The sequence below is a fragment of the Citrifermentans bemidjiense Bem genome, assembly GCF_000020725.1.
Classification (GTDB): domain Bacteria; phylum Desulfobacterota; class Desulfuromonadia; order Geobacterales; family Geobacteraceae; genus Geomonas; species Geomonas bemidjiensis.
In genome coordinates this window covers 574,511-632,181 of record NC_011146.1, presented here as the reverse complement: position 1 = coordinate 632,181, position 57,671 = coordinate 574,511, and the positions used below count along the sequence as shown (strand labels likewise).

Genomic DNA, 57,671 nt, shown 5'->3' with positions numbered 1-57,671 from the left:
TGTTCCGCGAAGATGAGCTCCTTGTAGAGCGCGTAATACTGCTTGTGCTTCTGATCGCCCATGTCCTTTCGGCTTTCCGGCATCATGGAGTCCCTTGTAAGGGGGGGGGAGGTAAGGTTTAGCTGACGCCTTTTGAGTAGTCGTTTTTTAAAAGAGAGAACAGTTCGTCGAGGTCGATTGGCTTAGAGAGGTAATCGTCCATGCCGGAGTCGAGGCATTGTTGCCTGTCCTGCTCCATTGCGTGAGCGGTCAGGGCGATTATCGGAGTGTGACCTCCTTTGAGGGCTTCCTTTTCGCGGATCATCCTGGTAGCGGCGAAACCGTCCATGACCGGCATTTGTACGTCCATGAAGATGAAATCAAAGGTTTCATCTTCCCACGCCTCCACGGCTTTGCGGCCATTATCGACGCTGCGGCAGTCAAAACCGCACCGTGACAGCAGCGTCGCCATCATCTGCCTGATGGTTGGGTCGTCTTCTGCTACTAAAATCCGCATTGGCTTACTCCTGTGCTCACAGGTGCAACGACTGCAATAACAAGCCGGTATCAAGATAGCATCCGGTTATCCAAAGTAAAGACTGGTGAGCAAGATATGACAGACACGCCCCTTAACGGCCAAGGCGAGACGGATCGAATCGAATTAAAATTGACTCACACTTAAAATACTATACGCTCTTTGAGTTTCAAACCCTACCGACAGGAAATCAAAGGAGGCTAACCATGGCAAATTCAGCAGGAAATGGCGGAGCAAGCCCCCGCTTGTTGACACCCGGCAACTCGATGCTGCTCCTTATCGACCACCAGCCTCAGATGGCATTTGCATCTCACTCCATCGACATCCAGCTCCTCATCAACAACGTAACCGGCCTGGCTAAATCCGCCAGGATCTTCAACGTCCCGGTTGTTCTCACCACCGTCGCCGCCAAGAGTTTCAGCGGCCCCATATTCGCCAACCTGCAGGAGGTGTATCCGGAAACCGACCCCATCGACCGCACCACCATGAACTCCTGGGAGGACCCCAAGGTGGTGGAAGCGGTCCGGCGGACCGATCGTAAAAAGCTGGTGATGGCGGCGCTTTGGACCGAGGTATGCCTTGCCACCGCCACCTTGTCCGCCTTGGATGACGGCTACGAGGTGTACATCGTCACCGACGCGTCGGCCGGGGTAACCAGCGAGGCGCACGAAATGGCCATCCGGAGGATGATCCAGGCAGGCGCGGTGCCGACGACATGGTTGCAGGTGCTCTTGGAATGGCAGAGGGACTGGGCGCGCCAAGAGACCTACAACGCGGTCATGGCCGTGGCCAAAGAACATGCGGGAGGGTACGGCCTGGGCATCAACTACGCCAAAAGCATGCTGGGAGAACATGCCAGCGAAGGCTAGAAGGGAAAGGCCGGAGGAGAAAAGGTATGAAGGGACCAGAACTCGTTCTTTACAACGGCACCATAACCACACTCGACGAAAATAACCCCGAGGTGACGGCTTTAGCCGTCTCCGGAGGCCGCGTCATCGCTATAGGCGGAGCGGAGCTGCTGCAAGAAGCCGACGAGGGCACCAAGAGGATAGACCTCAAAAAGCACCGGGCGATTCCGGGGCTGAACGACTCCCACATCCACGTGATCCGTGGCGGGCTCAATTACAACATGGAGCTGCGCTGGGATGGCGTTCCCTCGCTGCACGACGCGCTGGGGATGCTGCGCGAGCAGGCGCGGCGCACCCCGCCTCCGCAGTGGGTGCGCGTGATCGGGGGGTGGACGGAGTTCCAATTCGCCGAGCGGCGCATGCCGACCCTGGAGGAAGTCAACCAGGCGGCGCCGGACACCCCCGTGTTCATCCTCCACCTTTACGACCGGGCCCTGGTCAACAAAGCTGCGCTGCGTGCTCTTGGGTACAACCGCGACACGCCGGACCCGCCGGGGTCCGAGATCCAGCGCGACAAGGCGGGGAATCCGACCGGGCTCCTGATAGCGCGGCCGAACGCGATGTTGCTGTACGCAAGCCTCGCCAAGGGGCCGAAGCTTCCCTACCAGGACCAGCTCAACTCGACCCGGCACTTCATGCGCGAATTGAACCGGCTGGGACTTACCAGCGCCATCGACGCGGGAGGCGGCTTCCAGAACTACCCTGACGACTACCGGGTCATCGAGGAGCTTTCCGCAAGCGGCCGGCTTACCCTGCGCATCGCCTACAACCTCTTCACGCAACACCCCAAAAGCGAGTTGGAGGATTTCACCGAGTGGGTGCGGAGCTCGTCGCCCGGATCCGGGGACGATTTCTACCGCCACAACGGGGCAGGAGAGATGCTGGTGTTCTCCGCCGCGGATTTCGAGGATTTTCTGGAACCGCGCCCCGATCTCCCGCCGATGATGGAGCAGGAGTTGTCACAAGTCGTTCGCCTGCTGGCGGAGAACCGTTGGCCCTTCCGCCTCCATGCCACCTACAACGAGTCGATCACCCGCTTCCTCGACGTCTTCGAGGCGGTGAACCGGGACGTCCCCTTCGACGGCCTGCGCTGGTTCTTCGACCATGCAGAGACCATCACGCCGGAAAACCTGGAACGGGTGCGGAATCTGGGCGGGGGCATCGCCATTCAGGACCGGATGGCGTTCCAGGGGGAGTATTTCAGGGAACGCTACGGCAGGGACGCCGCCGCGAATTCTCCCCCCTTCGCCAGGATGCTCGACATGGGCATACCGGTTGGCGCCGGCACCGATGCCACCCGGGTCGCCAGCTATAACCCTTGGGTTGCCCTGTACTGGCTTGTCAGCGGTCGCACGGTGGGAAAGATGCAGCTCTACCCCGAGCAAAACCGCATCGACAGGCTGGGCGCGCTGCGGTTGTACACGGTCGGGAGCAGTTGGTTTTCGGGGGAGGAGGAAAAGAAGGGAAGGCTCGTGCCTGGACAGCTGGCAGACCTGGCGGTTCTTTCAGCGGATTACTTCAAAGTCGCCGAGGAGGAAATTCCAGGCATCGAATCGGTGCTGACTATCGTGGGAGGAAAGGTGGTTCATGGCGCGGGAGATTTCGGCAGCCTGGCGCCGCCGCCTCTCCCGGTTAGCCCCGACTGGTCCCCGGTCGGCAGCTATGGCGGATACCACAGCCGCGTTCACGAAGCGAACGCCTTCAGGTCATGCTGCCGCCACGCCATCGAAAAACCGTTGCGCACCGCGCCAGGCTCGTTCCCCTGGGGGGGAGGTTGCGACTGCTTCGCCTTCTGAGGCGATATGCAGCAGACGACACTGTGAGAAAGGGGCGCCCGCGAACGGACGCTCCTTTTTTTCTGGCTCGCAAGCTCCAGCTTGAAAACGAGAAAACGAGAATACGGGAAAAATGAGGGAGAGAAGCAGCGTTGTCCCCCCCTCTCGTCTAGGGAGGGGGAAAGTTGGAAACTGCTTGATTCATGTGGTGCAAAGACCTAACCGGACACTGCTGGGAGAGAAGGTTTCCGGCTAGGTGAGAGTCAGCAGCAGCGGATGGTCGAACCCCGCCCCGGCGATGCAGCCGGCAGCAGAACTTTTCCCCTCCAGGCAGGCCTCTGCAAAGCCGTGGCTGCGGCAGAGATGGACCAGGACGCCGAGGTTGCCATAGAGGGAGAATCCGAGAAGCTCACGCATGTTTTTGGCGCCAGCTTCCTCCAGTTCTTTCCCGCTCTCCTGGAGCACTGCGACGTAGTGGCTCGGGAAGGCAACCACCTTCCGGTCCAGCGCGGCCACGAACGCTTCCCGTTCCGCCTGAGAAAGCTGTGAGAAATCGGCGCCGCACCAAACGCTCTCCCGGGTGGAGATGAGCGAGCGGCAGGACAGAGGGCGCACCGGATAGACGCCGCATGCGCCGGCATCGGTCAAAAGCGGGCAAAATCCCATGGTCTGCCGGTGCAGGCGCAGGTATTCAGGAAGCTCGGTCACTCCCTTAAGCAGCTCCCTGAGTTTCATTGCGTAACTCTCGACCGCCCTCCCCTGCGTCTCGTCCAGCTGCCGGGCGACGGCAAGTGCCTCGGCAAAGCCGGTATGGACGGCAAGACTGCAGCAGTTGCGACACCCCTTGCCGCAGAAGATTGCGCCGCCGCTGGAGCGATAGTCGTCGACCCAGGACCGCACGAACATCTCGAGAAAAACCTGCTGCTGTTTAACCATATCCAGAAGGTCGCCCATCGCCTTTTCTGCCGTCATCTCTTTCCTTTCTTCCGGGGTATCTCCCGTGACAGGACCCCGGTCAGCGCTTCTTTTTCTTCCTGTGGCTCTTTTTCGCCTGGCCGCCATGATCGTGCCGCGGCTCGTCTACCGGTGCCTGGCCCGACTTCACCATCATCAAAGGTATTAACACCACGGCGAATACCGCGAGAATCACTGCCAGAGCAATCAGTGGTGTGGACATAATCCCTCCTAACGGTTCTTGAGATCCTGGTGATGGGCGCGCACCAACACGCCGGAAAAACGGCACTTAAAATAAGCTAATTGCGACAGGATGGCAAGAAAAAGAGGGGCAGTTGCGGCTTGTGCCGGGGGGCGAAGCGAATCTGGTGCAGGCTGAACAGCGTATGAGAAGTGGCAGGTTTACCCCAGTTCCTGAAGCTTCCTGCTTAAGCTGGCAAGCTTGTACGGTTTCTGTATGAACCCCGCCAAGCCTCGTCCGATGAACCTCTCGGCGATGTCCTGTTCAGTGAAACCACTGGACATTATCACCTTGATGGACGGATCCATGCTGCGCAGGATGCGGAAGGTCTGTTCCCCGTCCAGGTTCGGCATGGTCTGGTCCAGAATGACGCAGGTGATGTCGCCGTGGTGCTCCTTGAAAAGCTCCACAGCGACCAACCCGTCTTCCGCAGTAAGCACGCGGTATCCCAAAATTTGGAGCATCTCGTTGCCGAGGTTGCGGATGGTCTCCTCGTCGTCGACCAACAGTATGGTGCCGTACCCCGGCGACAGCGGACCCGCTTCCGCCTCCTGCACCGGACGTGCAGAGCCTGGAGGAAGAGCCGGCAAAAATACGGTGAACCTGGAGCCTTTGCCTGGTTCGCTGTGAACCTCGATAGTCCCTTTGTGCCCCCGTATGATGCCGAGGACTGCAGCCATGCCGAGGCCCCGCCCCGTGAACTTGGTGGTAAAGAAAGGGTCGAAGATCTTGGCCAAGGTAGCCTGATCCATGCCGCACCCATCGTCGGCAACCTCAAAGTAGAGGTAGGTTCCCTCCTTAAGTGTGTCGTTCAGCCACAACTTGGAAAGAAACGCGGCATCGCACTCCATGGCGCCGGTGGAGATCGATATCACTCCGCAGCGATCGCCTATCGCTTCGGAAGCGTTGATGACGAGGTTCATGATGACCTGCCGGATCTGGGTCGCATCGACCGACACCAGCGGCAGACCACTGTCGAGATTGAAGCGGACATCCACTTTTTTAGAGATGGAGACCTCCAGCATGTGGTTCATCTCGTTTATCAGCCTGTTGACGTCGATCTTCTCGATGATGAAATTCCCTTTGCCGGAATAAGCCAGCATCTGCCTGGCCAAATCAGCCGCACGCTGTGAAGAGATCTCGATGTTCTGCAGGTTGGTTCGGGCAGGAGATTCAGGGGGAAGAGTCAAAAGCGCCAACTCCGCGTTCCCCATGACCGACATCAGAATGTTGTTGAAGTCGTGGGCGATGCCGCCGGCAAGTACCCCCAGGCTCTCCAGCTTCTGGACGTGCAGCATCTGGGCTTCCATTTTCTTCTTTTCTTCAGTCAGCCGTTTTTCGTCAGTCACGTCCCGGCCGACGACGAGGAGATGCTGCTTTTCCTTGATGAGGAGCCTGGACAGGATGTAGGACATCACCACGGATTTTCCGAAGCTCGTGCAGATATCCGCCTCAACTAACCGAACCACGCCGTCCGCGAGCACCTTTTCCGCAGCGGCGAGTAGGCCGCTTTCCCGCCATGACTTTAATTCCCGGAAGTTCTGCTCCTGCATCGTTTTCATGTCGCCGCCCGAAATATCGGCGGTGGCCTGGTTAAGCAGGATGCATTTGCCCGAGCCCCCTTCAAAGATGCGGATTCCCATCGGCGAGTGCCGCATAAGAGACTCGAACAGCAGCAGATTCTTCCGACGCTCCTCCTCCGATTTCCTAAGCTCAGTGACATCCCGGGTGATGGCCAGAAGAGATACGATCTCCCCCTTGTCATTGCGAAAAGGGACAGCATGGCTATCGACCCAGAGATGCCCCCCCTTGAGGCCGTGCACCTCGAAGACCAGGTTGCCGGCAACGCCATCAAAGACGCGCTGGGTCAATTGAATGAACGCGTCCCGATGTTCGGGAGCTATCAGCGGGTAAACACACTGCCCCTGGATCTGTGCCAGCGAGTCTGCCTCAATCATCTTCAGGCCGGTCCTGTTCATCATCTGCACCCTCCCCTCCGCGTCGAGGAGTTTGACGCATTCCGGCTCGGTCTCGATGATGGTGTTCATAAAGATCTTGCTCTGAGCCAGGGCTTCCGTTCTGGTACGAAGCTGGTCCGCCATGTCGTCCAGGGTCTGGGCGAGGCTGCCGAGTTCGCCTCCTGTCACCGCCTCGGAGACGCGGATGTGCAGGTCCCCCGAGGCGACCCGCCTGGAAGCGTCTTCCAGAAGCTGCAAACGGTCGGCGATGCAGCGCTTGCCGATGAGCACCGCACAAAAGCAGGCAATGGCCAGAAATGACGATAAAAGCACCGCGCTCAGGATAAGCGCCCGGTTGGCCTTCTGGGTTGCCGCGTCCACGGGGATGCCTGCGGTAACGTACAGGTACGGGGTCTTTTCCCCGGGGAGGTACAGCTTGCGGTAGGCGATGATCCTCGTGTCGCCTGCCAGCCCCTTCCTGGTGCTCACCCCTTCGTCCGGCCCCTCCACCATTTTGCGGAAGGAATCTGCTATGTAAGCCTTCCCGGTAAAATTCCCCTCGGTAAGTCCCCTGGCAAGGATGGTGCCGCGATGATCTATGATGGTGAAGCTGGAACCGGCCGGCAACCGCATCTGCTGCAACAAATGCCGGTAGTTCTCGAGATTGAAGGCGACGCCGATGACCCCGGCGATTGCGCCGCTGTCGTCTCTTACCGGGTAGCCCAAGTTGAAGACGGGTTTGGTGGTGATGCGGCTGACGACGTACTCGCCGGAGGAGAGTTTTCCGGTTTCCAGGGTGCTCTTGAAAAAATAGCGGTCGGAGAGGTTGTACGGCACGGCTGTCGGGACTGCGGTGGCCCAAACTTTGCCTTCGCAGTCGGCGATGGTGATATTTGCGTACATCGGGTTCAACTTGAGCAGCTCTTTCAGGACCGACTCGACCTTCGCCGTGTCGCCCGCCTTCACCTCTGGAAGTTGCGCCAATGCCGTCATCAACTGTTCGGCGGCCACAACGAGGTTCCGCTGTTCGTTTACTATCATCTCTGCAAATTTGACTGTCTCTTTTCGTGCTTCTCCAAGCATGGCGTTACGAAACTCGATCCCTGAGTACAGGATTATCACCGCCGCAGGCAATGCCACAATGCATGTTATCAGCAGCAAAAGTGACCGGATTGAGAGAGACGAAAGACGTAACATTCACATGCCTCGGATGGGACGCTGGATATTATAAAAACAGCAGACCAAAGCTCTACTTACCTTCATTGCAATATCGGCAAATCTTATCAGAGATAAATCCCGAAAGGATAAGACATTACGCAATACTGACTGCTAAATCACTTAATGCATAATGAGGCAACCACTCAAGCTCAGGTCTGTTCGCTGCACCTGTCCGTACCTACCGTTATAACCACAAATGCTGTGTCATCTTTGCCGCATGCACGGGCTCAAACGACTGTAACTGTATTTCGCGCACATGTCTCATGTTTTTCCAAAGGAGATCATGCCCCTTGAGCTTCCGGAATGGCCGCACCCGATTTTGGAAATACTCTATCTCATCTTTAGTACCCAATCTGAGTTCGCTGACGGTCCCATAAAGCCTCACTCCAGGAGGAGAAGGAAAACGTCCGGAAAAAAGCGACTTCAACCAGTATCCAATCCCACTGTTGATGCCCATGATGCAGACACGATTATTGCGTTTGAGATTGTCCGCCATCTTTTGACAATAACTCTCGATATAAAAACCTGTGCAATCATCCCTGAGAAAGAGCGAGCCTATCGGGGTGACATGGGGAGTACCGTCCTCACTAACTGTTGCAATGGCACAGTGACGATTAGTCGAGTGCGCTTTATCCAATACCGCTTTTATCATAGGCCAGTGCTTTCCTATTTCCATGATCGTATTCCTCCTTGGTGCAACTTTTAATGGTCGCACTCGCCTGGCTTGTTGCCGGAGAAACTGCCTTTGTGCCGTCAACTCACTGGAGGTTCTTCTGAGAAGGTGAACTCCAACTCCTTCGGCATTGCCTCATACTGGGATCCTCCAAAGGCAAGCATAGGGAAGAAGAACACCGGGAGAAAAATCATTCCCACGGCAAAAGCTGCGCTTCTTCCAAATTTCTCCGCCAGCGACAGCATTGTGAGCAGATGTATTGCCAATCCCACGATAGGGACGAACAGCAGGATGAACCACCAACCCGGCTTTCCCGAGATTACCATCAGGACATAGAGGTTATAAAACGGGATGATGCTCTTGATCCCCGACTCGCCGGCCTTGCGGAAAATGACCCACATGGCGACGATGATCAAGACTCCGCTGAAAGCCATCATGAGCAGATATTTGAACCAGGCCGGTTCCTTGAGGGGCTGCCCGTTTTTCCGGACAATGGTTTGCGCACTTTTTTGCTGTTGGACCAGGCTCTTCTGCGCCTCGACCGCCTTCTTCATCAGTTCGGGGTCTTGCTTCTTTATCGCCTGCGCCATCAGTTCGGCATTCTCGCGGGTGCGTTGCTCCAGTTCCGTTTGCGAAATGGGGCCGCTTTCGGCGGAAGCACCCTGGGCCGGTTCGGGCAGGACCGCCTCGGTTGCCACCGGTGCCGAAGCGGCAACCGGAGCGGCTTTCGGCGCCGCAGGAACCTGCTCTGCCGGCAGCACCGCCGCCTGCGCCTCGCCTGCCCTTGCAGCTGACTGCACGCCCTGGTGGCCAGGCGTTCCGGCAACGGATGTCGTCTCAGACCGCTTTCTATGGCCCTGGCTCCGCTTTACCGCGGCCGCACGGCGTTTTGCCTCCTTGAACGTTTTACCGATATTTACTTCGCTGCGCGTGAAGTTGAGGACCACGTCCCGGTTCACCTTAACCACGACCTCGCCATTGCGCCTCCAAAAGGCTTCACACTCAAGGACGCTGCCGTCCTGCAGGAAAACCTGCTTGGCAAAACACATTCCTGACAGCTCCAGCCAGATAGCCAGAACAAGCACCCAAGTTCGAAATAAAGTTTTCACGCTCCCTCCATCGTACAGAGCTTGTAGTTGATTGGTTAGTTTTCGCGGAACGACAAGCAACTCCGCTGGCGCAGCCGCACCTACTCGGCGGCCAACACGTTTTGCACCCTTTCCAGCATCAAAGGATGACTGCCAAGCATCTCCCCGAGGCGGGGAACTGCGTCCCGCTCTTTGTAATGATCCGCATCGAGCCGCGCCAAGATCTCGGCGTAGCGGCGCACCGGGATACCCCTTCCCTTCAGGTACTCAACTGCAGCGGCATCCGCTTCCCGCTCGAAATCGCGCGAGTATTTTGCATTGATGATGACTGCAGGCATGGTTGCAGCAAAAGAGCTGACCGAGACGATGTCTCCGGTCAAGCCGGCGACCACGAGAGCTGTGGCCGAATTCTGCAGCAGATGGCGCAGGGCGTGCCTGTGGGTTACATGCCCCGTCTCATGGGCCAGCACCCCGGCCAGTTGGTGATCGTTTTCGGCAATTTCCACCATGCGATCGGTCAGGATGACGATGCCGGAGGGGAGTGCGAAGGCATTGGCGCCTATCTCCCTGGAAGCCCTAAACTCCAGGCGCCACCCGCGGCGTTCGGGATGCTGCGAGACCATGGCGCGGAAAAGGCGCTCCAACTCCAGCCGGCGTTCTTTGGGGAGCGCGCTCGGCTGCAAGGCCACCTTGTCGAGGATCTGCAGGGTTTCCCGGCCGATAGCCTCCTCGGTCGCAGCAGGTAGGGCGAAGGCTACCCTCTGCGCTAACAAGGGAACGCCGTATCGAACCAGGCAAAAGACGACAGCCAGCGTGAGGAGCAAAGCAGCGCCTGCCTTGCCAAGACTCATTTCCCAGCGGTGCAAACGCCCGACGAAACCGCCCCTCCCCTGTGTTTTCAGCAGCTCGTCCAGAAAGTCATCTGCACCGGTCTCCGCGGACGCGCCGTCGGGGAATCGCAGCGTGCGCCGCACCCTCCCCAGGCGCTGGTCGATCCGGACCTCCGCCAGAGGATACGCGCGTTCCAGATCCGGCCCGGACACTATCAAAGAACACTCGACGAGACTCACCGTCACCTCCCGCCTTTGCGAGGTACGGCCGTCGTACCAGAATGCAGCGCAGGAATCGATCATAGTCCCAGGTCGAACCCCACCATGTCCACCAGTTCCTCAGGCCCGGCGCCTACCTGCTGGTCCTCTGAAGCCCGGATGGCATCGAAACCGCCCACACCCGATACGGTGGTCCGCTCCAAGCGATACCTGACCATGCGCACAACAGCCCAAGGCGCAAGCAACCCCAGCGTGCAGATGACGGCAACGGCGCTGGAGAGATAGATCCAAAGCAGATCGCGTACCCGGAGCGCAGAGGCGAACCGGTGCTGGCCCAGAGAGGTTGAATTCCAGGCAAGGTTGGTGAGAGCGGTTCTGACATAAATGCCGGCTATCAGATATACCAGGGCGAAAAGCAGGAAGACGATACCCACTGCGGCGCCTTTCTCGTTGTGGAATCCCACCCCCGCTCCGACTCCGATCCCTACGGCGGCACCGAACCCCACAGGTATCAGGACGAGCAGGGGGAGGAAGATCTTGAAGTAATCCGTGGCGGTGGCGTGGAAGCTGAATGGAGTGGTGCCGTAGCGGCTGTTTTCCACCAGGAAACGGGACTGGCGGTAAAAAACGTAGGGACCCAGGATGCCTATGGTCAACGGGAGCAGCAACTGCCAGCCGAGGAAAACCCGATACGCCTCGCGGTACTCCGGGTTGAAGCCGAAATGGATATTGCGGTGGGTGGAGTTCCTGAGGTTGAAGATACGCGACCGCACCACAACCCAGGGGAAGATCCCCAGAAAAAGAAGTGAGATAGCCGCGAATATGAGCGGGCTGATCCTCGAGGTAAGGGAATAGAGGCCGAAAAACAGGCCAGCGACCAGCCACCCCTTGAGGATGGCCCAAGGGTCCGCAAGGTAATCGAAGGGCGCTCCGTCGAGCAGCGTGTTGCCGCAAAAGTAGCGCCGCTTCCGGACCTTGGCCCACGGAGAATAAAAGCCCAAGGTGACGATGCGCAGCAGCGTGTTCACGATCCAGATGCCGAAGTATTCCCTGGCATCACCGGTGAATGCGAAAGTGAGGGTGCGCGGCCTTTGCCGGACGGGTTTCGAGGATGGCGGGGTCTGGTTCTCTTCAGGAAGTGCAGGCGTATTCCCTGCTTCCGAGGCAACTCCCTGCGCATCGGTTTGCAGCGGGAAAAGGGACTTGCATACGGGACAGGTGACCGTTGTCCCCGGCCGCGGGATGGCGCTGACGTCCATCTGCTTTGTGAAGTTGCAAACGGGGCAGGTCAAAGTTATTGAAGGCATCCTTTTTCCTTTAATGCACGGGACTCACAGGATCTGAAGTGCCCGTTCTTGCATTCACGCAAGTATCCGGTCAGTTGGCAGAGGGTAGCAGAGCTACTTCTGCTGAGTTCAAAGTCACAGTCACTTTATCTAATCGGCTAGGTTGCAATGAACATTAAGCAAACTGATAAAATATTTTCAATAAGCCGGCACTATATTACCTATAGACATCCAAGTCAAATCCCCAGATCCTGGATTAAGGAAGCACCGCCCCGGCAAGAACAAAAGAGGCAGCTACCTGTGACAGATAACTGCCTTTTTTGCACGCCTCGCACCAGCGACGGAGCCTGATGTTTAGGCGGATACGCCTTTATTGTGGAAGCGGGCCGGCGAGGAATCGAATCATTAAAGGATCCCTCGGAGGGCCTATGATGGGCCCAAACAACTGGCAAGGTTGCGGGTTCCCTTCACTGTCGCTGCAGCCGCCGCTACAGGATGGGTGGTCCGGGTTGTCCGAAGTCGTCACGCAGGAACTCGTTGTCGCGCCGATGCATCCGCAGGCCATGTATCCGCCGGTAGCCCCGTTTGGCCTCATCAGGATTATGCCGTTGTTCTTCCCTCCGGGCCCTGGTACTTCCTTGAAGCCGACACCCGGAGCCAGTCTCAGGGCATTGGGCGCCACCACTTCATAAAGCGACGTCTTCTCCCCCACTGTAACCGGGTACATAGGGACTTCATTGGTTGTGGGTGAAACACACGGTGTGCAGCACGCGCCAAGGACGCCGGCGCTCACTGCTAGCGCTATGACCATAACTTTTTTCATCGGTACCCTCCTCAACCTTCATTGGTGTTGTGCTGGCGCTAGATCGACTTCAGGTATTCAACGAGGTCGCCCTTTTCTTGAGCGGTTACGGCTTCTCCTAGCAAATCATGCTTCGTCCCACATGGCACGAAGCCTCTTGGCGCTGTACTTCAGGTAGCTCGTATCCGGCGTGAATACTTCGAGGGTGATGGTGCCGTCGTAGCCTGACTTCTTCAAAACAGCGAGATGCCTGGGAATATCGATGACCCCGGCACCGAGCGGGAGGTGGAGATCGGCATCGCCCCCCTTGTTGTCGTGGAGATGGGCATGCATGAGGCGCGAGCCGAAACGCTCCAAGATCTCGTCGGCGGTGCTCGTCTTCACCATCAACTCAGTGTGGCCGATGTCGAGGTGCAGCCCCAGTTGCGGAAGGGGATCGAGCAGCTCCGCCAGTTGCGCGGCCGAGTTGAAGTTGCGGGGAAGGTTTTCAACCATGACACTCACGCCTGTCCCCTCCGCCGCCTTCATGATTTCGGTCAGGCTCTTCAGGTTCTGGCTGATTACGAAGGACCGGTCATGCATCGGCGCGTGGGCGTCGGGATGTATGTTCATCGCCTTCGCCCCTAGCTCGGCAAAAATCTCAATACAGTGGCGAAATCCGTCGATCGCCCCACGCCGCACCTCCTCGAAGGGATGGGCGATGGGGAGATAGTAGGCGGTGTGGCCTACCACCCCCATCCCGGTCTCGGCCAGCGCCGCCTTTATCTGCTGCAAGTTGCATTGCCACCATCCGGCTTGCGGCGGCTCCAACGTCAAGTCGATGAAGTCGAGCCCCATGTCGGCGAAGCGGCGTATCTCGTCGGCGGGATTGCGGCAGGGATGGTTCATGGCTCCTATTTTCATGACAAGCCTCCACCAAAAAGATGCTCGCAGTTGAAAAGCGCCACCCTATCGTGGTCGGTCTCCGCAGTAGAGCACGACGGAGGAAGAAGCCCCATCGGTGCCCAGATGGACTCAGGGAGCCGGCAGGCAAGGCCAGGGCAGAACCAGCGCAGCAGATTCACCACGCTCCCCAATACCATCCGGTCCGCCCCCAGATTTGTAAGCAAGCGGTCCCAGTCGAGTTCCACTCCGCGTGCATAGAGCAGACTGAGGATGTCGGGCCAGTCGGCACGATCGTGCCTGAGAATATAGAGCTTCGACCAAATCAGCTCTTCCACAGGGAGGAGTTTGACCGGCACCTCGCGAACCAGAAGCTCCCACCCCAAGGTGAGCCAAGTCTCGTCTATGGAACTCCTTCCATTCAGCATGTACCAGAGCAGGTCTATGATGTAGCCCCCGCGAGTGCAGCGGTAACTCCAGGTCCGATCGTACGGCACCTCGGTGTACTCCTCGAATCCAAGTTGCCTGCTCATCTCGATGACCTGCCGGCTGTCTTTCTCCAGGAGGTAAATGTCCATGTCCTTGGTATTGCGGACGCAGGCGGAGTAGGCCGAGACCGCCAACCCGCCGCCGACCGCGAACGGGATGCCGCTGGTTGCCATTTCGTTGATGAAAAGGGCGTAGACCATCCATTGCTCCGGGGGGATGAGCCCTGCCATTATTTCAGAAGCGTTTTCCGGGCCGTGTGATGCTTTCAAAGCTTCGCCCTCCCGTTTTTAGGATGAACAAGTCATAATGCCTGCGGTGCGCCTCACGACATTGTGGCGCATGAACAGTCAGCCCCCTTTAGTCCAACAAACTACAGGTGCCATGTGCCACGGTTTTACTAACTGAGAGAAGCTTTGGGGGAATATGAGTAGCCTTAGCGGGGGTACAGAAAGAAAAAAAATTAACAAGATCCAATAGTACTGGAAAAGGGAACTTGGGCAAGCAGCCTAATTGGGGAAGGAAGAGATGCGGAGGGTCGTTGAAAAGGGCACGAGAGTATGCCCCTGAAGTGTTTGCACTCTTTTAAAAGCGGATGCCGGAGCAGAAGTGGGCGGTGGGCGAGCAGGCTGCTAGCTTAAATCGCCTGAGAGTAATTCTTCCACGGCAGATTCACCTTCAGAGCAATCGCCGCAGGTCCACTGCCATTTCTCGTTCAGTTTGATGCGTCCATCCTTCAACAATTCCGGCGTCGAGCGGCACTCCCCTGTCATCATCTCGCCGTTGAGGTTCACATGGCTGTATCTCATTTCCAGAGACGCATCTGGAAGAACCTTGGCGACGAGCGTACCGAACCGGACTTGTCCTCCTTGGTAGGTGCCCCACACGAGGTCATCCGTCTGCCGGTAATGGAAGATGGTGCTCTCATCCACCTCGCCATTTTCAGAATTGCTTACCGCCTTAAAGAATCGGTCATTGTAGGTTATGGCTATCATTTCGCCTCTTTAATAGTGCAACCAGGGAATAACACCGCTCGGGCTGGACGTCGGATTAAATCTCGGAGCCCGTCTTAACTTGAGCTCCGGCTTGACGCCAACTCTTGGCCAACTCCTCTATGTTTTTGCTGCTTTCGGTCGCTACGCCGTCCTGAAACAGCGTCACTTTGTAGCCGCGATTGAGAGCGCCACGAGCAGTGGCGCTCACACAGTAGGCGCCGTCCAGGCCGGTGATAAATATTTGGTCTACCTGCTTTTCTCTAAGATAGGCATCAAGCTCTGGAGTGGAAAACGCATCCGGCCGGCTCTTCTGGAAAGTAACCGCCGCGGGAATTTCGATGAGGCGGCGGTCCATTTCCGCACCGGGTGAATCTGGGGCGTTGATTCCGCCCATGAGAGCAGACATGATCGGGTTATCGATCACGTTCTTTACAAACACGACAACGGCTCCGTTTGCTTGGGCCTGTGCCAGTAATGCATTAGAGACAGTGACGATGCGATCACCGTCCCTGTAGCGTTTCTTTGCTTGCGGGCCAGTGTAGTCTTCTTGGATGTCAACGATAAGAAGCGCAGCGCGTGGAGTGGCATATTTGTTGATTGGAGTTCCCGTTGTGGGGCGCATACTCCAGTAGATCGCAGCGAATAGCACAAGCACCAGAAGAAGAACAGAACCAGCAGAGCAGAACATTATTTTTTTAGATCGCTTCACAACACCTCCCCACCCCTATTCAGTCGCAGTTGAGGCGGAATGAGCTTGAGGCGCGCTTGCATTCCTTCAGAACCTCCTGGAATATTGCCTCTTACCTAACCCAGGTAACGAAATCTTCCAGCTGACGTTCCTCGCGGGGTTCGGCAGGCGCCTTCTGCACCCCGATGACACATCCGTCCAACTCATAATCGCCCGCCTTCAACCCCAGCAACTGCATGAACTCCTTGTTCTTCGACATGATGCTGGTCTGAGAAATGGGCTGCAATCCGAGGCCTTGCGCAGTAGCCGACAGCCACATGTTTTGCATCGCATGTGCTATGGTTTGCTTTTCCATGGCTGGAAACCCCTTTCGGGTCGCAATGACGACATAGTACGGGGCTTCCAAAAGACCGGGTATCCCCTTTCGTTCAAGCACTGAAATGCGTTCTGCAAATAGCCCCATTGTCTTTTTGAGAAAGGGGAAGAGAGTGATTGCGATCTTCACCTTGCGAGCAACACGACTTATCTCCATGAGCAGCAGTTCTCTTGCCTGTTCCATAGGTTCCGTACCCTGCGAAAAGACGAAAATCTTGCGGATCTCCTTTGGAGGAAGCCCTGTGGCACGACCAAATGGAGCGAATATCGCTGATCGAAGAATCTCTTCCATTTCCTCCACAGGCGGAACGTTATTAGAAAAGCTGCGTATCGTTCTCCTCGCGCGGACGATCTCACTCAAGGTTCCTATTGTTTGATCATTTTTCTCCATCGGATCTCTCTTATTACCTCTTCGGGCTACAGGTGCTTTATTCACTTTCGCCCGTCCTGACAACAATCTTTCCCTTAGCCTTTCCCGATTCACTATAGATGAAGGCTTCCTTTATCTGCTCCAGAGAAAAAACCTTATCAACGACAACCCTGAGTTTGCCTGCTTCGATATATTTCTTCATCCATTCCATATCCGCGGCATTGGGCTTAACCATCACGGCCTTTGCAGTTTTCCGGGTGAAAAATCGGGTGAGGTACTGGTTCAGCAGCACGGAAGGTGACGGAAGCGTGCTTACGTAGACTCCCTTTGCCGTCATCGCCCTTTTGCACTCGGCAAACGAGCGCTTGGCAATGGCGTCGAAGACGACGTCGAACCTCTCGCCACCTTTGGTGAAGTCCTCGTGCGCATAATCCAACACCCGGTCGGCACCGAGATCTTGCACCAGGGCTGCATTGCTGGCGCTGCATACGGCGGTGACACGCGCGCCAAGGATCTTTGCAATCTGTACGGCAAATGTCCCTACACCTCCCGACGCGCCATTGATCAAGACGTGCCCACCCTCGGCAACTTTGCCCAAGTCCCGCAGCGCCCGCAATGCGGTCAGCCCGGCAATGGGGAGCGTGGATGCTTCCTCGGAGCTGACATTGCCGGGCTTTACAAAGGTGCTTCCCTTGTCAGCGCAAACATACTCAGCAAAGGCAGCCAACCTTTTTATTCCCGGGTAGCCAATGACAAAATCCCCTTTTTTGAACTGCCGCACGTTGGCTCCGGTTTCAACGACCTCACCAGCGCATTCACTGCCGAGAATCTTAGGAAAAGAGCGTCCGGTAAAGAGCTTCAGCATGCCGTTGCGAATCTTCCAGTCCACAGGATTCACTGAAGCAGCATGGACCTTGATGAGTACGTCATCTTCCCCTGGAGTAGGCACCGGCACATCCGCAACTTCGACAACTTCGTTGCCACCATACCTGCTTATTGTCACAGCTTTCATCGTTGTCTCCCAAACCATCCTCTCTGTCATGGTCATTGCGACTCATGTCATTGCGGCTTGTGCCCTCGGATGCTGGAACCGCAATTGGTGCAGACAATTCCATATCGTTTCCTTTGGGCTATTATTCCACCTCTCACTTGAGCACAGTGCACAAAGCCCAAAAGATTAGACGGCACTATAGAGACATCATTTATGTTTGTCAAAGTGAACTACGCATCAATGCGACTTTGCAGTCATCTTCTTGAAATGGCAAGACTTTTACTGGCGAAGATTAATGTTGGATTACCGGCGCGTTGACCTTGCGCAGTTGCAAGATGACTTCGAGGATTTGCGGGGATAGGAAGTTAGGGGCTGGGGCCATTGTGACATTATTTTTGTAAAGGTGATATCTCGCCGGGCAAGATCAATCACCCTCATATCCGGTGCTTCTTTTTCAGCCTAGCAACGTCTCCAAGGAAATTTCACGTTGCCCGATTCCCGTTCGCAACCTTTTGCAGCACTTAAGCATCCCCCCTTTTTGGGGGATAAGTCACGCAAACAAAAAAACACGTCTGTTTTTTTGTTTGTAGATCTATTTTTTCATGCTTCCAAAGGGGCAATATCATTACAGTTTTCTCAAGCTCCAAAAAACATGGCCTTACAAAACAAAAATATGGTCTTACAAAAGGAAAAATAGGTCTTACAAAACGAAAAACAGGTTCAACAAATTCGATGCGCAGGTGTCTCGCGCATCCGACTTCCCTGCGATTCCCGAAAACCACTTCGCCGCGTCGGTCTTCCAGTCGCTCAAGCCTCCTGCATATTCACCCGTCCATCCCACCACGACCACGGAACAATGAAACAAGGGGACGCCCATTATATTTACGGGCATCCCCTTGTTCTTCGAGGTAAAGAATTTACAACGTCATGTCACTTTAAGCCCGGTCATTGAGCCACCGAGCAATTCGTCTCTGACTCGGTCTCGTTCTCGGCTTATCTGTTCATCAGTGGCTCCGAGTTTACGCAACATGTGTTCAGTCATGTTGAGCGCAATCTCACCCTCACCTGAAAAAACCGCTTCAGCTCCTGCCTCGCGAAGCGTTTGTATATTCCGCAAATAGGTGGTGCGGGCGATGATCCGCAGTCTCGGGTTTATCTCCCGGGCCAACTGGATAGTCTCCTCACTCCCTTGCATTCCGGAAGAGGTGAGGATGAGGGCAACGGCATCCTGTATCCCGGCAGCGCAGAGCGTATCGCGGTTGGTTGCGTCACCATAAATTACTCCAATCCCATCGGCCTGTAATTGCCGAACCATATGTATGTTCATCTCCACCACAAACGGATCAACTCCGTTGTCGACTAGCAGGCGCACCAGAGTTTTTCCTGTCGGGCCGTACCCCACCACGATTGCACGGTCGCGGGATACCGAATGCAGGCCTGGGACCGCTTCGCCGCCTAGTGCATGTGGTTTTGACCTTGCTTCAAGTATTTGCCACAGACGGGTGTGCCTTGCCCGCCGCTCCAGGGGACCAATAAGCCGGTACAAAAGCGGGTTGAGGCTGATCGAGATAATCGCAGCGGCAACTATAGTATTTGCTCCACTCTCTCCCAACACCCCCATGTCCTTACCTGCCGTGGCCAGGATGAACGAAAACTCGCCGATCTGAGCCAGGGCGACGGCAACTGAGAGTGCCACACGAGGGGCATACCTCAGGACAAGCACAATCGTCAGCGCGGCCAACGGCTTCCCCAGCAGGATTATCACCAAGGTAATGAGCACGAGACCCGGTTCCTGCATCAGATGCCCGGGGTTAAAAAGCATTCCCACCGAGACGAAGAAGAGCACCGCGAAGGCGTCCCTCATGGGAAGCGCCTCCGAGGCTGCGCGGAAGCTGAAGTCGGACTGCTTCACCACCATCCCCGCCAGGAATGCGCCTAGCGCCATGGAGACGCCGAAGACCTTTGTCGATGCAACGGCAATCCCAAGGGCAAGAACCAGGACGGTGAGGGTGAAGAGTTCGCGCGAATGGGTAGCGGCCACACGCTCCAGGAGCCATGGGATGGTGCGCCCGCCTACCCAGAAGGTCAGCCCAACGAGAAGTGCTATCTTAGCCAAAGAGATGCCGATGGCCGCGGGGAGACTCGCCGAGTCCGCCGTACCAGCGCCGAACAGTATCGGCAGAATTACCAGCAGAAACACGGTCAGTATATCCTCGACGACCAGCCACCCCACTGCGATGTGGCCGGTCGGAGTGTGCATCTCGTTGTTGTCAACCAGGACGCGAAGTAGAACCACCGTGCTGGCCACCGAAACTGCAAAGCCAAACACTATCCCTGCCGACCACCCCCACCCCAGCCACCTCGCCACAAGGCAACTAAGGAGGGTTGCTACGGCGCTCTGACAAAGGGCTCCGGGTATGGCTACGCGCCGCACCTCAAGTAACTCCTTCAGGTGAAACTGAAGGCCTACGCCGAACATGAGCAGGATGACACCGATTTCGGCAAACTGTTCAGCCATGGCTCGGTCCGCGACAAAACCAGGGGTATGCGATCCGACGGCAATGCCGGCCAAAAGGTAGCCGACAATCGTCGACATGCCCAGGCGATGGGTAAGATACCCAAATAGCAGTGCTGCCGTAAAGCCGCCGGTTATTGTCATGATGAGATCGAGGTTGTGCATTTTTTACAGTTCCTCCTCACTGGTTCCACTTAAGCCGTCCCCGTCCGCCAACTCCCATCCGCCCCGCCTTGCCTCAAGCACCGCAACGATTGGGCTTGCTATGAATATGGATGAATATGTGGCAATGACGATGCCGGCTACCAGTGCCAGGGCAAAATCGTGAATCACCTCGCCGCCGAACAGGAATAAGGAGATGGCTGCAAGGAATGTGGTCAGTGAGGTGATCACGGTTCTAGGGAGAACTTCGTTGATGCTCCTGTTGAACAGACCCTCTTTGGTGTCATCCACATACTTATGCAGGTTTTCCCTGATCCTGTCGAAAACCACCACGGTGTCTGTAAGGGAGTAGCCGGCAATGGTCAGGACTGCGGTTATGAAAAGAAGGTTGATCTCCTTGTTCATCAGGTAAAACAGAGCGACCATTGCGAGCACGTCGTGCAGTGTGGCGGCTATGGCACCTACTCCGAATTTAAAATCGAACCGCCAAGCGATATAGAGGATGATGCCGATCATGGAAAGGCCCACAGCTTTCAGAGTATCCGTTTTGAGTTTGTTACCGATCGAGGGACCGACATCAGTTGAGCTTTCGACGACAAAGGCGTTGCCAGGAAACTCCTTTTTAAATACTGCCGTGATCGTTTCGGAAACGTCTGCCCCGGATTTCCCGACCTTTACCAGGATCCTGTTTCCTCCCTTTATCTCCTGCAAGTTGACCTCTCTGAAAAGGTGGTCGGAAAGCAGTTCGCGTGCTTTTTCCTGAGGGATAGGATGTGTGAAGCTTAGCTGGACCGAGGTACCTCCAGAAAAATCAATGCCCATGTTGGCTGAGTTCCTGGCGATTTGAAGGATACCAATCAAGCCGATGATCGCAATGATAGTCGATATGACAAAGCTGACTTTCCTTTTGCCGATAAAGTCAATGTTGGTATTGCTGATAAGTTGCATAGTTTTTTCCTCTCTATATGCTGAGCCGTCTGATCTGAAAGCGGCTGAAGGCGCTGTCAAAGACCACCTTGGTTGTGACAAGCGTGGTAAAAAGGTTGATGATAACGCCAAGGCTCAGTGAGACCGCGAATCCCTTGACCGGTCCTGTCCCAAACTGGAATAGGACAGCCGCTGTGATCAGGGTGGTAACATGAGAGTCCATGACGGTCAGGAAGGCCTTGTCATATCCAGCATCGATACTCATCTTTGGGGTACAGCCAAGCCTGATTTCCTCTTTGACCCGCTCAAAGATAAGCACGTTCGAGTCAACCGACATGCCGACCAAAAGAACGATGGCCGCGATACCGGGCAAGGTCAGCGTGGCACCGAGAGCCGCCAGCGCTCCCAGGAGAAACAACACGTTGAGCACCATGCCGAAATTTGCCACCAGTCCTGCCATCCGGTAGTAAAACACCATGAAAAGCACAACCAGAAGGATGCCTATTCCACCAGCCATCAACCCTTTGGAGATGGAATCCTCGCCTATCGACGGACCGACCGTGACGTTCTGCACAATCTTCACCGGGGCGGGAAGCGATCCCGCGCGTAGGACAATAGCCAGATCAGCAGCCTCCTTTTCGTTGAAGTTGCCGGAGATCTGCGCTGAGCCGCCGGAGATCCGTTCCCGAATAACCGGTGCCGAGTACACATTGCCATCAAGGACAATAGCAAAGCGTTTCCCTACATTAGCAGCAGTCACCTGGTCGAAGAGCCTGGCACCGGTGGAATTGAAATCAATTGCCACATATGGTTCGTTATTTTGTGAATCAATCTTCACTTGAGCGTCGGTGAGGAGATCGCCGGTGATGATGGCCTTTTTCTTCACTACAATAGGCACTCCCTGAACAGCTCCGGTGGCTGAATTCGATTGCTGCTCCATCAGAATCTCTGCATCGTCCGGCATAGCATAGGGAGAGGAGGACGATGCGCTGAGATTTTCGTCCACGAGCTTGAATTCAAGGCGCGCAGTTTTTCCGATCAACTCAATAGCTCGTTTGGGATCAGTGATGCCTGGAAGTTGGATCACTATATGATCTATTCCTTCTCTCTGTATTACCGGCTCCAATACCCCGAACTGATCGATTCGGTTGCGGATAGTTTCAAGAGCCTGGGCAACAGCCTTGTCCTTCCTATCCTGCACGGCCTTCTTTTCCATTCGGAATTCGAGGTGTACCATCCCACCCTCAGAATCACGTATTTGTATCTGCTCTAGTTCTGGATATTTTTTCTTTATAAGTTGTGCCTCGTTTTCCGCACTATTCACGTCGTAGAATGCCAGTCGTATGGCATCTTCACCAACCCGGTTAATCTGATGAATGCGGATGCGACGGACATTGAGTGAATCTTCGAGATCCGAGGCAATCAAATCGATATAACCCTCAACTGCTTTTTGCGTATCCACTTTCATTACAAGGTGGGTGCCGCCCTGAAGGTCAAGCCCCAGATGGATTTTGTCTTTGGGGAAATACCCTGTCCACCAGTTAGGCAAGTTGGAAACCAGAGTAGGCGTGAGGTATAGAAACGATAAGAGTACAAAAAATACAATCATGGTTATGCGCCATGAAATGCTCTTTGGCATAGCGTGTGTCCTTTCCAGTTGTTGTGATTATCTTGGCTGCGAGCGCAGAAATACATCGGGCGCGCCTGGACCTTTGCACCTCGCACTGAAGACGGCGAAGGCGCCAAGCCATAGTTTTTGGCCCAGATATCACTAAGCTGCTGTTATTTGGTTTTTAGCTTGCATGCACGCAGATATGCCGCGTCATTTGCTCGCAGCACGTGCATTAAAAAATGAATACGCTGCGAACGCATTTTTTCCTGCGCAAAAAAACGCGCGGAAAGTGCAAACTATGGCTGCTACTGAGGAATGATGTGTGCTACGCGGGTGGTGCTCTGGCAGGAAGAATTGAGACTACAGACGAGATAAAGGATTGGGATTGATGCTGAAAAACCGTAACGGGAACGACTGGACTATTTATCTGGAATGCATTGCTGACGAGAGCTGAAAAATTGACGTTTTTTATGGATTTTATATGCGAGCATTTTGTCAGAGTTTTAACAACAGCGGTATCGGAGCCGTTGGATTTCTGTGACAAGGAAAGCTGAGGTTCCAGCAAATCACTGAAATTAGGTACTTCTATCCCTTGCGTAACAAAAAAGACTGCTACAGCCAGGATTAAAGGCAGCATAAATTTTTTCGTTGTGGAATTAGCAGTAAATAACTTCATGATACAAACTCTATATGAAGTCATAGTTAGTTGCAAGAATAGATTGCTAGCCATGACTTTATTGCACACATGCATTGCAGGCTGACGTGCCAGCAGCTCAAGGTCAGTTGCATTCACTTGTACATAGCACACCCACTTCCACCACCTGCTGCCAACACCACGATCATCATCCTCCACCATTTCACCACCACCTCCTCCACCATTTCACCACCACCTCCTCCACCATTTCACCACCACCTCCTCCTCTCTCTCCTCCTCCTCTCTCCTTCTTCCTCACCCTTTCTCCCTCTCTTGACTTACGACAAACTTGCGAGTATTCTCGCAACCCTGATTCGGGGAGAGGGGGACAGATGACGCCTAAACAGAAGAGGGTGCTTGATTTCATTTTGTCATTCGCGGAGCGGCACGGGTTCCAGCCCTCGCAACAGGAGATCGCCTCTGGATGCGGCTTCGGCTCGCTGGGGACGGTGCAGCATTACTTGCGCGCTCTGGAGAAAGACGGACACCTGACTCGCCAGTGGAACGCGAAACGAGGTCTGCAACTGGCAAATCCCCCCTGTCCCCCCTTCGCAAAGGGGGGGACGCAAGTTCTCGCGCAACGCTTCGTGGGCAAATACTCTCCAGGTTCTCCGGAATCCCAGGAACTGCACTTTGCTGAGGGGGGAAATCCACAAACGCCTGCTGTCGCACCGATCATAGGAATGGAGCTGCCGCTGGTGGGGATCGTGGCGGCGGGACGGCCGGTGCAGGCTTTCCAACTGGCGGACGCCATCGAGGTCCCTTCTGCGATGGCGGGACCGGGCAACGTGGTGTACGAGGTGCGCGGCGATTCGATGGTGGAGATGGGGATCATGGACGGCGATTACGTGGCTGTGCACCCGCAGGCTGTGGCGGAGACGGGCCAGACGGTGATCGCGGAGGTGAACGGTTCGATCACGATCAAGAAGTACGTCCGGAAGGGAAATTCGATTCAGTTGCAGCCGGCGAACTCGGCGATGAGCCCCATCATGGTGACGGAAGACGACGAGTTTCATATCAGGGGCGTGCTGGTGGGCTCTATGAGGTTTTATAAGAAGTGGACCGGGAAATCCTCCACATAACTGTTCCCGCTTTTCCCATCGCGCTGGCCCGGGTCGTCGACTCGAACCTGCGCGGACGGCCGGTGGCGGTGGCTCCGCTCAACTCGGAACGGGCGCTGCTGCAGTGCATCTCTGCGGAGGCTGCGGCGGAGGGGGTGCACGCGGGGACTCCCATCTACCACGCTCGCAAGTCCTGCCCCGCGCTCATCGTGATCGCTCCGGACCCTCACCTGATGGCGAAGGGAAGCCAAGCGCTACAGGATCTCTCGGCCGAATTCACCCCTATCGTGGAACCGGGGGCCGGGCGGGCGTTCCTGGATCTCACCGCTTCGCGCAGGCTCTTCGGGCCGGCGCGGGATGTCGCGGCCAGGCTGGAGAAGGCGATAGCGAACAGGATGGGGCTGGAGGCGATGGCCGGGGCGGGGGTGAACAAGCTGGTCTCGCGGGTGGCTGCGGATGTGATGCAGGAGGCGGGGGTCTACGACGTGTTCCATGGGGCGGAGCGGAGCTTTCTGGCGCCCTTTCCTGTTTCGGTGCTGCCCGGGGTGGGGGAATCGCGGCAGGCTCTGCTCTTTCGGGATCTGAACCTGCAGCGGGTGGAGCAGGTGGCGTCGCTGTCGATGCCGCAACTCCGCCTTGCTGTCGGCCCTTTTGCGCCTCTTTTGCATGACCGCTCCTGCGGCATCGACAGGTCTCCGGTTCAACCTCCCAGGCTCTCCACGGAGATCGTGGAGGAGGGGCTGCTGGACCAGGAGGAGAACGACGACGCGATCCTGCTGTCGGAGCTGCTGCGGTTGGTGGAGGCATGCGGGCTTCGGTTGCGGCGGCTTAGGAAGGGAGCACGCAAGCTGACGCTTTCGGTGATGTACGCGGACGGGGTGAGCCAGCAGGGAAAGAAGGTGCTGCCGGTGCCGACTTCGCTGGACCTGCAGTTGCTGGCGGCGGTGGAGGATCTCTTCTTCACTACCTGCAAACGGCGGCAGAGGGTGAAGGGTTTGCGGCTTAGTTGCGACCAGGTGGCGGAGGACGCGGGACAGATGGACCTGTTCGCGCCGGCGACGGCCCAGGTGTCGCAGAAGCAGGCCGATTTGCAGGAGACGCTGGACCTCTTGCGGGAAAAGCATGGGCGCGACGCGGTGCGCTGGGGCAAGGGGCTGGCGGCACGCCGTGAGGCGACTATGGCCAGCGAGCCGCCGCCGGAGTGGGATCCGGAGCAGAATAAATATATGACTTTGACCAGTAGAAGCTAAAAGCACTCACCACAGAGGAAACTTTGAAAGGCGGAACACAGAGGTCGCTGAGGATCACGGAGGTCACAGAGGAAACCGAAAGACTTTGGGTTAACCCCAAAAGATCTTTTTTGCTTTTGCCTTCCTCAGATTTTCCTCTGTGTACCTCTGTGTCCTCTGTGGTTAAAGCCTATAAGGTTTTAGTGACATATGTTCATCCATCTTCACGCACATTCTTCGCTCTCGCCCAACTGGGGGGTGCACTCGCCTGAGACGCTCTGCTCTCACGCGGCTTCCCTAGGCTTCAAGACGCTCGCCATCACGGACCGCAACGGCCTCTACGGTGTGCCGCGCTTCCTCGATGCGGCGCGGGAGGCGGGCATCTCGCCTATCATCGGCACGGAGGCTGTTACACCAGACAACCGGGCAGTCCTCCTTGCCTGCAACGAGGAGGGGTACGCCAACATCTCCCGCCTCATCTCGGACTTGCACTGCCAAAAGAATTTCGACCTCATCCCGGCACTTTCGGAGTACCGGCGCGGCATCATCGTGTTGAGCGACGACCGGAAGCTCCTGGCCGCTCTCAAACGGAAGTCGGACGAGGGGCTGTTCGTGGAACTCTCGCCGGGACACTCCATGCACAACGCTCTGACGCTGGCAAGGGATCTCAGGCTGCCGCCGGTGGCGACGTCGAGGGCCGTGCTGCGCGCTCCGCGCTACGGCGGACAGGCTCCTCCTTCGGACGCCCTCACCCCGACCTTCTCCCAGAGGGAGAGGGGGAATGGACCAAACGCTCTAGCGGAGTGCAGGCTCGACGATTTCCACCTGCATCGGGTGCTGCGGGCGATTCATTTGAACACTAAGCTCTCGCGACTTACGCCGGAGATGACGGCGGCGGAGTCGGACGCGCTCTACCCGCCAGATAAGATGGCTGAGTTCTTCCCGCATTGCCCTGAGGCGCTGCAAAATACCATACGCATCGCCTCGCTTTGCAAAACGGATTGGAATTTCTCCAGCACCATCTTTCCCGCTTTCCGGGAGCTGGGGACGGAGGCGGCATTCGAAACGCTCCTGGAACGCGCTCGCCAAGGGGCAATCTGGCGCTACGGCAGTATCTCCGACCGGGTGCAGGCCCGCCTCGACAAGGAACTCTCGATCATCCGCGACAAGGGGTTCTCTCATTACTTCCTGGTGGTGGAGGAACTGACCAAACAGTCGGAAAGAACCTGCGGCAGGGGGAGCGCGGCGGCGTCTCTGGTCGCCTATTGCCTCGGGATCACACATGTCGACCCCATCCGGCACAACCTCTTCTTCGAACGCTTCCTGAACGAGGGGAGAAGCGATCCCCCCGACATCGACGTAGATTTTCCCTGGGATGAGCGTGACGCCATCCTCGACTTCGCCTTCGCGCGTTACGGAGCCAGGCGGGCGGCCATGGTGGCGAACCAGGTGGGCTTCAAGGGGAGGTCGGCGCTGCGCGAGGTGGCCAAGGTCTACGGCCTGCCGGACTACGAGATCAAGGAGATGACGGAGCGCATCTCTGGCTTTTGGCGCGCGGAGCAAAGCGCCGCTGCGATGAGCGGGCACCCGCTCTTCAAGGGGGAGTCGCTTTCCTCGGACTGGCAGGAGATCATGTCGACGGCCCGGCGCCTGAACGGGCAGTTGCGCCACCTGTCGCTGCATTGCGGAGGGCTAGTTATCGTGCCCGACGAGATCCGCAAGTACGTCCCGGTGGAAATCTCGCACAAGGGGCTGCCGCTGATCCAGTGGGAAAAGGACCAGACCGAGGACGCGGGGCTGGTGAAGATCGACATCCTGGGGAACCGCTCGCTCGCCGTCATCCGCGACGCAATGGCGGCGGTGAAGGAGCAGAAGGGTGTGGAGATCGATTACGCGACCTGGCGCCCGCTGGAGGATGAGAGGACGCAGAGCCTGCTGCGCCGCGGCCTCACCATCGGCTGTTTCTACCTGGAATCCCCTTCGGTGCGCCTGCTGCTGCGCAAGATCTGGAGCAGCACCGCCCCGCCGGAGACCTTCCGGTACGACCTCTTCGAGGTGCTGGTGCAGGCGTCGTCGATCATCAGGCCCGCGGCGAACAGCTTCATTCAGGAGTACGTGGCGAGGCTCCAGGGAAAGCCCTGGTCGCACCTGCATCCGCTTTTGGAGAGCGTACTGGGGGAGACGCTGGGGATAGCGATATACCAGGAGCAGATCACCCAGATCGCCATGGAGCTCGCGGGTTTCTCCGCCAGCGAAGGGGACCAGCTCAGGAAGGTGATCACCAAGAAGCACCGCGAGAAGCGGCTGGCGGATTTCCGCAACAAGTTCATGGCAGGGGGCGCGGAGCGCGGGGTCCCGGAAAAGGTGCTGCTGGGAATCTGGGACCAGATCCTCTCCTTCGCCGGCTATTCCTTCTGCAAACCTCACTCGGCGAGCTACGCGCTCTTGAGCGGGAAGGCAGCCTACATGAAGGCTCACCACCCCGCGCAGTTCATCGCGGCGGTGATTTCCAACCAGGGGGGGTACTACTCGCCGTTCGCCTACATCTCGGAGGGGCGCAGGCTGGGGCTTGCCATCCTCCCCCCGGACATCAACGAGAGTGAGTACCACTACACCGGCAAAGAGAAGACCCTTAGGGTCGGCCTGATGCAGATCGACGGCCTGACCCGTGACGGCGCGGACCGGCTCTTAAAGGAGCGCCGGGAACGCGGGGCGTTCGCCTCTTTCAAGGAGTTCCTGCGCCGGGCGCGGCTGCAGCGCGCCGATGCCGAGCGCCTGATAAAAGCCGGCTGCTTCGACGCGCTGGAGGGGGAGGAGAAGCGCCCGACGCTGCTTTGGGAGTTGCTCCACTTCCAGCAGCAGGCGACGGCCCTTTTGTTCGAACAAAAGACCGAGCTGCCGCACCCTCCTCCTTATGACGCGCAACTGGTGCTCAGGCAGGAGGTGGAAGCGCTCGGCTTCCTGGTGTCGCGGCACCCGCTGGCGCTGTACAAGGAGCAGTGGCAACGGCACCGGCCGATCAAGGCTTCGGAATTGATCAAGCACACGGGAAAATGGGTGACCATGGTGGGATGGTGGATCACCACGAAGACGGTGGAGGACAAGCACGGCAGGCCGATGGAATTTATCTCGTTCGAGGATGTGACGGCGATCTTCGACGCCACCTTCTTTCCGGACGTCTACGCCAGGTTCTGCCGGAAGCTCTCGCAGCGGCGCCCCTACCTGCTCAAAGGGATAGTGGAAGAGGAGTTCGGAGTGGCGACGCTCAGGGTGAAGTGGGTCGGTTTTCTGGACGGGTGAGGGAAGCTAGGGCGCAGGTGCAATGAGCGGGAGATAGACGTTCAAGGTGGTCCCTGCGCCAGGCTTGCTGTAGATCTCCAGGTGCCCTTCGTGCTGCTTCACGATCCCGTACACGATGGCCAGACCTAACCCGCTCCCCTTCCCCACTTCCTTCGTGGTAAAAAACGGCTCGAGAACGTGGGCCCTGGTCGCCTCGTCCATGCCGGTCCCCGTGTCGGTGACGGATAAAACGGCGTAAGAGCCGATACTGCCGTATCCGTGCGACTCCACCCACTCCTCGGTCAGCTCCATCGCTTCGGTGGTTATGGTCAGCGTCCCCCCGGTGGGCATGGCGTCCCGCGCGTTGGTGACCAGGTTCATCACCATCTGGTCGATCTGGCTCGAATCCGCGACCACCGGCAACATCCCCTCGCTCGGTTCGACCTTCAGCTCGATTTTCGCCGTAACCAGTCTGCTCAGGAGCTTTCTCACGTTGTTCACGATCTGGTTCAGGTCCACCGGTTCCGGGTGGTTGATCTGCTTTCTGCTGAAGGCGAGGAGCCTCTGGGTGAGGTCGGCGGCCCGGTCGGCGGCGGAGACGACCTGGTCCAGGTACTTCGTGGCGGGGTCCTCCTCCTTAATGGTCATCAGCGCCAGGCTGACGTACCCGATCATACCGGTCAGCAGGTTGTTGAAATCGTGCGCGATTCCTCCTGCCAGCACCCCGACGGCTTCCATCTTCTGCGACTGCCTGATCTGCTCCGCCATCCTCCTTTCGCGCTCCAGGTGCATGGCGTTGCGAAGGCTCATGCCGATGACCGGCGCGAGACCGGTCAAAAGGCTCATGTCGCTTTGGGTCAGCGGCCGCTGGGTCTTCATGTTGTCCACCGCCAGGATACCCAGCGACTCTCCCTCGAAGACAATGGCGCAACAGATGAAGGATTGCGCCTCCAGCACCTCGGAGAGGTTGATGCTCTGCTCGGAGTGAATGTGCGTCACCTCGGAAAAGTCGACGAACATCGTCCTTTGTTCCCGGAAGCAGGTTACGAAGGCCCCTTTGGCGCCAGGGTTGGTGAGATCGAAGGAGGCCTTTTTCAGCGCTTTCAGTTGCTTGTCGTTGATGCCGACCCCGGTGCGGAACTTAAGGCACGATTTGTTCTTGTCCGCCAGCATGATAAGGCACCGGTCATACCCCAGCCGCTTCTCGAGGGCGCCGATCACATTCTGCAGCACCTCGTCTATGCCGCTTTGCGTGCTCAGGGCCTGCCCCACCTCGTTTACCATCCGGGCGTTGTTGTAGTTGACGCCGATCTGGTCGACCATCTGCTCCGTCGACTCCTGCACGCCGGCCAGGGTGGCGAGTATCTCTTTCTTCTCCAGCCGCTCGGCGAGGTAGGACGCGCCCAGTTGCATGAAGGCGAGCGCTACCAGCATCTCGCCCAGGTGCCCGATTCGGTAGAAGTGGTGGAGCACCCCGTAGAGTACGAGCACGACCGGCACCTGGAGGTTTCTGACCAACCGGATCTTGCCGGCCCAGGTCTTCTTCCAGGAGACGATGTACCTGCAGCAGGAGCCCCCCTTGAAGATGCACTCGGGGTGTTCGACGGAGGGGATGTCGTGGTCGAACATCTGGACGATCGCCTCGAAAAAGCCGATGCGGTTTTCGCACTGGAAAGGCTTTTCCTCCACGTCGGAATGGGGGGTTACCGTGATCTCCACCTTGTTGTCGGCGAGCTTGCGGGATTGATAGACGGCGGAACGGGTGAAGTTGGAGGCGCATTTGCCTATGGCGACCAGGGTGTTGGCCGGCCCGATGAAGCCGAAGGTGTACTTGGCCATCACGCCCAATGCCTCTTCGGAGGCGGCGTAACGCCCTCCTTCCCGGGCTAGTTCTTTGCCCCCCAGGAGATAGGACATCTTGTCGTGGAAACGGTCGACCTGCCGCTGGGTGAGCCAGTGCCCTTCGTCGCTCAGCTCGTACGGGCTTATCTCCGCATAGTTCAAAAGCTCGCGCACGTCCACGTCCGCATGCTTTTTCTTCAGCAGCGCGACGAAGTTGTTGATTATCTTGCTGTTGTAAAGTGGTCGATCGGACATCGGGCAAGGTTCCTGGCCGTAAGCTTCCGGCGGTGGTCCTTTTGGTTTAATGAGGACCACTGTCCCGTATCGGTAAACTACGCGTTTTCTTTAGGGGCGAAATTGCAACGAAGAGCAAAGGGGGGAACGAAATAGCATCGCCTGGTCCTTGGTCCTCGTAAAATCTCGTTCCCAAGGTCCACCTTGGGAACCAGAAGAATTCCGGGCATACAGCCCCCCCTCCCTTGACGGGAGGGGGGACCAAGAGCGGCTTCCCCCGGAATCATCCCCAAAACACAAAAAGGCCCGGCTCCCCTTGCGGAGACCGGGCCTTTTTCTTCTTTTTCGGAGGGGGGGGCCTTAGTCTACGGACTTCCTCAGGAAGGTCGGGATGTCGTACTGATCCTCATCGTCGGAGAGGAAGCTGCGCTGGCGCACCTGGGTCTCGCGCTGCTGCTTTTCGCGGATGAAGGTCGGGATCTCCAGCCTGCTTTCGACCGGCTTCACCATGGTGGCCATGGTGGCCACGCTCTTCATCTCGTGACGCCCTTTCTCCAGGTCGAAACGGTCGCCGAAGCCGGTGGCGATGGCGGTGACCTTGATGGTCTCGCCCAGAGTCTCGTCGATGACCAGACCCACGATGATGTTCGCGTCTTCGTGCACCTTCTCGTGGATCACCTTGCTGGCCGCGTCGAACTCATCCATGGTCATGGAGGCGGAGCCGGAGATGTTGACCAGAACGCCCTTGGCGCCGGAGATGTCGATGTCTTCGAGCAGCGGGCTGGAGATGGCCTTGACGGCGGCATCGATGGCGCGGTTCTCGCCGGAGCCGATGCCGATGCCCATCATCGCCATGCCGCGCTCGCTCATGATCGACTTCACGTCGGCGAAGTCGACGTTGATCAGGCCGGACTGGGTGATCAGGTCGGAGATGCCCTGCACCGCCTGGCGCAGCACGTCGTCGGAGGGTTTGAAGGCGTCGAGGATGGACATGGACTTCCCGGCCAGGCCGAGCAGACGGTCGTTGGGGATGACGATCAGGGAGTCGACATGTTTCTTCAGCTCCTTGATGCCGTCCTCGCCCTTGGCCAAACGCTGGCGCCCCTCGCGGGAAAACGGCTTGGTGACCACGCCCACGGTGAGAGCCCCGTGCTCGCGAGCAACCTCGGCGATGACAGGCGCCGCACCGGTGCCGGTGCCGCCGCCCATGCCGGCCGCTATGAAGATCATGTCCGCGCCCTTCAGCGCCTCGTGGACCTTGTCCCTGTCCTCAAGGGCAGCGTCGCGCCCGACGTTCGGGTTGGCGCCCGCCCCGAGTCCCTTGGTAAGCTCCGTGCCGATCTGGATCTTAACCTGGGCCTTGGACATCCTGAGCGCCTGGGCGTCGGTGTTGGCGACGATGAAGTCGACCCCCGCGATACCCACGCTCATCATGGTGTTGACTGCATTCCCGCCGGATCCGCCAACGCCAATCACTTTTATCTTCGCACTTTGATCGATGCTCTCATCGAAGTGAAACATGAACTCCTCCCTGGTCGCGCCCCCCGGCGGTGGCTAAAAAAAATATTAGCCGGTCTTATACTACGTTTAGTTGTGTAATGGAAGCCTTAAATCACTACATCTTGTGTTTATTTTAAAAAAATTCTCCAAACCAATCCTTCATCCTGCGGCTCACCCTGCGGAAGACCGTCTCGTCGCTTTGCTGGGTCGGGAACTCGTGCACGCCGACGTTCTTGCTGCCGTAGACGACAAGGCCGACGCCGGTCGCGTAAACCGGCGAATTAACGACGTCGGTAAGTCCGCCGATCCGCTGCGGAAGCCCGCGGCGCACCGGAAGGTTGAAGATCTGCTCGGCCAGTTCCGGCATCCCTTCGAGGATGGTGGAACCGCCGGTGATGACCACGCCGGAGGCGATGGAATCTTCCAGGCCGCTCTTCACGATCTCGCGGTTCACCAGGGTGAAGATCTCCTCGACGCGCGGCTCCAGGATTTCGCAGAGCAGCTGGCGGGAAAGGATGCGCGGCTTCCTCCCTCCGACGCTCGGGACCTCGATGGTCTCGTCTTTGCCCACAAGCGAAGAGAGGCAGCAGCCGTACTTCTGCTTGATGCGCTCGGCCTCGGCCATCGGGGTCCTGAGACCGACCGCGATGTCGTTGGTCAGGTGGTTCCCCCCAAGCGAAAGGACCGAGGTGTGCTTGATGGCGCCGTCCACGAAGATTGCGATGTCGGTGGTGCCGCCGCCGATATCGACCAGGGCCACGCCGAGTTCCTTCTCGTCGGAGGAGAGCACCGCCTCGGAGGAGGAGAGCTGCTCAAGGACGATGTCGGCGACCTCGAGGCCTGCCCGGTTGCACGACTTGACGATGTTCTGGGCGCTCGCGACGGCGCCGGTGACGATATGGACTTTCGCTTCCAGGCGCACCCCGCTCATCCCCAGCGGCTCGCGAATGCCGTCCTGGTCGTCGATGATGAATTCCTGGGGGAGGATGTGGATCACCTCGCGGTCCATCGGGATGGCGATCGCCTTCGCCGCCTCGATGACGCGTTTCACGTCCTCGGGAGAGACCTCGCGGTTCTTGATGGCGATCACGCCCTGGGAGTTGAACCCCTTGATGTGGCCGCCGGCGATCCCCGCGTAGACCGACTTGATCTCGCAGCCGGCCATGAGCTCGGCCTCTTCGATCGCCTTCTTGATGGCGGCGACGGTGCTCTCGATGTTGATCACCACCCCTTTTCTGAGCCCCTTGGACGGACTGGTGCCGATACCGACGATGTCGATGCCTTCCTCAGTCACGTTCCCCACGATGGCGCAGATCTTGGTAGTGCCTATGTCGAGCCCTACGATGAGATTATCCCTTCTAGTGGACATGCTCCCTCCCTTTTCCCCTACACTTTTTTAACTATGATTTTGTCAGCGTAATCAAGATCTATGTAGTCGAGCGCCTGCATCTGCGGCTGAAGTTCCTTGTAGATGCCGGCCAGTCGCGTCAGCTTTTCGCTGAACCCGCCGTTGCCGAGTTTCACCGGCACCCCCCCCTGCATGGTGAACAGGGTGAAACCGTACCCCTTGCTGTAATGGATCTCCGAGATGTCCTCCAGGCTGAAGACGCCCCCTTTCTTCAGGGTGTCGATCAGGGCCAGGGCGTTTTTCAGCGCGTCCTGGCAACCCTTGGGGTCCTGTGCCAACTCCTCCTCGGTGAAACCGGTGATGAGGGGGTAGTCGAGCCGGTCCCCTTCGACCAGCGATTTGAAGAGCACTCCCTTGTCGTCCAGGTAATAGAGGCAGCCGACGTTGGCCACCGCCTGCGGCGCCCTTTCCGAAACGGTTATCGACAGCGTGTGCGGGAAGTAGCGCCGCACCTGGACCTGCTCGAGCCAGGGGTTTTTGGAAAGCCTCGCCACCACGGTCTTCAGGTCGACCTTCAACATCGAGTCCCCGGGCCTCACCCCGGCAAGGGTGATGATCTCTTCGCGGGAGACGCGTTTCAGGGGGGAGACCTCTATGGCCTCCAGCCGCAGCAGCGTGGTCCGCGACACCAGGTTGTAGATCTGCCATCCCCCGAAGCCGAGGCCGGCGCAGAGCGCGGCGCCGCCGAATCCCCTGGAGGCGTACTTCAGGATCGGGCCCCAGTTGATGGGCTTACGTTCCTTGGGCGGTTTCTTGACCCTGTTGTGGGGCACCCGCTGTTTTTTGGCATGAAGATCGCGCATTTTTTTACCGTCAAAAAAGTTGAGTCATGGAAGCATTGAATAACATCACAGGTTACTCGTGCCGCTAGCTAGATCTTCAGCGATGCCGCCTGCAGTATGCGCAGTACCAACTCGCCGAAAGCGATTCCGGCTCCCCCCGCTATCTCGGGAAGAAGGCTTAAGTCCGTCATCCCGGGGAGGGTGTTCACCTCCAAGAGGAAGCAGTCGCCCGTTTCGGTGACCAGGAAGTCGACCCTGCTGTAGCAGTCGCACCCCAGCGCCGCGTGCGCCTTCTCACCCTGACGAAGCACCTCGGCGTAGACCGCCTCGGGGAGGCGCGCCGGCAGGATGTGCTGCGCGCCGCCGTCGGTGTACTTCGCCTCGTAGTCGTAGAATTCCCCCTTGGGGATGATCTCGATGGCGCCCAGCGCCTTGCCGTTCAGTATGCCGACCTGGACTTCGCGACCGTCGATGAAACCCTCGATGAGGATCTCGGAGTCGTAGCGGAACGCCTCGTCGAGCGCCGCCTGCATCCGGGAAGGGTCGCGCACGATGCCGACTCCGACGGAGGAGCCTTCGCGGGAAGGCTTCACCACGACCGGAAGCGGGTTGGCTAGCTTGAGCTCCTCGCCCCGGCGCAGCACCTGGTAGGGAGCGAGCTTCAGCCCGGCGGAGGCGAAGATGACCTTGGAAGCTATTTTGTCGATGGCGAGGGCGCTGGCAAGTACCCCGGAGCCGGTATAGGGGATGCCCATCAGTTCCAGGAGTCCCTGGACCGAGCCATCCTCGCCGAAGCGGCCGTGCAGCGCGATGAAGGCCAATTCCACCTGCTCCTCGGCCAGCCGCTGCGGCAGGTCGCGACCGACGTCGATCCCCACCGCCCGGAAACCCTGCTTGACCAGGGAGGCAAGGACCGCCTTGCCGCTGTTGAGGGACACTTCGCGCTCGGCGGAAAGTCCACCCATCAGCACCGCGATCTTCTTCTTTTTCAGCTCCTCTACCGTCATCGCCCAATCCTTTCGGTTCATCTATTACAAGAACCATCCGCCAACGCCCCTCCCCCCTTTTTCAAAGGTTCTTCCGGGGAAAGACGCTCTTGATCCCCCCTCCCCTTGCGGGAGGGGGTTAGGGGGTGGGGGAAGGTGCCATCATTCCCATACCGTGCGGCTTCACCCACCCCCTGCCCCTCCCGTCAAGGGAGGGGAGAGTTCACCTTAATTTTCTACTCTTCGCCTACCAGGCGGACCTCTTCCTCGAGGTCGACGCCGCTGGTCTCCTTCACCCTCAGCTTCACCAGCGCCGCGAGCGAAGTGAAGTCCGCGGCACACGCGCCGCCGCGATTGACCAGGAAGTTGGTGTGCGCCTCTGAGACCTGAGCACCGCCGACGGTGACGCCGCGCATGCCGGCCCGGTCGATCAGCTCCCAGGCGTGCCGCCCCGACGGGTTCTTGAAGAAGGACCCGGCATTGGGATAGGTGACCCGCTGCGTCCCGCTTCTTCTGGCGATGTTGGCCTGCATCCGCTCCTCGATGATGCGGCGTTCGGCAGGTTCGAGCCTGAGCTTCGCCCCCAGGACGATCTCTCCCGGCAAAAGCCTCAAGTAGCGGTAACCGAATTCCAGCTCAGCGGCTTTGCGCACCAAGAGCTTTCCCTCACGCAAAGTGATGAGCGTCTCGACCCGCTGCAGCGTCTCGCCACCCTGGGCGCCGGCGTTCATGGTGAGCGCTCCGCCGAAGCTTCCGGGAATGCCGCTGAGAAATTCCATCCCCCCAAGGCAATGCTCGGCGGCGAAGCGGCAGAGGGTGGAGTTGGTTACCCCCGCGCCCACTTCGAGTCTCGCGCCCGGCTGCATCTCCAGGGTGTCCAGTTTCTTGAGCGAGATGACGCACCCTCTGATGCCGCCGTCGCGCACCAGCAGGTTGTACCCCCCTCCCAGCACCAGGTAAGGGATCTTCGCGGCGAGGAGCTTCTCCACGGTCTCGTGAAGGTCGGGCAGATCGGCGGGCTCGAAGTAAAGATCCGCCGGACCCCCGACTTTAAGGGAGGTGTGCTGCCACATCGGCTCGTCCCACTTGACCGTGCCGCGCACCCCCTGGACCGCTTGTTCGAGCTCGCCCCGTGTCAACCTCAGCTCTCCTTCGCGGCCTTCAACCGCAGCAGCATGGTCTCTCCCACCTGCCAGACGTTGCCGGCCCCAAGGGTCAGCAGGATGTCGCCGGGAGCAAGCACGCGCTCCAGGTGCTCGCAGAGCTTGTCGCGGTCGGAGATCCAGGTGACGTCCTTCTGGCCGTGCCTGCGGACCCTGTTTGCCAGCGCCTCGGCGGTCACCCCCTCGATGGGGGCCTCCCCCGCCGGATAGATGTCGGTCAGGATCAGGACGTCGGCGTCGTGGAACGCCTTGACGAACTCCTCGAAGAGCTCCTTGGTCCTGGAATAGCGGTGCGGCTGGAACACGACGACCAGACGGTTCTCGGCAAAGCCTGCCTTGGCGGCGCCCAAGGTCGCCTTGATCTCGGTCGGGTGATGCCCGTAGTCGTCCACCACCATGATGCCGTTGGCCTCCCCCTTCAGATGGAAGCGGCGCCCCACCCCGCCGAACCCGGCGAAACCTTCCTGGATGGTCTCGAACGGGATGTCCAGCTCCATGGCCACGGCGATCGCGGCCAGCGCGTTCAGTACGTTGTGGGCGCCCGGCATGGAGAAGGTGATCTCTCCCAGCCGCACCCCTTTGTGATGCGCCACGAAGCTGGTCGAGAACCCAGAGAGCTTCACGTCGGTGGCCCTGAAGTCCGCCTGGGCCGACATGCCGTAGCTCGTGAAGCGCTTCTTCACCCGGGGCAGGACGTCGGCTATGTTGCCGTTGTCCAGGCAGAGTACGGCAAGCCCGTAGAAGGGGATCTTGTTGATGAACTCGACGAAGGTGTCCTTGATCTCCTCGATGCCGCTGTAGAAGTCGAGGTGGTCGGCGTCGATGTTGGTGACCACGGCTATGGTGGGGGAGAGGAGCAGGAAAGAGCCGTCCGACTCGTCCGCCTCGGCCACCAGGAACTGTCCCTGTCCCAGCCTCGCGTTGGTGCCAAGCGAGTTGAGCCTGCCGCCGATGACGATGGTCGGGTCGATCCCCCCCTTGGAGAGGATGGTCGCCACCATGGAGGTGGTCGTGGTCTTGCCGTGGGTCCCGGCGACGGCGATGCCGTACTTCATGCGCATCAGCTCGGCCAGCATCTCGGCACGTGGGATCACCGGTATCAGCCTCAGATGCGCCTCGACCACCTCGGGGTTGTCGTCGTGGACGGCGCTGGAGATGACCACCACGTCGGCGTTCGCCACGTTCTCGGCGGCGTGCCCGAAGAAGATCTCGCCTCCCAGGCTCTCCAGCCGCTGGGTGATCTCCGAGCCACGCAGGTCCGATCCCGAAACCTTGTACCCCAGGTTCAGGAGCACCTCCGCGATGCCGCTCATCCCGATGCCGCCGATGCCGACGAAATGTATTCTCTCTATTTTTCCGTACACTCTCTGTGCTCCCTTCGGTCGCAGATAAAGATAAAGATAAAGATTGAGTAAAACCCTAGCTTCTCAACCTCGCTCTATCGTCAATGTCTCAAAGCCACTTCCTTCGTTGTCTCGAACCACTCTCAGGCCCTCAAGCCTTTTCTTTATCTTTATCTTTATCTTTATCTCGCCCTTAGTTTTTACTCACCATAGCCGAGACGATGGCCTGGGCTGCGTCTAACTGGGCCAGGGCTCGGGCGTTCTTCTCTATCTCGGCAAGCTCGGCTGGGTGCTCCATCAGTTCGAGGATCTTCGCCGCCAGCCGCTCGCCGGTGAGATCTTCTTCCAGGATCATGACGCCGGCGTTTTTGTGCACCAGCGACTCGGCGTTTTTCCTCTGGTGGTCGTCGGCAGCATACGGGAAGGGGATGAAGATGCACCCCTTGCCGCAGGCGGTGACCTCGGCGATGGTTGTCGCACCGGCCCTGCAGACGACGAGGTCGGCGGCGCCGTAGGCCGCGGACATGTCGTCGATGAAGCTGAGCACCTGGGCCTGGAACCCCTGGGCCTGATATCCCTCGCGCACCCGGGCCGCGTCCTTCTCGCCGGTCTGGTGCGTGATCCTCAGTTTCCCCTTCACTCCCTCCAGATGCGGCAGCGCCTCCAAAAGCGCGCTGTTGACCCGCTGGGCGCCGGCGCTCCCTCCGAAGACGAGGATGCTGAAGGTGTCCCCGATGCTCCGCACCCGCTCCTGGAACCCCCAGAGGATCTCCTTCCGGATCGGGTTCCCGGTCATCTGGGTCATCTCCTTGGGAAAGAAGCTCTCTGCTTCGGGCATGGAGATGAAGACGCCGTCCACGAAGCGCCCTAGGACCTTGTTGGTGAGGCCGGGGAACGCATTTTGCTCATGGATGAAGCGCCTGATCCCCATGCCGCGCGCCGCGAGGACAATGGGTGCCGAGGCGTAGCCGCCGACCCCCAACACCAGGTCGGGACGGAACTCCTTCAGGATCTTTCTCGACTGCGAATAGCCGTAGAGCAGACGCCCCGCGCTCATGATCTTCTTGATGGTCCCCATCCCCTTCATACCGCTTGCCGAGATGAGGGCCAGCTTGTAGCCGAGCTTCGGCAGGAGCCGCGCCTCGATACCGCGCTCGGTGCCGACGAAAAGAACCTCGTTCTCGGGGCTGCGCGCCAGGAACTCGTCGGCGACCGCTATCCCCGGGAAGAGATGCCCCCCGGTCCCGCCGCCTGCGATGATGAGCCTCATGCCGGGTTCCCCCTCATTCTGGTCGATACGTTAAGGAGGACCCCCACCGCGGTGAGGGAGATGATGAGCGACGAACCGCCGTAACTCAAAAAGGGAAGCGCAATCCCCTTGGTGGGGAGCATCCCGGTCACGACCGCCATGTTGATGAACGCCTCAAGTCCCAAGAGCACGGCGATGCCGAAGGCGAGGAAGCGCCCGAAGCTGTCCTCGGCGGCGATGGCCACCCGGATGCTCCTTTGCACCAGCACGAGGAACATGCAGGCGATCACGATGACACCGATGAACCCCATCTCCTCCCCCAGGACCGAAAGGATGAAGTCGGTGTGCGCCTCGGGAAGGTAGAAAAGCTTTTGCTTCCCTTCGCCCAGCCCCTGCCCGAAGAAACCGCCGGTCCCCAGCGCCAGCCAGGACTGGATGATCTGGAACCCGGTGTCGGTCGGGTCCTGCCACGGGTCGAGGAAGGCGGTGATGCGGCGCATGCGGTAGGCCTTGGTGACCACCAGGTAGACGATGCCGGGAAGCGCTATGAGCCCCATCCCGAGGATGTACTGCACCCGGGTTCCGGCGGCGAAGAGCATCATGATGGCGACGGCGAACATGGTGAGCGCGGCCCCCATGTCGTGCTGCGCCAAGAGGACCGCGATGAAGACACCGAGTATCAGCATGTAGGGGAAGAACCCCGCCATGAACTGCTTCAGCTTGTCCTGCCGCTTCTCCAGCGAATAGGCCATGTAGATGATGAGCGCCACCTTGGCGAGCTCGGAGGGCTGGAAGTTGAAGAAGGGGAGCTTGATCCAGCGCGAGGCCCCCTTGGCGGTCCCGCCGATGCCGGGGACGAACACCAAGACGAGCAGTACGAAACAGCCAAGAAATAGCGGCACCGCGTATTTCTTCCAGACGTGGTAGTCGACGTGCATCGCCAGCGCCATCCCGACGAAGCCCATCAGGGCGTAGAGGGACTGGCGCTTCAGGAAGAAGAAACCGTCGTGGAATTTCTTGGCCGCCATCACGGAGGACGCCGAATAGACCATGACCACACCGAAACAGGTGAGGATCACCGCCATCAGCAGCACGATCATGTCGTACCCCTCCAGTTTCCTCACGCCTCCCCCTTCTTGCCGGCGCGCACCGCGGCCTTGAAGCGCTGGGCGCGCTCCTCGTAGTTCTTGAACATGTCGAAGCTGGAGCAGGCCGGCGAGAAAAGCACCACCCCGCCCGGCTTGGTCAGCCTGCGCGAGATCTCCACCGCCTCCTCGAGGGTTTCGGCGAGATGGGTATCGGTCAAGGAGCCTAGCGCCTCGTTCATGCGTGCCTTCGCCTCGCCGATCAGCACCAGGTGGCTCACTCGGCTCTCGACCAGGGGGGCCAGGGGCTCATAGGAGCCTCCCTTGTCCTTGCCGCCGGCGATGAGGGTGATGCCGGAGTCGAAGCTCTCCAGCGACTTCACCACGCTCCCGACGTTGGTCCCTTTGCTGTCCTCGTAGTAGGCGACGCCGTCGATCTCTTCCACCAGTTCCATCCGGTGCGGCAGCCCCTTGAAGTTCTTCACCGCCTCGTAGGCGCAGTCGCCGTCGCAGCGCATGAGGAGGGTGGAGGCAAGGCTCGCCATGATGTTGTCCAGGTTGTGCACCCCCTTCAGCTTGAACCCCTCGGTGCCGAAGCGGAGCACTTTCCCCTTGTGGGAGAAGGTGATGAAGCCGTCGCGGTAGCTGATCCCTTCTTCCAGCTCGTGCAGGCGGCTCATGGGGAAGAGCTGCGCCTTGAGCTTGGAGGCGCAGGCAGCGACCAGCGGGTCGTCGATGTTGAGGACGGCGAAGTCGTCCGCGGTCTGGTTCTCGAAGATGCGGAGCTTCGCGTCGATGTACTCCTGGAAGCTGTGGTAGCGGTCCAGGTGGTCCTCGGTGATGTTCAAAAGCACCGCCACGTCCGGCCGGAAGCTTTCCACCCCTTCCAGCTGGAAGGAGGAGAGTTCCACCACCACCCTTGATACCTCCTGGCCGCTTTCGGCCAGCTCGATCAGGGGATTGCCGATGTTCCCCCCCACGAAGGTCTCGAAGCCGCAGGCCTTGAAGATCTCGCCGGTAAGGGTCGTCGTCGTGGTCTTGCCGTTGGTCCCGGTGATGGCGACCATGGGGGCCTTGATGAACCAGGAGGCGAGTTCCACCTCGCTCACCACGCGCCGCTTCTGCGAGCGGGCCATCTCCAGCGGCTTTATGTCCATGGGGACGCCGGGTGAGACCACGATCAGATCCGCCATAAGGAAGCTGTAGGGGACGTGGCGCCCGAGTTCGTAGGTAATATCCAGGTCGGAGAGCTCGGCCAGAACGTCGGAGAGCGCCTCCTCCTCCCGCATGTCGGTAACGGTGACGAAGGCACCGGCTTGCGCCAGGAAGCGGGTCACCGCCACGCCGGTCTTCGCCAGTCCCACCACCAGTATTTTCTTGTCCTTTAATTCCATGATGGACCCTTTTGTTATCGATCTGCCGCCCGGCTATCCCCCCCTCCCTTGACGGGAGGGGGCCGGGGGGTGGGTGAAGCTGCCATGGGCGCCGGTCGTGGTGCCTGCCCCCACCCCCTAACCCCCTCCCGCAAGGGGAGGGGGGACTGTTACTGCGTACGCTAGCGCATCTTCAGGGTGGAAATGGCCACCAGCGCCAGGATGATGGTGATGATCCAGAAGCGCACGATGATCTTCGGCTCCGCCACCCCTTTCAGTTCGAAGTGATGGTGGATCGGCGCCATCCGGAAGATCCTCTTGCCGCGGTACTTGTAGGAGCCGACCTGGAAAATGACCGAAAGCGCCTCCACAACGAAGACGCCGCCCACTATCACCAGAAGGATTTCCTGCTTGGTCAGGACCGCGAGCGTCCCGAGCGCGCCGCCGAGCGACAAGGAGCCGACGTCGCCCATGAAGACCTCGGCCGGATAAGAGTTGTACCAGAGGAAGCCGAGCCCCGCCCCAACCATGGCGCCGCAAAGAACGGCAAGCTCCCCCGCCCCCGGCACGTAGGGGATCTGCAGGTACCCGGAAAGCTTGGCGTTACCCGCTATGTAGCAGAAGAGGAGATAGGTGGCGGCGTTGATCGCCACGGGACCTATGGCGAGGCCGTCGAGACCGTCGGTCAGGTTCACGGCGTTACTGGCACCGACGATCACCAGCATTACAAACGGGATGAAGAGGATGCCCAACTCGGGATGCACCCTCTTGAAGAACGGCAGGTAGAGTTCCGTCGAGAAACCGGGGAGGTAGAAGAGGAAGATACCGACGCCTGCGGCCAAGAGCATCTGCCAGAACATCTTCTGGCGCGGGGAGAGCCCCTTCGGGTTCTTCTCGACCACCTTCTTATAGTCGTCCACGAAGCCGAGGACGCCGTACCCCACGATGATGAGCAGGGTGAGCCAGATGAAGACGTTCTTCAGGTCGGCCCATAAGAGCGTCGGCAGCACGATGCAGACCAGGATCAGCACCCCGCCCATGGTCGGGGTTCCCTGCTTTTTCAGGTGCGATTCGGGACCGTCGGTCCGGATCACCTGGCGCGCCTGTAGCGCCTCCAGTTTCCTGACCACCCACGGGCCCACGATGAAGGCGAGCAGCAGGGCCGTGATCATGGCGTAGATGGAGCGGAAGGTCAGGTATTTGAATACGTTGAAGAGCTTGTAATCAGAGGCGAGCGGGTAAAGGAGATGGTAAAGCATCAGTCATTCCCCCCTTTTGCGGCGGATGCCAGTCCCTGCCGTACCAATTGCGCCACCTTGTCCATTTTCATGCCTCTAGATCCCTTGAAAAGAATGCAGTCCCCCGGCTGTACGAAGGAGAGAAGCTCCTGGGCCAGCTGGTCATGGTCCCGACCCAGCACCAGGTCGGCTGCGGGAAGCCCCGCTTCCAGCGCCCCCTTGGCGGTTTCCTCGACCAGTTTCCCCAAAAGGTAGAGCCGGTCGACGTTCCCTGCGGCAAGTTTCCCCAGTTCGCGGTGCGCCTCTTCGGTGCCAAGCCCAAGCTCCAGCATGTCGCCTAAAACCGCTACCAAACGCCCCTCCCCTTGAAGCTCCTTCAAGGTGGTGAGCGCCGCCGCCATGGAGGCCGGGTTCGCGTTGTAGCTGTCGTCGATCAGGGTCACCCCCGCCACTTCCTCCAGCTGGAAGCGCTTGTCGTAGGGGGAGAACTCCTCCAGCCCCTGGCGGATCAGGTCGCCCGGTACGCCGAGCGCGTGCGCTGCAGCGGCTGCGGCGAGCGCGTTGTAGATGTTGTGCCTGCCGTAGGCCGACAGGGTCACCTGCTGTTCGCCGTCCGGAAGCCTGAGGGTGAAGCTCTCCCCCCTCTTGCCGAGGCTCTGGATGGAGGCGGAGGAGACCTCGGCCCCCCTGAGGCCAAAGGTGAGCCGGGTCACGTTCAGGTGGGTCGGGCAGGTGGAGACCAGCGGGTCGTCCACGTTGTAGACGGCGACGGAACCTGGCTTAAGGCGCAGGAAAAGCTCTCCCTTGGCCCGCGCCACCCCTTCCACGCTCCCCAGGGTCTCCAGGTGCGCCGGAAAGGCGTTGGTGATGATGCCTACCTGGGGCTCAGCTATCTCCGCCAGGCGGTCGATCTCGCCGAACTCGCTCATCCCGATCTCGAAGACGGCCCAGCGCTCGCGGCCGGTGAGCCTGAAGATGGTGAGCGGCAAACCGATCAGGTTGTTGAGGTTCCCCTCGGTCTTGAGCCCGGGCCCAGTCTGGGCCAGTATCCGCGCCAGCATCTCCTTGGTCGTGGTCTTGCCGTTGCTGCCGGTGACGCAGACCGTCTTCAGGTTGAAGCGGCGGCGGTGGTAGGCGGCCAGATCCCCCAGGGCGCGCAGCGTGTCCGGCACCAGCACGGCGCCGGCCCCCTTCGGGAGTTCGTGTTTTGCCGCCCAGCTCTCCTCGGCCAGGAAGATGGTTACCCCTTTAGAGACCGCCGGAATTATGAAGTCGTGGCCGTCGAAGCGCTCGCCCCTCAGTGCCACGAAAAGCTCTCCCGGGGCTACCTGGCGCGAGTCGGTGCTCACCGCGGAGGCCTCGCCTGCCGCCTCCCCGATCACCCTGCCGCCGGTTGCCTCGGCTATTTCGTTAAGCGTGAACATCGCCATTTTCAGTTAGGTTTCCTTTGTTCCCGGCGCGCGACGCGCCCTGTTTACTTGCCCCGGTCCAGGACCGAAACCACGTAATGTGCCGCAAAAACGCGGAAAAGGGAACCTAATTTTCCCCAATTACTAACCTCTTAGTTTCAGCGCGGCCGCAGCCTCTTCCCTGTCGTCGAAGTGGAACTTCTCGGTCCCGACGATCTGGTAGTCCTCGTGCCCCTTGCCGGCCAGAAGCACGATGTCTCCGGGGTGCGCGGCCAAAAGCGCGGCCCGGATGGCGGCACGGCGCGACTCGATGGTGGCGAACCCCTTCTCGTGGAACCCTGCGGCGAGTTCCTCCAGGCCGTACTCGCGCAGGCCGAGCGGCAGGATCCCGGCGCGGACATCCTCCAGGATCGCCTGCGGGTCCTCGGTGCGGGGGTTGTCCGAGGTGATGACGGCAAGGTCGCTGTAGCGGGCGGCTATCTCCCCCATCACCGGGCGTTTCCCTTTGTCGCGATCGCCGCCGCAGCCGAAGATGGTGATGATCCGGTCCGTCTTCAGTTCGGAGACGGTGGAAAGGACGTTCTCCAGGGCGTCCCCGGTATGGGCGTAGTCGACGAGGACGGTGATCCCTTCTTCCGTTTCCACCCGCTCCAGGCGGCCGGGAACCCGCTTGTGCCCCTCGATGCCGGCGCGGATCGCCTCCTTCGAGTAGCCAAGGGCAAGACCCGCCCCTACCGCGGAGAGGATGTTGTAGAGGTTGAAGCGCCCCAAAAGCTCTGAGGCAAGGGAGATCTCCCCTACCGGGGTGTTGAGGCGGCAGCGGATGCCGTCGACCGAGAATTCGGCCTCGGCCACGCTGATGTCGGCCTTCCCGGTCATGGAGTAGGTCAATACCGGCGCGGCTGCCTTTTCCGCGATGCGAGGGCCGAAGGGGTCGTCCAGGTTCACCACCGCGCGCCTGAGCGGCTTTTCCGCGGTAGGCGCCAGAAGATCGGTGAAGAGCCTCAGCTTGCTCTTGAAGTAGGACTCCATGTCGAGGTGGTAATCGAGGTGGTCGCGGGTCAGGTTGGAGAAGAGGGCGACGTCGAAGAGGCAGCCGTCGACGCGGTGCTGTTCCAGGGCGTGGGAGGATACCTCCATCACCGCGCCGCGCGCGCCGTGGTCCACCAGTTCCCTCAGGATGGCTTGCAGGTCGACCGATTCGGGGGTGGTGTTGGGGGCGGGGATGTTGGTCTCTCCGAAGCGGTAGCTGATGGTGCCGAGGACAGCTGCCGGCACTCCCGCCTGCTCCATGATCCCCTCGACGAGATAGGTGGTGGTGGTCTTGCCGTTGGTCCCGGTGATCCCTACCACCGGGATGCCGCGGGTCGGGGTGCCGTAGAAGGCCGCTGCCATGAGGCTCATGGCGAGCCTTGGGTCCGGGACCACGACCACCGTTACCCCGGGACAAGCGCAGGGGCGGTCCGCAACGATTGCGACCGCCCCCCCCTTTACAGCGGCTTCAACGAATTCGGTCCCGTCGCTCTTCACTCCGCGCAGGGCGAAGAAGAGGGCTCCGGGCGCCACCTTTCGCGAGTCGTAGCAAAGCGACTCTATCTCGATACCGGCGTCTCCGGAGAGCTCGGGCGAGGCGAGGCAATTCAGAAGTTGTGCGAGTTTCATGCTACCCCCATTGTCAGGCCGAAGGGACGAACTTGACCCAGACCTGATCCTGCGTGGTGATGCGGCTCCCGGGGGCCGGGTTCTGCTCGACCGCCCTGCCGCTTCCCTGCAGCTTGACGTTGAGACCGCGCTTTTCCATCACCTTGAGCACCTGCCGCATGCTCATTCCCCGGAAGTTCGGCATGGCACCGGCCGCCGTCCCTTCCACGCTCCCCCCTTCGACGCTCCCTCCCTCGGCCACCGGCTCCGGTTTGGGCGCGCTTTTCTCGGGTGCGGCACCGCTTTTCTTCTTGGCAACGACGTTCTTGTCCGGTGCCACGTTCAGGTAGCAGAGGGTCTGCTGCGCTATGGCGCTGAAGGCCGGGGCCGCTACCACCCCGCCGTAGGAGCTCGTGGTCGGCTCGTCCACCACGACCATTATGGCGAGCCGCGGCTTGTCCAGGGGAACGAAACCGACAAAGGAGGCGGTGCGCTTGCTGGCCGAGTAGCCGTGCCCCTCGACCTTCTGGGCGGTCCCGGTTTTCCCCGCGACGCGGTAACCTTCGACCGCGGCCCCGGTGCCGGTCCCCCCTTCCACCACGACCCCCTCCAGCATGCGGGCCACCGTCTTCGCCGTCTCCGGCGAGATGATGCGCCTTTTCACCTGGGGTGCGAACTGCTGCAGCACCACGCCGTTGTCGTCGACGATCCTATCCACCAGGTACGGCTTCATCAGGTTGCCGCCGTTGGCGACAGCCGACACCGCGTTGGTGATCTGCAGCGCGGTAGCCGTCACCCCCTGGCCGAACGAGATGGTGGCGAGGTCGATGCCGTACCACTTGGACTGCGGCCGCAACATCCCGGAGGCCTCCCCCGGAAGATCGATGCTGCTCTTTTCGCCGAAACCGAAGCCGGTAAGGGCCGCGTAGAGCCTTTCGGGCCCCAGCCGGCTGCCGATCTTGGCGGCGCCGATGTTGCTGGAGTACTTGAGGATCTGGGGCACGCTGAGCGCCCCGTATTTGTGCGTATCGTGAATGGTCCTGCCGTACACGCTGTAGCTGCCGTTTTCGCAGTTGAACATGTCGCCGGGCCTGATCACCCCCGCCTCGAGTGCGGAAGCTACCAGGAAGATCTTGAAGGTGGAGCCGGGCTCGAAGCTGTCGGCGATGGCGCGGTTTCTAAGCGCCGCCTGCCCGTACTCGGCAAAGCTGTTCGGGTTGAAGGAAGGGTAGTTGGCCATGGCCAAAACCCGCCCGGTGTCGGGCTCCATCACGATGGCGATGCCGGCCTTGGCGCCGTTTTTCACCACCGCGTTGGTCAGCTCCTTTTCCGCTATGTACTGAACGTTCTTATCCAGGGTGAGGACGACGTTGTTTCCCTTGGAACCGCTTTTGCCCTCGCTCCCCTTCTTGAGTGCTATGTCGCGCCCGAGGGCGTCGCGCTCGGTGACCAGGAATCCCGTGTTGCCGAGGATGGTGGCGTCGTACTTCTTCTCCACCCCCTCCAGGCCGCCGGGATCGACACCGGTAAAGCCCACCACATGGGCCGCCACCTGGGAATTCGGGTAGAAGCGTTTGCTTTCCTTGACGAAGCCGACTCCCTCAAGCCCAAGCGCCTTCACCTTCCCGGCCTGCTCCGGCGGGATGCGCCGCGCGAGCCACACGAAGTTCTTGGCTCCCTTGAGCTTCGACTCGAGCTCCTGCGCGCCGTAACCCAAAAGGGGCGCCAGCTGCGCCGCCTCCTGCGGGATGTTTTCCATGTTGCGCGTCTCGGCGTAGCAGGAATCCATCTCTATCGAGACGGCGAACGGGGCGTTGGTTCTGTCGTAGATGGCGCCGCGGGCAGGCGTGAGCGCCACGATCCTTTGGTGCTGTTTTTCCGCGAGCTTCACCAGCCGGTCGTTGTTGAGCACCTGGAGGTAAAAGGCGCGACCCGTGGTAGCCACGAAGACGACCACGAACAAGAGGGCCACGAAACGCATCCGGACTCTGGCCCATTTCTCCTTTTTCTCGATCACTTGACCAGGACCACCTGCTGATCGGAGGGGAGCGCCATGCCAAGTTCACCCTTGGCCAGCGCCTCGATCCGGGCCGGCGCCTTGAGCGAAGCCACCTCGACCCGAAGGCGCTTGTTTTCCTGCTGCTGTTCCTTCAACTGCCTGGACGCCTCCCCGATCTTCAGGTTCATGTCGATCAACTCGACCCGGGACCAGACGTGAAAGATCGAGACCAGCGTCAGGAGCACCATCACTCCCGTGAGATAGGGAAAGCTGATCCAGCTCTCCCTGGGGACCGCGCCCGGTCTTGCCGGTGCGGCGACCTTGCCGTAGGCAACCTTGCTTTGCGACATGATGCTACCTCTCTAAATCTTCTCCACTACCCGCAGCTTCGCGCTCCTGGAGCGCGGATTAGCTGCCACTTCGGCCTCGCCTGCGGTTATCGGCTTCCTGGTCACCAGCTTGAACCTCGGAACCCGTCCGCAGATGCAGATGGGGAGTTCCTTGGGGCAGGTGCAACCGGTGGCCGCCGCGCGAAAGCCCTCCTTCACGATACGGTCTTCCAGCGAGTGAAAGGAGATCACCGCGCCGCGTCCCCCCTGCTTCAGCAGGGAGAGCAGCCCCTCAAGCCCTTCTTCTAGGCTCTTCAACTCCTCGTTTACCGCGATCCTCAAGGCCTGGAAGGTCCGGGTGGCAGGATGAAGCCGCTCCTCCCACTTTGCCTTCGGTATCGACCCCTTGATCACGTCCACCAACTGAAGCGTGGTCTCGATGGGACGCTCGTCCCTGGCCTTCACTATGAAAGAGGCGACCCGCTTGGCCCAGCGCTCCTCGCCGTACTCGGAGATGATCCGGTAAAGCTCACCCTCGGGGAGGGTGTTCACCAGGTCCGCCGCGCTCTGGCCGGAGCTTCTGTCCATGCGCATGTCGAGCGGCGCGTCGTGCATGAAGCTGAAGCCCCGCTCGTCGCGGTCCAGCTGGTGGCTCGACACCCCAAGGTCCAGTACGAAGCCGTCGATCCCGTCCACACCTATCTCCGCCAGAGCCTGAGCGATGCCGGCAAAATTGCGGTGGATGATCCGGACCCGGCCGCCGAAAACCTGGAGCCGCTCACGTGCCACGGCTATGGCTTCCTCGTCCCGGTCGAATCCGATCAGCTGGCCGTCCGGGGCGCTGGCGGTGAGTATGAGCCCCGCGTGCCCGGCGCCTCCCAAGGTGCCGTCCACGTATACCCCCCCCGATCTCGGGGAGAGCGCCTGCAGCACCTCGTCCGGCAGTACCGATATGTGGTGGAAGTCTTCCATCTAGAGGCCGAGTCCCGCAAGCGCCGCGGAATCCACCGGGAAGTTTTGCTCATCCTGCTCGCAGACCCTGGCCCAGACCGACTGGCTGTAGATGTCGACCTTGTTCTGCATGCCGACGAAATGAATCTCGCGCTCCAGCTGCGCCGTTTTTCTCAGGTCGTTGGGAACCAGCACGCGCCCCAGCTTGTCCGCCACGCACTCGACGGCGGGGACCAGTACGGTGCGCCGTACCGCGGCAAGCTGGTTGACGGTGAGCCCCAGGGCCGTGCCGTCCTTCAGCTTCTCTTCGAGCGCCAGGAACTCGTGGTAGGGGTAGATCACCAGGCCATAGCAGACCTCGTCCCCGTCCAGCCGCACCGGGCTGGATTTGGTGAGGAAAAAACGCTCGTCTCCAAAGGTGTCCAGCAAAACCTCGCGAAATTTCGCGGGGATGCTGGTGCGCCCCTTGGCGTCGATCGTAGTATCGAATTTCCCTCTGAACATGTTTTCCCCGGCACCGGTTGCCACTTTATACCACAACATACCACTTTCGTGCACGAACTATACGGTAGGGGATACATGTTGTCAAGGCAAAATTAGCGCCAAATAGGGAATTTTTTGGAGGTTTTACGGGGATTTAACGGCACTGCAGCGGGGAAGTGGCAAGAAGTGGCAGAACGGGGTGCGTCGCTCTTCTAATTGGAAGTTCGGGTGGTTGAGGAGACAGTCGGAGAGGGAGGCGGAGGGGGGAACCCTCCGCCGGGAATGGCTGAGTTCTTTTGCGTCACTTTTTCCTGTCGAAGAGGGAGACGACGTTTCCCCCTTTGCGGGGAGTATCCTTGCCTGCGCCCTTGCCTTCCTTGCCGACCGAGGCGAGCGGTCTGGGGGGCGGTTCCGGCGAGACCACTTTTTCCAGCATGATCGGGGTGCCGGCCATGGTGAAGGGGGAACCGTTCACCTGGCTCTCGTCCAGGATCCAGGTGTAGACCTGCAGGGGCACGGTGAGTACGAGAAGCTGCACCTTCCACCATCCCTGCTTCACGTCCGGGGAAATGTCCTCGATCCTCGCGTAAAAAGAAGGTTTGTTGTCGATGTGGACCAGCACCAGGTCGTTTACGGTAGACATCAGTTGTTTCCTCCGGTCAGAAAGCGGTAGTGGTGCGGAGTATGGGGGACGGGGCGGCATCCCTCAGCAGGGAGCCGTCCATTGCCCCGCAGGGGAACAACGAGCGGATCTCGGCGTAGAGTTCCCTCAACTCGCGCTCCATCAGGTAGAAGCGGGAGACCTCGCTATGCGCCAACCGGTCCTCGATCAGCTCGCAATTGAATGTGATGCAGTTGAAAGGGCGGTAGCCAGCCGGCACCAGGCAGTTCGGCTCCCCCAGGTAAGGACAGAGACCGTTGTCGAAGCGGGGCGTGAAAAGCGGCTCTTGCGTCGCCAGGTAGACCAGGAGATCCACCGCGGCGAAATGGTACTTGCCGCAGACGCAGCAGGCCCCGCCACAACCGGCGCAAAGTTCCGCGGCGTCGACCTGCGCCACCAGGTGCTGCATCCTTTCCTTGAGCGCGACCATGGCGCGGGAGAGCTCATGCAGCCGGTGCGCCTTTTCCTGCGGCAGGGCGAGGAAACCCGCGTTCACCGCGGATACGGCCTTGCCCCATTCCCTCTCCCACTTCATCGGCACCTACCCTTAAAAAAAGCCCTTCAGGCTGTCGCCTGAAGGGTTCAACGTTCAACGTTCAATGTTCGCGAGGCTTGGTTTCCTTGATCGTCAACATAGCTACGGCTCCGTCACCGGAAAGATGGCCGGAGAGAAGAGCTGGACGAACGTAGAAGATAGAACGTAGAACCGGTTTTGAAAAAATTGGCCGAAGCAGCCCGTAAGCCGGGTTCTGTTCCCGCAGCCGGTTACCCGGAGACGGGCGATGGTCATTCATCTAGGAGCGCCGTTACCGACGCCCTCAAGCAACCAACCCGGAAGCACGGACGGGCCGTCCTTAACGCTTCCCTATTTGGTCTTGCTCCTGGTGGGGTTTACCTGGCATCCGGCGTCGCCGCCGAACCCGGTGAGCTCTTACCTCACCCTTTCACCCTTACCCCCCTTCCGCCTTCGCCGAGGCTTCGGCGGACCCTGTCGCCAGGGTGTGGGGGGCGGACTTCTCTCTGTGGCACTTTCCCTGAGGTTACCCTCGCTGGACGTTATCCAGCACCATGCCCTGTGGAGCCCGGACTTTCCTCCCTCCACCTTCGCCAAAGGCTACGGTGGACGGCGGCCATCTGGTCTGCTTCGGCCAAAACCTTAAAATCGGTTCAACGTTCAATGTTCAACGTTCCACTCTGCTTTCCTCTCCGGCCGCCTCTACAGCTACGGGGGCCGTACCTGCACTGACGAACAGCGCAGCCAGGATCACCGAACCTTGAACCTTGAACGTTGAACGGCTTCTCAGTCCTGCACTTCCTGCTTCATGATCAGGATCCGCTGGCAGTGCGGGCAGGTGATCACGTCGTCGGCGCGGAACAGGGTGTTGTAGAGCTGCGGCGGCAGGTGCATGTTGCACCCCATGCAGTTCCCTTCTCTCGCCTCGACGACGGCCACGCCGCGGCGCTGGTCGCGCAGCCTGCTGTAGCGCTTCATCACGGAAGCGGGAAGCCCTTTGACGGTCTGCTCGCGGGTGGCGGCGTCCTGCGCGATGCCGGAATCGAGGCTCTGCACCTTGGCCTCGACTTCCCCTTTTTGAGCGGCAACGTTACCCTCGAGCTCGGAGAGATCCGCCTCCTTCTTGGTCACGTCGGCGTTGACTTCCTCGATCGCGTTTATCTTCTGCAGGATCTGGTCTTCCAGCTCGGCGATCAGCTTCTTCGCGGTGGAGATCTCCTTGGAGACCGCCTGGTACTCCTTCTGGGTCTTGATCTCCTTGAGGTGTGCCTCGGACCTGGCGATGTTCTCGCCCTCGGCCTGCAGATTCGCCTCCAGCGCCCCCTTCTCCTCTTCCAGGGTACGCGCCTCCTCGCGCCTAGCCGCGATCTTCTCGCGCGCGTCGGCAAGCTTCGCCTCGAGTGCCTGGGCTTCGTTCAGAAGCTGCTCTTTCTCGCTGTCCAGACCGTCGATCCTCAGGTCGATTTCCTGCAATTCGTATAACGACTTCAGACTGTTACGCAAAATCCGCCTCCCCAACTTCCTGTTTTATGTGCACAAAGAGCGCGACCTACCAGAAACTGAAAGGTTCGCGCTCTCCTTGGTACTCCAAAACCTCTGCCTCGAACCGCTTTGCCTGCAGTGCGGCTCTGAGCTGCCCGGCCAACCCCTGAACCATGGGGTACTCGGTCGAGAAATGCCCGGCGTCAAGCAGCGCCAGCCCCAGCGCTTCAGCCTCGCGCGCCTCGTGGTACTTCACATCCGCGGTGACCAAAAGATCGGCCCCCTTGCGCTGCGCCTCGTGGATGAGCGACGCGCCGGAGCCGCCGCAAAGTGCCACCTTCTTCACCTGCCGAGCCGGGTCGCCCACCAGCCGCACCCCGGTCGCCGCCAGCCGCTCCTTGACCTGCAGCGCATAGGCGCCGGCAGTGACCGGTTCCGCCAGCTTCCCGATTCTACCGAGCCCGTACGCCTCCCCCCGGTTCAGCACCGGGTAAAGATCGTAGGCCGGCTCCTCGTAAGGATGCGCGCCCTTAAGGGCCGCGACCGCGGCGGCGATGCGTTCCTTGACCAGCAGGATCTCCAGCCGGCTCTCGGGCTCGGCATGGCTCGCCCCAACCTCCCCAACGAACGGGCGCGCCCCCGGAAGCGGGGTGAACCTCCCGGTCCCCTCACCCTGGTAGGAGCAGTCGCGGTAGTTGCCGATGTGAGGCATGAAGGGGGAAAGCGCTCCTAAAAGCTTCTCCTCGCAGCCGGACGGCGCGAAAAGGACCATCTTCACGTACTCGTCGCCGCCGGTGATCCTGAGCGGCTGCGCCCCCTGGATGCCGAGCAGCCCGGCCAGGAGATCGTTTACGCCACCGGGGGCTATGTCGAAGTTGGTATGCAGCGAGATGATAGAGAGGTCGTTTTTCAGGGCGAGTATGGCGAGGCGGCCGGTTTCATCCGCGGTGGAGATCTTTTTAAGCGGGGTGAAGATGAAGGGGTGGTGCGTTATCAGAAGCTGGCAGCCGATCTCGACCGCGGCCTCGACGGCGGGGCGGCCGGGATCCAGGGCGACCATGATCCGCGAGACCTGGCTGGAGGGATCCCCAAGCTGCAGCCCCACGTTGTCCCAGGACTCGGCGAGGTGGGTTGGGGCAATTTTGCCAGTGATTCCGGATATATCTGAAACTCTAGGAGTAATCATCGCGCACAAAAGAAAAAGAGTGCAACCGCTTGGTGTGCACTCTTTCTCCCCACTTTAGGTGTATTTTTTCGTCTGACCAGGTGCTTTAAGGGCATCCCTACATCATCCTAATTGTAAGGTGGTGGGCCCACCAGGACTCGAACCTGGGACCGACCGGTTATGAGCCGGTAGCTCTAACCAACTGAGCTATAGGCCCGAAAAGCGAAATTTCAACATATAGTAAAAGGATTAACGTGTCAAGCCTCAATTTATAATGATCACCGCCGCTTTTCCTAATACATCTCGTACTTGAGCAGCCTGCACTCGATCGGCCCGTTGTAGAGCACTATGCGCCTGGTTGCCTTCAACCCCACCCCCTTGGCAAGTTCGAGATTGCCGGTGAAGAGGTAGGCCGTATACCCCTTGCAGCGCTTTTTCAGCACGTCGCCGATCTCCTTGTAGAGCGGCCGGAGCGCTTCTTCCTCCCCCAGCCTCTTGCCGTAGGGGGGATTCATGATGATGACGCCCGGCCCCGGCGGAGGGGCGAGTTCGGAGAGCTGCTGCCGCCCCAGGGAGATCTGCTCCAGGACGCCGGCACGTTTGGCGTTTTGGGCGGCCATCCCCACGGCGGAATGCGAGATGTCCGTCCCCTGCACCGGAGCGGGAAGAGAGGTGAGCATGCCGCTGCGCGCCTCGGAGACGACGCGCTCCCAGAGCGCGCGGTCGAACCCTCTCCAGCGCTGGAAGCCGAACCCCTGGCGCGACAGGCCGGGGGGGATGCGCAGCGCCTTCATGGCCGCTTCGATGACGATGGTGCCGGTGCCGCACATGGGGTCGATGAGCGGCGTGGTTGCGTCCCACCCGGAAAGCTCGACCAGGGCTGCGGCCAGGTTCTCCTTGAGCGGTGCCTCGTGCCGGTCCAAGCGGTAGCCGCGCCGGTCCAGCGGCGTACCTGAGCAGTCGAGACTCACCGTGCAGCGGTTGCGGAACAGCCGCAGGTTCACCCGCAGGTCAGGGTCCTTGGTGTCGACATTGGGGCGGCTGCCGAAATGGTCCCGCAAAACGTCCACGATGGCGTCTTTCGCCTTCAGCGCCACGAATCCGGAATGGGTGAGCGCCGAATCCCTCAGGCTGCAGTCGACCGCAAGCGTCATGGCCGGCGTCAAATAGTTGACCCAAGACAGCCCCCGCACCCCCTGGTAGAGCTGCTCCGGCGTCTCGCAAGGGAACTCCCCCAGAGGCATCAGCACGCGGCTCGCGCTCCTGAGCCAGAGGTTGGCGCGGTAGACCGCTTCCATCCCCCCGCCGAAACGGACCCCGCCGCTGTCGACCGCCACGTCGCTTGCACCCAGCCGCGTCAACTCGGCAGCGAGAACCTCTTCCACCCCTTTTGCAGTGGTGGCGAAAAAACGCTCCTGATCCATCTGAACTCCTCGAATGCTGCCATTTCTGCAACGGAGGCAACACTGCCCTACTCCGCCCTCTGAGAGGTGGCACGTCATTTGCTTGATAAATTTTCATCAATCGATGTAATTTAAAAAAAATATTGTTAATTTGGTTAATACTTCAGCCTGCATCAGAGGCTAAAAACCTGATAAGTTAGTAACTTACAGATAAAGGAGCAGCTTTTACATTAATGAGCACAAATATTAAAGCTTGCCTTTACACATTAGTAAAGTACAATCCTGTGTCTCCGATGTTTCGGGTCTATATCGCGTTTTAGGAGAAGCATTCCATGGGAAGATTGCTCAGAGTTTTGATGGTAGAAGACGCTCCTGACGATGCACAGCTCATCGTGATCCGGTTGGAACAGGGAGGTTTCGACGTCCAGTTCCAGCGTGTCGACAGCGCCCAGGCCATGTGTGACGCCTTGGAAGGCTCTCCGTGGGACATCATCATCTGCGACTACGTCATGCCGGGCTTCAGCGGCCTGCAGGCTCTGAAAATCCTTAAGGAGAAAGGGACCGACACTCCCTTCCTGATGATCTCCGGCAAGGTCGGGGAAGAGGCCGCGGCTGAGGCTATACGTTGCGGCGCCGACGGATTCCTGCTCAAGGGGAACCTCACCGGCTTGGTCCCCGCCGTGCAGAGGGGGCTCGCCGACGCGGCACTGCGCGAACAGAACCGCCGCCACGAGCAGGAGCTCAAGGACAAGCTCTCCTTCATCCAGATACTGATCGACACCCTCCCCACACCCATCTTCTACAACGACCCCAACGGACTCTATTTGGGTTGCAACAAGGCCTTCGAGGAGCAGATCGGGATGAAGCGGGGCGAGAGCATCAACAAGAGCATCTACGACATCCTCCCGCCGGACCTGGCGGCATTGTACACCCGGGGGGAAGAGGTGGCAGAAAGCGGTAGCGGACCGCGCAGCTTCGAAGGGACCATCACCTGCGCCGACGGCGAAGAGCGCGACGTCATCTTCTACAGCGCGTCCTTCAGCAACTCGGGGTCTACGGACGGCGGCGTCGTCGGCGCGCTCCTCGACATCTCCGAGAGAAAACGCGCCGAGACCAAGCTCCGCTACTTAAGCACCCACGACATGCTTACCGGCATCTACAACCGCGCCTATTTCGATGAGGAACTGGAGCGCCTTAAGAAGGGGCGCAAGTTCCCGGTCAGCATCGTCATGGCAGACGTGGACTGCCTCAAGGAGGCCAACGACCGGTACGGCCACGCCGCTGGGGACGAACTGCTGAAACAAGCTGCCGAGGTGTTGAAGAGCGCTTTCAGGAGGGAGGACGTGGCGGCGCGCATAGGCGGCGACGAATTTGCGGCGCTGCTCCCCAACACCGACGAGGCGGCCCTGGTCGAGGCGATGGAGCGGCTGCAGCAGCAACTGCTGCTAAGCAACAAGGAACACCACGGCTTCCCCCTAACCTTAAGCCTCTCGACAGGGGCGGCTACCGCTTTAAACGGCGAGGAGCTCTCCGCCGCCTGGCGCGTTGCGGATCAAAGGATGTACCGTGAGAAAAAAGGGCGCAGCGCCGGCACTCCCCACTTCAGGCAGCGCCACATAAGCGTCTGAGGCGAATCGCCGCTCCCCGCTTCACTGCGACCGAACCTGCCCGGCTACACCCCGTGAGAGGAGTAGTCGGCGAAGCCTTTCTGCAGCAGTGCGGCAGCTTCCTTGTTCCTGGGGCTTCCCGGATGCTCGGCGGCCAGCCTCTGTAAAACGACCTTCCCCTGCTTCACATCACCCGCCTTAAGATATGCCTTCCCCAGATAAAAAAGGGTGTCGTCCAGCCTGGTCAGTCCAGGGAAACGCACCAGCGCCTCGTTCAGCCGTTTGATCGCCGACTGGTATTTCTCGGTCCTCAGGTAGAAGTTCCCTACGTAGTTTTCGTAGGCGAGCTGTTTGTCGCGGCAGTCGGCAAGCTTTCCAGAGAGTTCGGGGGCATATTCCGACCGCGGGTATTGCCCCAGAAAAGCCTCCAGGGTCGCCACCGCGTTTTTCACCGGGGTCTGGTCCGTATCGGTGCCGGTTATCTGCTGGTAGTGGCTCAAGGCAAGCCGGTAAAGCGCGTAAGGTGCCTGGGGGTGGGTCGGGTGGAGTTTGCGGAAGTCTTCATAGGCTGCCGCCGCCTCGATGTATGCCTTGTTTTCGAAATGGGCGTCGGCGATCTTCAGCTCCGCCTGGCTGGTCAACCCCGGGGCGGTGTCGCTCTCCTTCACCTTCTTCCAACTCTCGATCGCCTCGGCGTAGTTGCGCGAGGCGTAGGCGGCCTCGCCTTCCTTGAAATGGGCGTCCGCGCTTTTAACCGGTGCGGGGGTCGAGGCGCAGGCACTGATCAGGCAAAGTGCAGAGCAAAGGGCAAGGTGACGCAGGGGTCGAAGCTGCATGAGGTGACTCCTTTCCAGGTGGTGGTGGCCCAGCGACAAAGGTCCCCGGGACGGCTCGTGCCCCGGGGACCTATTTTTCTCTAGCTGCGGTTGGCGCGCTTGCGCATGTTGGGGTCGAGAAACTTCTTCCGGAGGCGTATGGACATAGGGGTTACCTCGACCAGCTCGTCTTCGTCGATGAACTCCAACGCCTGTTCCAGGGTGAGCAGCCTCGGCGGAGTGAGCTTGATGGCGTCGTCGGAGCCCGAGGCGCGCA

At 59.5% G+C, this 57,671-nt stretch carries 49 protein-coding genes, 1 tRNA gene and 1 other RNA gene (2 of these 51 running past the window's edge); 6 read left to right on the top strand and 45 right to left on the bottom strand.

Features of this window, described 5'->3' with window-relative positions:
* Positions 1–86, bottom strand: the beginning of a protein-coding gene (locus GBEM_RS21665; protein ID WP_041262559.1) for a hypothetical protein. It extends 133 nt beyond the left edge of the window; 86 of the gene's 219 nt are visible here — the first part of the coding sequence; the start codon lies at positions 84–86; its stop codon lies off the left edge, out of view.
* A 32-nt stretch (positions 87–118) separates the two neighbouring features.
* Positions 119–496 carry a response regulator gene (locus GBEM_RS02575; RefSeq protein WP_012528958.1) on the bottom strand — a complete coding sequence of 126 codons (378 nt, stop codon included), beginning with the start codon at positions 494–496 and terminating at the stop codon, positions 119–121.
* A gap of 224 nt (positions 497–720) precedes the next feature.
* On the opposite strand from GBEM_RS02575, the gene GBEM_RS02570 reads away from it, so the two are divergent.
* Together GBEM_RS02570 and GBEM_RS02565 are read left to right on the top strand one after the other, a co-directional pair.
* Complete coding sequence (locus GBEM_RS02570; protein WP_012528957.1) at positions 721–1,383, top strand: hydrolase; 663 nt, start codon at positions 721–723, stop codon at positions 1,381–1,383.
* A 26-nt stretch (positions 1,384–1,409) separates the two neighbouring features.
* Complete coding sequence (locus tag GBEM_RS02565) at positions 1,410–3,218, top strand: amidohydrolase (RefSeq protein WP_012528956.1); 1,809 nt, start codon at positions 1,410–1,412, stop codon at positions 3,216–3,218.
* Between the two features lie 231 nt (positions 3,219–3,449).
* Here GBEM_RS02565 and GBEM_RS02560 read toward each other — a convergent pair whose 3' ends face one another.
* The 17 genes from GBEM_RS02560 to GBEM_RS21160 all read right to left on the bottom strand — a co-directional run bounded on the left by GBEM_RS02560 (position 3,450) and on the right by GBEM_RS21160 (position 23,325).
* Positions 3,450–4,169, bottom strand: a complete 720-nt coding sequence (locus GBEM_RS02560) for a YkgJ family cysteine cluster protein (RefSeq protein ID WP_012528955.1) — start codon at positions 4,167–4,169, stop codon at positions 3,450–3,452.
* Between the two features lie 43 nt (positions 4,170–4,212).
* Positions 4,213–4,374 carry a hypothetical protein gene (locus GBEM_RS21380; protein ID WP_012528954.1) on the bottom strand — a complete coding sequence of 54 codons (162 nt, stop codon included), beginning with the start codon at positions 4,372–4,374 and terminating at the stop codon, positions 4,213–4,215.
* A 179-nt stretch (positions 4,375–4,553) separates the two neighbouring features.
* Positions 4,554–7,547 (bottom strand): response regulator, encoded by a 2,994-nt coding sequence (locus GBEM_RS02555; protein WP_012528953.1) that lies wholly within the window; start codon positions 7,545–7,547, stop codon positions 4,554–4,556.
* A 205-nt stretch (positions 7,548–7,752) separates the two neighbouring features.
* A complete protein-coding gene (locus GBEM_RS02550; RefSeq protein ID WP_012528952.1) occupies positions 7,753–8,244 on the bottom strand; it encodes a pyridoxamine 5'-phosphate oxidase family protein in 492 nt (163 codons plus the stop codon).
* 77 nt (positions 8,245–8,321) lie between these two features.
* Positions 8,322–9,350 carry a DUF5684 domain-containing protein gene (locus GBEM_RS20585; RefSeq protein ID WP_012528951.1) on the bottom strand — a complete coding sequence of 343 codons (1,029 nt, stop codon included), beginning with the start codon at positions 9,348–9,350 and terminating at the stop codon, positions 8,322–8,324.
* 80 nt (positions 9,351–9,430) lie between these two features.
* Positions 9,431–10,462: a M48 family metallopeptidase gene (locus tag GBEM_RS02540; protein ID WP_012528950.1), complete on the bottom strand. Its 1,032-nt coding sequence runs from the start codon at positions 10,460–10,462 to the stop codon at positions 9,431–9,433.
* Positions 10,459–11,685 carry a DUF898 family protein gene (locus GBEM_RS02535; RefSeq protein ID WP_012528949.1) on the bottom strand — a complete coding sequence of 409 codons (1,227 nt, stop codon included), beginning with the start codon at positions 11,683–11,685 and terminating at the stop codon, positions 10,459–10,461. The genes GBEM_RS02540 and GBEM_RS02535 overlap by 4 nt, the downstream gene beginning before the upstream one ends.
* 907 nt (positions 11,686–12,592) lie before the next feature.
* Positions 12,593–13,369 carry a sugar phosphate isomerase/epimerase family protein gene (locus GBEM_RS02525; protein WP_012528947.1) on the bottom strand — a complete coding sequence of 259 codons (777 nt, stop codon included), beginning with the start codon at positions 13,367–13,369 and terminating at the stop codon, positions 12,593–12,595.
* Entirely contained in the window at positions 13,366–14,106 is a 741-nt protein-coding gene (locus tag GBEM_RS02520) for a nucleotidyltransferase family protein (protein WP_012528946.1), read from the bottom strand. Before GBEM_RS02520 ends, GBEM_RS02525 begins: the two co-directional genes overlap by 4 nt.
* Before the next feature lie 360 nt (positions 14,107–14,466).
* A complete protein-coding gene (locus tag GBEM_RS02515) occupies positions 14,467–14,829 on the bottom strand; it encodes a hypothetical protein (RefSeq protein ID WP_012528945.1) in 363 nt (120 codons plus the stop codon).
* 55 nt (positions 14,830–14,884) lie between these two features.
* Positions 14,885–15,538: a cysteine hydrolase family protein gene (locus GBEM_RS02510; RefSeq protein WP_012528944.1), complete on the bottom strand. Its 654-nt coding sequence runs from the start codon at positions 15,536–15,538 to the stop codon at positions 14,885–14,887.
* Between the two features lie 91 nt (positions 15,539–15,629).
* On the bottom strand, positions 15,630–16,283 hold the full coding sequence (locus GBEM_RS02505; protein ID WP_012528943.1) for a nitroreductase family protein: 654 nt from the start codon (positions 16,281–16,283) through the stop codon (positions 15,630–15,632).
* A 37-nt stretch (positions 16,284–16,320) separates the two neighbouring features.
* Entirely contained in the window at positions 16,321–17,274 is a 954-nt protein-coding gene (locus tag GBEM_RS02500; protein WP_012528942.1) for an NAD(P)-dependent alcohol dehydrogenase, read from the bottom strand.
* Positions 17,275–18,178: 904 nt separating this feature from the next.
* Positions 18,179–19,933, bottom strand: a complete 1,755-nt coding sequence (locus GBEM_RS02490) for a cation:proton antiporter (RefSeq protein WP_012528941.1) — start codon at positions 19,931–19,933, stop codon at positions 18,179–18,181.
* Positions 19,934–19,936: 3 nt separating this feature from the next.
* On the bottom strand, positions 19,937–20,878 hold the full coding sequence (gene secF, locus GBEM_RS02485; RefSeq protein WP_012528940.1) for a protein translocase subunit SecF: 942 nt from the start codon (positions 20,876–20,878) through the stop codon (positions 19,937–19,939).
* A gap of 13 nt (positions 20,879–20,891) precedes the next feature.
* Positions 20,892–22,496 carry a protein translocase subunit SecD gene (gene secD, locus GBEM_RS02480; RefSeq protein ID WP_012528939.1) on the bottom strand — a complete coding sequence of 535 codons (1,605 nt, stop codon included), beginning with the start codon at positions 22,494–22,496 and terminating at the stop codon, positions 20,892–20,894.
* A 298-nt stretch (positions 22,497–22,794) separates the two neighbouring features.
* Positions 22,795–23,325, bottom strand: coding sequence for a hypothetical protein (locus GBEM_RS21160; RefSeq protein WP_012528938.1), 531 nt, complete (start codon positions 23,323–23,325; stop codon positions 22,795–22,797).
* Between the two features lie 170 nt (positions 23,326–23,495).
* Here GBEM_RS21160 and lexA point away from each other — a divergent pair, with 170 nt between their 5' ends.
* From lexA to GBEM_RS02465, 3 genes are all read left to right on the top strand, one after another.
* Positions 23,496–24,245: a transcriptional repressor LexA gene (gene lexA, locus GBEM_RS02475; protein ID WP_012528937.1), complete on the top strand. Its 750-nt coding sequence runs from the start codon at positions 23,496–23,498 to the stop codon at positions 24,243–24,245.
* Entirely contained in the window at positions 24,221–25,474 is a 1,254-nt protein-coding gene (locus GBEM_RS02470) for a DNA polymerase Y family protein (RefSeq protein WP_012528936.1), read from the top strand. The genes lexA and GBEM_RS02470 overlap by 25 nt, the downstream gene beginning before the upstream one ends.
* Before the next feature lie 189 nt (positions 25,475–25,663).
* On the top strand, positions 25,664–28,753 hold the full coding sequence (locus GBEM_RS02465; protein ID WP_012528935.1) for a DNA polymerase III subunit alpha: 3,090 nt from the start codon (positions 25,664–25,666) through the stop codon (positions 28,751–28,753).
* A gap of 6 nt (positions 28,754–28,759) precedes the next feature.
* Here GBEM_RS02465 and GBEM_RS02460 read toward each other — a convergent pair whose 3' ends face one another.
* From GBEM_RS02460 to GBEM_RS02350, 24 genes are all read right to left on the bottom strand, one after another.
* On the bottom strand, positions 28,760–30,829 hold the full coding sequence (locus tag GBEM_RS02460) for a GAF domain-containing sensor histidine kinase (RefSeq protein WP_012528934.1): 2,070 nt from the start codon (positions 30,827–30,829) through the stop codon (positions 28,760–28,762).
* Between the two features lie 339 nt (positions 30,830–31,168).
* Complete coding sequence (gene ftsZ / locus GBEM_RS02455; RefSeq protein ID WP_012528933.1) at positions 31,169–32,329, bottom strand: cell division protein FtsZ; 1,161 nt, start codon at positions 32,327–32,329, stop codon at positions 31,169–31,171.
* A 112-nt stretch (positions 32,330–32,441) separates the two neighbouring features.
* On the bottom strand, positions 32,442–33,677 hold the full coding sequence (gene ftsA / locus GBEM_RS02450; protein ID WP_012528932.1) for a cell division protein FtsA: 1,236 nt from the start codon (positions 33,675–33,677) through the stop codon (positions 32,442–32,444).
* A gap of 17 nt (positions 33,678–33,694) precedes the next feature.
* Positions 33,695–34,519 carry a cell division protein FtsQ/DivIB gene (locus GBEM_RS02445; protein ID WP_012528931.1) on the bottom strand — a complete coding sequence of 275 codons (825 nt, stop codon included), beginning with the start codon at positions 34,517–34,519 and terminating at the stop codon, positions 33,695–33,697.
* A 68-nt stretch (positions 34,520–34,587) separates the two neighbouring features.
* Positions 34,588–35,505: a D-alanine--D-alanine ligase gene (locus GBEM_RS02440; RefSeq protein WP_012528930.1), complete on the bottom strand. Its 918-nt coding sequence runs from the start codon at positions 35,503–35,505 to the stop codon at positions 34,588–34,590.
* 215 nt (positions 35,506–35,720) lie between these two features.
* On the bottom strand, positions 35,721–36,623 hold the full coding sequence (gene murB / locus GBEM_RS02435; protein ID WP_012528929.1) for a UDP-N-acetylmuramate dehydrogenase: 903 nt from the start codon (positions 36,621–36,623) through the stop codon (positions 35,721–35,723).
* A gap of 2 nt (positions 36,624–36,625) precedes the next feature.
* A complete protein-coding gene (gene murC / locus GBEM_RS02430; RefSeq protein ID WP_012528928.1) occupies positions 36,626–38,011 on the bottom strand; it encodes a UDP-N-acetylmuramate--L-alanine ligase in 1,386 nt (461 codons plus the stop codon).
* 172 nt (positions 38,012–38,183) lie between these two features.
* Positions 38,184–39,260: an undecaprenyldiphospho-muramoylpentapeptide beta-N-acetylglucosaminyltransferase gene (murG, locus tag GBEM_RS02425; RefSeq protein WP_012528927.1), complete on the bottom strand. Its 1,077-nt coding sequence runs from the start codon at positions 39,258–39,260 to the stop codon at positions 38,184–38,186.
* On the bottom strand, positions 39,257–40,339 hold the full coding sequence (gene ftsW / locus GBEM_RS02420) for a putative lipid II flippase FtsW (RefSeq protein ID WP_049762705.1): 1,083 nt from the start codon (positions 40,337–40,339) through the stop codon (positions 39,257–39,259). Before ftsW ends, murG begins: the two co-directional genes overlap by 4 nt.
* A gap of 20 nt (positions 40,340–40,359) precedes the next feature.
* Positions 40,360–41,718 carry a UDP-N-acetylmuramoyl-L-alanine--D-glutamate ligase gene (gene murD / locus GBEM_RS02415; RefSeq protein ID WP_012528925.1) on the bottom strand — a complete coding sequence of 453 codons (1,359 nt, stop codon included), beginning with the start codon at positions 41,716–41,718 and terminating at the stop codon, positions 40,360–40,362.
* Positions 41,719–41,879: 161 nt separating this feature from the next.
* A complete protein-coding gene (mraY, locus tag GBEM_RS02410; protein WP_012528924.1) occupies positions 41,880–42,956 on the bottom strand; it encodes a phospho-N-acetylmuramoyl-pentapeptide-transferase in 1,077 nt (358 codons plus the stop codon).
* Positions 42,956–44,365, bottom strand: coding sequence for a UDP-N-acetylmuramoyl-tripeptide--D-alanyl-D-alanine ligase (locus GBEM_RS02405; RefSeq protein WP_012528923.1), 1,410 nt, complete (start codon positions 44,363–44,365; stop codon positions 42,956–42,958). The genes mraY and GBEM_RS02405 overlap by 1 nt, the downstream gene beginning before the upstream one ends.
* Positions 44,366–44,488: 123 nt before the next feature.
* Positions 44,489–46,006: a UDP-N-acetylmuramoyl-L-alanyl-D-glutamate--2,6-diaminopimelate ligase gene (locus GBEM_RS02400; RefSeq protein WP_012528922.1), complete on the bottom strand. Its 1,518-nt coding sequence runs from the start codon at positions 46,004–46,006 to the stop codon at positions 44,489–44,491.
* Between the two features lie 13 nt (positions 46,007–46,019).
* Positions 46,020–48,002 (bottom strand): penicillin-binding protein, encoded by a 1,983-nt coding sequence (locus GBEM_RS02395; protein WP_012528921.1) that lies wholly within the window; start codon positions 48,000–48,002, stop codon positions 46,020–46,022.
* Positions 47,999–48,334: a cell division protein FtsL gene (ftsL, locus tag GBEM_RS02390; RefSeq protein ID WP_012528920.1), complete on the bottom strand. Its 336-nt coding sequence runs from the start codon at positions 48,332–48,334 to the stop codon at positions 47,999–48,001. Before ftsL ends, GBEM_RS02395 begins: the two co-directional genes overlap by 4 nt.
* A 12-nt stretch (positions 48,335–48,346) precedes the next feature.
* Positions 48,347–49,285 (bottom strand): 16S rRNA (cytosine(1402)-N(4))-methyltransferase RsmH, encoded by a 939-nt coding sequence (rsmH, locus tag GBEM_RS02385; protein ID WP_012528919.1) that lies wholly within the window; start codon positions 49,283–49,285, stop codon positions 48,347–48,349.
* A complete protein-coding gene (gene mraZ / locus GBEM_RS02380) occupies positions 49,286–49,768 on the bottom strand; it encodes a division/cell wall cluster transcriptional repressor MraZ (RefSeq protein ID WP_012528918.1) in 483 nt (160 codons plus the stop codon). It lies immediately after the preceding gene.
* A gap of 280 nt (positions 49,769–50,048) precedes the next feature.
* Positions 50,049–50,390, bottom strand: coding sequence for a hypothetical protein (locus tag GBEM_RS02375; protein ID WP_012528917.1), 342 nt, complete (start codon positions 50,388–50,390; stop codon positions 50,049–50,051).
* Positions 50,391–50,406: 16 nt separating this feature from the next.
* Positions 50,407–50,943 (bottom strand): hypothetical protein, encoded by a 537-nt coding sequence (locus tag GBEM_RS02370; RefSeq protein WP_012528916.1) that lies wholly within the window; start codon positions 50,941–50,943, stop codon positions 50,407–50,409.
* 188 nt (positions 50,944–51,131) lie between these two features.
* An RNA gene (rnpB, locus tag GBEM_RS20525) (RNase P RNA component class A) lies at positions 51,132–51,554 on the bottom strand.
* A 154-nt stretch (positions 51,555–51,708) separates the two neighbouring features.
* Positions 51,709–52,425: a zinc ribbon domain-containing protein gene (locus GBEM_RS02365; protein WP_012528915.1), complete on the bottom strand. Its 717-nt coding sequence runs from the start codon at positions 52,423–52,425 to the stop codon at positions 51,709–51,711.
* A gap of 46 nt (positions 52,426–52,471) precedes the next feature.
* Positions 52,472–53,590 (bottom strand): Nif3-like dinuclear metal center hexameric protein, encoded by a 1,119-nt coding sequence (locus tag GBEM_RS02360; RefSeq protein ID WP_012528914.1) that lies wholly within the window; start codon positions 53,588–53,590, stop codon positions 52,472–52,474.
* Positions 53,591–53,709: 119 nt separating this feature from the next.
* Positions 53,710–53,786 (bottom strand) — tRNA-Ile (locus GBEM_RS02355).
* A gap of 76 nt (positions 53,787–53,862) precedes the next feature.
* The gene (locus GBEM_RS02350) at positions 53,863–54,993 is read right to left on the bottom strand and encodes a THUMP domain-containing class I SAM-dependent RNA methyltransferase (RefSeq protein WP_012528913.1); all 1,131 of its coding nucleotides are present in this window, start codon (positions 54,991–54,993) and stop codon (positions 53,863–53,865) included.
* 335 nt (positions 54,994–55,328) lie between these two features.
* On the opposite strand from GBEM_RS02350, the gene GBEM_RS02345 reads away from it, so the two are divergent.
* Complete coding sequence (locus GBEM_RS02345) at positions 55,329–56,600, top strand: GGDEF domain-containing response regulator (protein ID WP_264175524.1); 1,272 nt, start codon at positions 55,329–55,331, stop codon at positions 56,598–56,600.
* A 44-nt stretch (positions 56,601–56,644) separates the two neighbouring features.
* On the opposite strand, the gene GBEM_RS02340 is transcribed toward GBEM_RS02345, so the two are convergent.
* On the bottom strand, positions 56,645–57,415 hold the full coding sequence (locus tag GBEM_RS02340; RefSeq protein WP_012528911.1) for an outer membrane protein assembly factor BamD: 771 nt from the start codon (positions 57,413–57,415) through the stop codon (positions 56,645–56,647).
* Between the two features lie 80 nt (positions 57,416–57,495).
* On the bottom strand, positions 57,496–57,671 hold the final stretch of the coding sequence (gene typA / locus GBEM_RS02335) for a translational GTPase TypA (RefSeq protein ID WP_012528910.1). Its footprint extends 1,630 nt past the window's final position; 176 of the gene's 1,806 nt are visible here — the last part of the coding sequence; its start codon lies beyond the right edge, outside the window; it ends in the stop codon at positions 57,496–57,498.

Bases quoted from the DNA above. Each gene is read 5' to 3' on its own strand.
- GBEM_RS02575 (WP_012528958.1), bottom strand. From the start codon at position 496: ATGCGGATTTTAGTAGCAGAAGACGACCCAACCATCAGGCAGATGATG.
- GBEM_RS02570 (WP_012528957.1), top strand. From the start codon at position 721: ATGGCAAATTCAGCAGGAAATGGCGGAGCAAGCCCCCGCTTGTTGACA.
- GBEM_RS02565 (WP_012528956.1), top strand. From the start codon at position 1,410: ATGAAGGGACCAGAACTCGTTCTTTACAACGGCACCATAACCACACTC.
- GBEM_RS02560 (WP_012528955.1), bottom strand. From the start codon at position 4,169: ATGACGGCAGAAAAGGCGATGGGCGACCTTCTGGATATGGTTAAACAG.
- GBEM_RS21380 (WP_012528954.1), bottom strand. From the start codon at position 4,374: ATGTCCACACCACTGATTGCTCTGGCAGTGATTCTCGCGGTATTCGCC.
- GBEM_RS02555 (WP_012528953.1), bottom strand. From the start codon at position 7,547: ATGTTACGTCTTTCGTCTCTCTCAATCCGGTCACTTTTGCTGCTGATA.
- GBEM_RS02550 (WP_012528952.1), bottom strand. From the start codon at position 8,244: ATGGAAATAGGAAAGCACTGGCCTATGATAAAAGCGGTATTGGATAAA.
- GBEM_RS02540 (WP_012528950.1), bottom strand. From the start codon at position 10,462: ATGATCGATTCCTGCGCTGCATTCTGGTACGACGGCCGTACCTCGCAA.
- GBEM_RS02535 (WP_012528949.1), bottom strand. From the start codon at position 11,685: ATGCCTTCAATAACTTTGACCTGCCCCGTTTGCAACTTCACAAAGCAG.
- GBEM_RS02525 (WP_012528947.1), bottom strand. From the start codon at position 13,369: ATGAAAATAGGAGCCATGAACCATCCCTGCCGCAATCCCGCCGACGAG.
- GBEM_RS02515 (WP_012528945.1), bottom strand. From the start codon at position 14,829: ATGATAGCCATAACCTACAATGACCGATTCTTTAAGGCGGTAAGCAAT.
- GBEM_RS02505 (WP_012528943.1), bottom strand. From the start codon at position 16,283: ATGGAGAAAAATGATCAAACAATAGGAACCTTGAGTGAGATCGTCCGC.
- GBEM_RS02500 (WP_012528942.1), bottom strand. From the start codon at position 17,274: ATGAAAGCTGTGACAATAAGCAGGTATGGTGGCAACGAAGTTGTCGAA.
- GBEM_RS02490 (WP_012528941.1), bottom strand. From the start codon at position 19,933: ATGCACAACCTCGATCTCATCATGACAATAACCGGCGGCTTTACGGCA.
- secF (WP_012528940.1), bottom strand. From the start codon at position 20,878: ATGCAACTTATCAGCAATACCAACATTGACTTTATCGGCAAAAGGAAA.
- secD (WP_012528939.1), bottom strand. From the start codon at position 22,496: ATGCCAAAGAGCATTTCATGGCGCATAACCATGATTGTATTTTTTGTA.
- GBEM_RS21160 (WP_012528938.1), bottom strand. From the start codon at position 23,325: ATGGTGGAGGATGATGATCGTGGTGTTGGCAGCAGGTGGTGGAAGTGG.
- lexA (WP_012528937.1), top strand. From the start codon at position 23,496: ATGACGCCTAAACAGAAGAGGGTGCTTGATTTCATTTTGTCATTCGCG.
- GBEM_RS02465 (WP_012528935.1), top strand. From the start codon at position 25,664: ATGTTCATCCATCTTCACGCACATTCTTCGCTCTCGCCCAACTGGGGG.
- GBEM_RS02460 (WP_012528934.1), bottom strand. From the start codon at position 30,829: ATGTCCGATCGACCACTTTACAACAGCAAGATAATCAACAACTTCGTC.
- ftsZ (WP_012528933.1), bottom strand. From the start codon at position 32,329: ATGTTTCACTTCGATGAGAGCATCGATCAAAGTGCGAAGATAAAAGTG.
- ftsA (WP_012528932.1), bottom strand. From the start codon at position 33,677: ATGTCCACTAGAAGGGATAATCTCATCGTAGGGCTCGACATAGGCACT.
- GBEM_RS02445 (WP_012528931.1), bottom strand. From the start codon at position 34,519: ATGCGCGATCTTCATGCCAAAAAACAGCGGGTGCCCCACAACAGGGTC.
- GBEM_RS02440 (WP_012528930.1), bottom strand. From the start codon at position 35,505: ATGACGGTAGAGGAGCTGAAAAAGAAGAAGATCGCGGTGCTGATGGGT.
- murG (WP_012528927.1), bottom strand. From the start codon at position 39,260: ATGAGGCTCATCATCGCAGGCGGCGGGACCGGGGGGCATCTCTTCCCG.
- ftsW (WP_049762705.1), bottom strand. From the start codon at position 40,339: ATGATCGTGCTGCTGATGGCGGTGATCCTCACCTGTTTCGGTGTGGTC.
- murD (WP_012528925.1), bottom strand. From the start codon at position 41,718: ATGGAATTAAAGGACAAGAAAATACTGGTGGTGGGACTGGCGAAGACC.
- mraY (WP_012528924.1), bottom strand. From the start codon at position 42,956: ATGCTTTACCATCTCCTTTACCCGCTCGCCTCTGATTACAAGCTCTTC.
- GBEM_RS02405 (WP_012528923.1), bottom strand. From the start codon at position 44,365: ATGGCGATGTTCACGCTTAACGAAATAGCCGAGGCAACCGGCGGCAGG.
- GBEM_RS02400 (WP_012528922.1), bottom strand. From the start codon at position 46,006: ATGAAACTCGCACAACTTCTGAATTGCCTCGCCTCGCCCGAGCTCTCC.
- ftsL (WP_012528920.1), bottom strand. From the start codon at position 48,334: ATGTCGCAAAGCAAGGTTGCCTACGGCAAGGTCGCCGCACCGGCAAGA.
- rsmH (WP_012528919.1), bottom strand. From the start codon at position 49,285: ATGGAAGACTTCCACCACATATCGGTACTGCCGGACGAGGTGCTGCAG.
- mraZ (WP_012528918.1), bottom strand. From the start codon at position 49,768: ATGTTCAGAGGGAAATTCGATACTACGATCGACGCCAAGGGGCGCACC.
- GBEM_RS02375 (WP_012528917.1), bottom strand. From the start codon at position 50,390: ATGTCTACCGTAAACGACCTGGTGCTGGTCCACATCGACAACAAACCT.
- GBEM_RS02370 (WP_012528916.1), bottom strand. From the start codon at position 50,943: ATGAAGTGGGAGAGGGAATGGGGCAAGGCCGTATCCGCGGTGAACGCG.
- GBEM_RS02360 (WP_012528914.1), bottom strand. From the start codon at position 53,590: ATGATTACTCCTAGAGTTTCAGATATATCCGGAATCACTGGCAAAATT.
- GBEM_RS02350 (WP_012528913.1), bottom strand. From the start codon at position 54,993: ATGGATCAGGAGCGTTTTTTCGCCACCACTGCAAAAGGGGTGGAAGAG.
- GBEM_RS02345 (WP_264175524.1), top strand. From the start codon at position 55,329: ATGGTAGAAGACGCTCCTGACGATGCACAGCTCATCGTGATCCGGTTG.
- GBEM_RS02340 (WP_012528911.1), bottom strand. From the start codon at position 57,415: ATGCAGCTTCGACCCCTGCGTCACCTTGCCCTTTGCTCTGCACTTTGC.